At 68.7% G+C, this 57,384-nt stretch carries 49 protein-coding genes and 2 pseudogenes (1 of these 51 cut by a window edge); 41 read left to right on the forward strand and 10 right to left on the reverse strand.

What is annotated here, in order from left to right:
- Positions 1-247 precede the first annotated feature (247 nt).
- Positions 248-1,765 carry a 2-polyprenylphenol 6-hydroxylase gene (gene ubiB, locus ASD21_RS03685; RefSeq protein WP_056436974.1) on the reverse strand — a complete coding sequence of 506 codons (1,518 nt, stop codon included), beginning with the start codon at positions 1,763-1,765 and terminating at the stop codon, positions 248-250.
- A gap of 361 nt (positions 1,766-2,126) precedes the next feature.
- On the opposite strand from ubiB, the gene ASD21_RS03690 reads away from it, so the two are divergent.
- Positions 2,127-2,765, forward strand: coding sequence for a glutathione S-transferase family protein (locus ASD21_RS03690; RefSeq protein WP_056436975.1), 639 nt, complete (start codon positions 2,127-2,129; stop codon positions 2,763-2,765).
- A 102-nt stretch (positions 2,766-2,867) separates the two neighbouring features.
- On the opposite strand, the gene ASD21_RS03695 is transcribed toward ASD21_RS03690, so the two are convergent.
- Complete coding sequence (locus ASD21_RS03695) at positions 2,868-3,626, reverse strand: class I SAM-dependent methyltransferase (RefSeq protein WP_056436977.1); 759 nt, start codon at positions 3,624-3,626, stop codon at positions 2,868-2,870.
- Between the two features lie 165 nt (positions 3,627-3,791).
- Here ASD21_RS03695 and mutM point away from each other — a divergent pair, with 165 nt between their 5' ends.
- The 4 genes from mutM (at position 3,792) to dnaA (ending at position 8,354) form a co-directional block, all read left to right on the forward strand.
- Positions 3,792-4,655: a bifunctional DNA-formamidopyrimidine glycosylase/DNA-(apurinic or apyrimidinic site) lyase gene (gene mutM, locus ASD21_RS03700; RefSeq protein ID WP_056436978.1), complete on the forward strand. Its 864-nt coding sequence runs from the start codon at positions 3,792-3,794 to the stop codon at positions 4,653-4,655.
- Positions 4,656-5,238: 583 nt separating this feature from the next.
- A complete protein-coding gene (locus ASD21_RS03705; protein ID WP_056436983.1) occupies positions 5,239-6,027 on the forward strand; it encodes an enoyl-CoA hydratase in 789 nt (262 codons plus the stop codon).
- Positions 6,028-6,177: 150 nt separating this feature from the next.
- Positions 6,178-6,453 (forward strand): 30S ribosomal protein S20, encoded by a 276-nt coding sequence (rpsT, locus tag ASD21_RS03710; RefSeq protein WP_007664810.1) that lies wholly within the window; start codon positions 6,178-6,180, stop codon positions 6,451-6,453.
- Between the two features lie 416 nt (positions 6,454-6,869).
- Positions 6,870-8,354 (forward strand): chromosomal replication initiator protein DnaA, encoded by a 1,485-nt coding sequence (dnaA, locus tag ASD21_RS03715; protein WP_056436984.1) that lies wholly within the window; start codon positions 6,870-6,872, stop codon positions 8,352-8,354.
- A gap of 193 nt (positions 8,355-8,547) precedes the next feature.
- On the opposite strand, the gene ASD21_RS03720 is transcribed toward dnaA, so the two are convergent.
- Positions 8,548-9,165, reverse strand: a complete 618-nt coding sequence (locus ASD21_RS03720) for an alpha-ketoglutarate-dependent dioxygenase AlkB (protein WP_056436985.1) — start codon at positions 9,163-9,165, stop codon at positions 8,548-8,550.
- A gap of 128 nt (positions 9,166-9,293) precedes the next feature.
- Here ASD21_RS03720 and ASD21_RS03725 point away from each other — a divergent pair, with 128 nt between their 5' ends.
- The 5 genes and pseudogenes from ASD21_RS03725 to ASD21_RS03745 all read left to right on the forward strand — a co-directional run bounded on the left by ASD21_RS03725 (position 9,294) and on the right by ASD21_RS03745 (position 21,406).
- Entirely contained in the window at positions 9,294-11,906 is a 2,613-nt protein-coding gene (locus ASD21_RS03725; RefSeq protein WP_235523734.1) for a M1 family metallopeptidase, read from the forward strand.
- Between the two features lie 397 nt (positions 11,907-12,303).
- Positions 12,304-14,202 (forward strand): annotated as a pseudogene (dnaK, locus tag ASD21_RS03730) (molecular chaperone DnaK); the annotation flags it as partial.
- 139 nt (positions 14,203-14,341) lie between these two features.
- Positions 14,342-15,493, forward strand: coding sequence for a molecular chaperone DnaJ (dnaJ, locus tag ASD21_RS03735; protein ID WP_056436988.1), 1,152 nt, complete (start codon positions 14,342-14,344; stop codon positions 15,491-15,493).
- Positions 15,494-15,789: 296 nt separating this feature from the next.
- A complete protein-coding gene (gene mutS, locus ASD21_RS03740) occupies positions 15,790-18,498 on the forward strand; it encodes a DNA mismatch repair protein MutS (RefSeq protein ID WP_056436991.1) in 2,709 nt (902 codons plus the stop codon).
- A gap of 82 nt (positions 18,499-18,580) precedes the next feature.
- Positions 18,581-21,406, forward strand: a complete 2,826-nt coding sequence (locus tag ASD21_RS03745; RefSeq protein ID WP_056436994.1) for a [protein-PII] uridylyltransferase — start codon at positions 18,581-18,583, stop codon at positions 21,404-21,406.
- Between the two features lie 27 nt (positions 21,407-21,433).
- On the opposite strand, the gene ASD21_RS23790 is transcribed toward ASD21_RS03745, so the two are convergent.
- Together ASD21_RS23790 and ASD21_RS03755 are read right to left on the reverse strand one after the other, a co-directional pair.
- Positions 21,434-21,967 carry a hypothetical protein gene (locus ASD21_RS23790; protein WP_156390513.1) on the reverse strand — a complete coding sequence of 178 codons (534 nt, stop codon included), beginning with the start codon at positions 21,965-21,967 and terminating at the stop codon, positions 21,434-21,436.
- A 914-nt stretch (positions 21,968-22,881) separates the two neighbouring features.
- Positions 22,882-23,337 (reverse strand): hypothetical protein, encoded by a 456-nt coding sequence (locus ASD21_RS03755; protein WP_056437000.1) that lies wholly within the window; start codon positions 23,335-23,337, stop codon positions 22,882-22,884.
- Positions 23,338-23,636: 299 nt separating this feature from the next.
- On the opposite strand from ASD21_RS03755, the gene murJ reads away from it, so the two are divergent.
- Together murJ and trpS are read left to right on the forward strand one after the other, a co-directional pair.
- Positions 23,637-25,274 carry a murein biosynthesis integral membrane protein MurJ gene (gene murJ / locus ASD21_RS03760; protein WP_056437001.1) on the forward strand — a complete coding sequence of 546 codons (1,638 nt, stop codon included), beginning with the start codon at positions 23,637-23,639 and terminating at the stop codon, positions 25,272-25,274.
- Between the two features lie 319 nt (positions 25,275-25,593).
- Positions 25,594-26,628, forward strand: a complete 1,035-nt coding sequence (gene trpS / locus ASD21_RS03765) for a tryptophan--tRNA ligase (protein ID WP_056437004.1) — start codon at positions 25,594-25,596, stop codon at positions 26,626-26,628.
- 4 nt (positions 26,629-26,632) lie between these two features.
- Here the strand turns inward: trpS and ASD21_RS24575 are convergent.
- Together ASD21_RS24575 and ASD21_RS03770 are read right to left on the reverse strand one after the other, a co-directional pair.
- Positions 26,633-26,741, reverse strand: a pseudogene (locus ASD21_RS24575) (hypothetical protein); the annotation flags it as partial.
- A gap of 56 nt (positions 26,742-26,797) precedes the next feature.
- Entirely contained in the window at positions 26,798-28,078 is a 1,281-nt protein-coding gene (locus ASD21_RS03770) for a cytochrome P450 (protein ID WP_056437005.1), read from the reverse strand.
- A 134-nt stretch (positions 28,079-28,212) separates the two neighbouring features.
- On the opposite strand from ASD21_RS03770, the gene ASD21_RS03775 reads away from it, so the two are divergent.
- The 15 genes from ASD21_RS03775 to trmB all read left to right on the forward strand — a co-directional run bounded on the left by ASD21_RS03775 (position 28,213) and on the right by trmB (position 40,692).
- Positions 28,213-28,782, forward strand: a complete 570-nt coding sequence (locus ASD21_RS03775; protein WP_056437008.1) for a NifU family protein — start codon at positions 28,213-28,215, stop codon at positions 28,780-28,782.
- A gap of 118 nt (positions 28,783-28,900) precedes the next feature.
- Entirely contained in the window at positions 28,901-29,488 is a 588-nt protein-coding gene (locus tag ASD21_RS03780) for a malonic semialdehyde reductase (RefSeq protein ID WP_056437010.1), read from the forward strand.
- 122 nt (positions 29,489-29,610) lie between these two features.
- Positions 29,611-30,252: a DUF1131 family protein gene (locus ASD21_RS03785; protein WP_056437014.1), complete on the forward strand. Its 642-nt coding sequence runs from the start codon at positions 29,611-29,613 to the stop codon at positions 30,250-30,252.
- 4 nt (positions 30,253-30,256) lie between these two features.
- Positions 30,257-30,907, forward strand: a complete 651-nt coding sequence (locus ASD21_RS03790) for a hypothetical protein (protein ID WP_056437016.1) — start codon at positions 30,257-30,259, stop codon at positions 30,905-30,907.
- A gap of 11 nt (positions 30,908-30,918) precedes the next feature.
- Positions 30,919-31,560, forward strand: a complete 642-nt coding sequence (gene tsaB, locus ASD21_RS03795) for a tRNA (adenosine(37)-N6)-threonylcarbamoyltransferase complex dimerization subunit type 1 TsaB (protein WP_056437124.1) — start codon at positions 30,919-30,921, stop codon at positions 31,558-31,560.
- Positions 31,557-32,009: a GNAT family N-acetyltransferase gene (locus tag ASD21_RS03800; protein ID WP_056437020.1), complete on the forward strand. Its 453-nt coding sequence runs from the start codon at positions 31,557-31,559 to the stop codon at positions 32,007-32,009. The genes tsaB and ASD21_RS03800 overlap by 4 nt, the downstream gene beginning before the upstream one ends.
- Positions 32,010-32,070: 61 nt before the next feature.
- Positions 32,071-32,478 (forward strand): Fur family transcriptional regulator, encoded by a 408-nt coding sequence (locus tag ASD21_RS03805; RefSeq protein WP_056437023.1) that lies wholly within the window; start codon positions 32,071-32,073, stop codon positions 32,476-32,478.
- Between the two features lie 177 nt (positions 32,479-32,655).
- Entirely contained in the window at positions 32,656-34,008 is a 1,353-nt protein-coding gene (miaB, locus tag ASD21_RS03810; protein ID WP_056437026.1) for a tRNA (N6-isopentenyl adenosine(37)-C2)-methylthiotransferase MiaB, read from the forward strand.
- Positions 34,005-34,949: a PhoH family protein gene (locus tag ASD21_RS03815; protein WP_056437028.1), complete on the forward strand. Its 945-nt coding sequence runs from the start codon at positions 34,005-34,007 to the stop codon at positions 34,947-34,949. Before miaB ends, ASD21_RS03815 begins: the two co-directional genes overlap by 4 nt.
- 32 nt (positions 34,950-34,981) lie before the next feature.
- Positions 34,982-35,440, forward strand: coding sequence for an rRNA maturation RNase YbeY (ybeY, locus tag ASD21_RS03820; RefSeq protein WP_162250204.1), 459 nt, complete (start codon positions 34,982-34,984; stop codon positions 35,438-35,440).
- Positions 35,441-35,452: 12 nt separating this feature from the next.
- Positions 35,453-36,373 (forward strand): hemolysin family protein, encoded by a 921-nt coding sequence (locus tag ASD21_RS03825; protein ID WP_056437032.1) that lies wholly within the window; start codon positions 35,453-35,455, stop codon positions 36,371-36,373.
- Entirely contained in the window at positions 36,370-37,953 is a 1,584-nt protein-coding gene (gene lnt, locus ASD21_RS03830) for an apolipoprotein N-acyltransferase (protein WP_056437036.1), read from the forward strand. The genes ASD21_RS03825 and lnt overlap by 4 nt, the downstream gene beginning before the upstream one ends.
- 51 nt (positions 37,954-38,004) lie before the next feature.
- Complete coding sequence (locus ASD21_RS03835; protein ID WP_056437038.1) at positions 38,005-38,439, forward strand: helix-turn-helix domain-containing protein; 435 nt, start codon at positions 38,005-38,007, stop codon at positions 38,437-38,439.
- 123 nt (positions 38,440-38,562) lie between these two features.
- Positions 38,563-39,786, forward strand: coding sequence for a methionine adenosyltransferase (gene metK / locus ASD21_RS03840; RefSeq protein ID WP_056437040.1), 1,224 nt, complete (start codon positions 38,563-38,565; stop codon positions 39,784-39,786).
- Between the two features lie 225 nt (positions 39,787-40,011).
- Positions 40,012-40,692, forward strand: a complete 681-nt coding sequence (gene trmB / locus ASD21_RS03845) for a tRNA (guanosine(46)-N7)-methyltransferase TrmB (RefSeq protein WP_056437127.1) — start codon at positions 40,012-40,014, stop codon at positions 40,690-40,692.
- Between the two features lie 133 nt (positions 40,693-40,825).
- Here the strand turns inward: trmB and ppa are convergent, their stop codons facing one another.
- Positions 40,826-41,359, reverse strand: a complete 534-nt coding sequence (gene ppa / locus ASD21_RS03850) for an inorganic diphosphatase (RefSeq protein ID WP_056437041.1) — start codon at positions 41,357-41,359, stop codon at positions 40,826-40,828.
- Positions 41,360-41,633: 274 nt separating this feature from the next.
- On the opposite strand from ppa, the gene rimP reads away from it, so the two are divergent.
- The 14 genes from rimP to ASD21_RS03920 all read left to right on the forward strand — a co-directional run bounded on the left by rimP (position 41,634) and on the right by ASD21_RS03920 (position 56,016).
- Positions 41,634-42,233, forward strand: a complete 600-nt coding sequence (rimP, locus tag ASD21_RS03855; RefSeq protein ID WP_056437044.1) for a ribosome maturation factor RimP — start codon at positions 41,634-41,636, stop codon at positions 42,231-42,233.
- A 2-nt stretch (positions 42,234-42,235) separates the two neighbouring features.
- Complete coding sequence (gene nusA, locus ASD21_RS03860) at positions 42,236-43,918, forward strand: transcription termination factor NusA (RefSeq protein ID WP_056437046.1); 1,683 nt, start codon at positions 42,236-42,238, stop codon at positions 43,916-43,918.
- Positions 43,919-43,971: 53 nt separating this feature from the next.
- Positions 43,972-44,637 (forward strand): RNA-binding protein, encoded by a 666-nt coding sequence (locus ASD21_RS03865; RefSeq protein WP_056437047.1) that lies wholly within the window; start codon positions 43,972-43,974, stop codon positions 44,635-44,637.
- 190 nt (positions 44,638-44,827) lie between these two features.
- Complete coding sequence (gene infB, locus ASD21_RS03870; RefSeq protein WP_056437048.1) at positions 44,828-47,938, forward strand: translation initiation factor IF-2; 3,111 nt, start codon at positions 44,828-44,830, stop codon at positions 47,936-47,938.
- A gap of 77 nt (positions 47,939-48,015) precedes the next feature.
- Entirely contained in the window at positions 48,016-48,420 is a 405-nt protein-coding gene (locus tag ASD21_RS03875) for a hypothetical protein (RefSeq protein ID WP_056437051.1), read from the forward strand.
- Positions 48,421-48,472: 52 nt separating this feature from the next.
- On the forward strand, positions 48,473-48,985 hold the full coding sequence (locus tag ASD21_RS03880; RefSeq protein WP_056437053.1) for a DUF2939 domain-containing protein: 513 nt from the start codon (positions 48,473-48,475) through the stop codon (positions 48,983-48,985).
- Between the two features lie 20 nt (positions 48,986-49,005).
- A complete protein-coding gene (locus ASD21_RS03885; protein WP_056437130.1) occupies positions 49,006-49,569 on the forward strand; it encodes a hypothetical protein in 564 nt (187 codons plus the stop codon).
- Positions 49,570-49,886: 317 nt separating this feature from the next.
- Positions 49,887-50,675 (forward strand): dienelactone hydrolase family protein, encoded by a 789-nt coding sequence (locus ASD21_RS03890; protein WP_082554616.1) that lies wholly within the window; start codon positions 49,887-49,889, stop codon positions 50,673-50,675.
- Between the two features lie 110 nt (positions 50,676-50,785).
- Positions 50,786-51,292: a 30S ribosome-binding factor RbfA gene (gene rbfA / locus ASD21_RS03895; protein WP_056437055.1), complete on the forward strand. Its 507-nt coding sequence runs from the start codon at positions 50,786-50,788 to the stop codon at positions 51,290-51,292.
- Positions 51,292-52,224, forward strand: a complete 933-nt coding sequence (gene truB / locus ASD21_RS03900; protein WP_056437056.1) for a tRNA pseudouridine(55) synthase TruB — start codon at positions 51,292-51,294, stop codon at positions 52,222-52,224. The genes rbfA and truB overlap by 1 nt, the downstream gene beginning before the upstream one ends.
- 14 nt (positions 52,225-52,238) lie before the next feature.
- Positions 52,239-52,508 (forward strand): 30S ribosomal protein S15, encoded by a 270-nt coding sequence (gene rpsO / locus ASD21_RS03905; RefSeq protein ID WP_056437057.1) that lies wholly within the window; start codon positions 52,239-52,241, stop codon positions 52,506-52,508.
- A gap of 245 nt (positions 52,509-52,753) precedes the next feature.
- Complete coding sequence (pnp, locus tag ASD21_RS03910) at positions 52,754-54,904, forward strand: polyribonucleotide nucleotidyltransferase (RefSeq protein ID WP_056437060.1); 2,151 nt, start codon at positions 52,754-52,756, stop codon at positions 54,902-54,904.
- Between the two features lie 128 nt (positions 54,905-55,032).
- Positions 55,033-55,362, forward strand: a complete 330-nt coding sequence (locus ASD21_RS03915; protein ID WP_156398284.1) for a hypothetical protein — start codon at positions 55,033-55,035, stop codon at positions 55,360-55,362.
- Positions 55,363-55,692: 330 nt separating this feature from the next.
- Positions 55,693-56,016: a hypothetical protein gene (locus tag ASD21_RS03920; protein WP_156398285.1), complete on the forward strand. Its 324-nt coding sequence runs from the start codon at positions 55,693-55,695 to the stop codon at positions 56,014-56,016.
- 118 nt (positions 56,017-56,134) lie between these two features.
- Here ASD21_RS03920 and ASD21_RS03925 read toward each other — a convergent pair whose 3' ends face one another.
- Positions 56,135-56,869, reverse strand: coding sequence for a ribonuclease T2 (locus ASD21_RS03925; protein ID WP_056437067.1), 735 nt, complete (start codon positions 56,867-56,869; stop codon positions 56,135-56,137).
- Between the two features lie 120 nt (positions 56,870-56,989).
- On the reverse strand, positions 56,990-57,384 hold the 3' portion of the coding sequence (locus ASD21_RS03930) for a LysE family translocator (RefSeq protein WP_056437069.1). Its footprint extends 238 nt past the window's final position; 395 of the gene's 633 nt are visible here — the last part of the coding sequence; its start codon lies off the right edge, out of view; it ends in the stop codon at positions 56,990-56,992.

The raw sequence follows: 57,384 nt of genomic DNA on the forward strand, positions 1-57,384 counted from the left end.
CCCACCGCGTCTTTCCTTCGTTTCCCGGTTGGCCTGGCGGGCGACCGGGACCCTGGGGCGGCGACCACGCCGCCCCAGGGCGAGCTTGGTAAAGGTCTGAGCACCTCACCGAAACCCTCTCCCATGGGGAGAGGGAGGGGCCCGCGCGAAGCGTGGGAGGGTGAGGGGGTAAAATGTCCGACGGCGCGCCGGCAGGGCGCTCGCGAGCGTGCGGCGTAAGCCTAGGGCAAGAGTGTGAACCCCGCCCCTAGACCAGCCACGCCCCCGCGGCGAAGGCCAAGGCCGCCACCGCCGCGCCGGCCAGGAACCACAGCAGCGGCTGGGCGGGCCGCCGCTCGACGACGGCGACCGGGACGGGCGGCGCCTCGGCCAGTCGGGCCAGGGCGCGGATCGCCCGCACGGCCTCGTCGGTGAACTCGCGGACCTTGGCGGCCGGCGACAGTTCGCGGGCGATCCAGCGGCGCACCACCGGATCGGCGGCGGCCCACAGGTCGTGGGTCGGGTCGATGCGGCGGGCCACGCCCTCGACCGTGACCATGGTTTTCTGCAGCAGCACCAGTTCCGGCCGCAGGGCCATGTCGAACAGGGCGGTGATCTCGAACAGCTGGGCCAGCAGCCGGCCCATCGAGACGTCGCTGGCGTCGCGGCCGAACACCGGCTCGCCCACCGCCCGCAGGGCCTGGGCGAAGGCGTCGCGGTCCTGGTGGGCGGGCACGTAGCCGGCGTCGAAATGGACCGCCGCCACGCGCGGATAGTCGCGATTGAGGAAGCCGTACAGGATCTCGGCCAGGTACTTGCGCTCGGCCGGACCCAGGCGGCCCAGGATGCCGTAGTCGACCGCGACGATCGAGGCCCCCCCTCCCTGAATTGGGGCGCCGACGAACAGATTGCCCTCGTGCAGGTCGGCGTGGAACAGGCCGTGGTCCAGGGCCTGGGCCAGGAAGCCGCGAGTCACCGCCTCGGCCAGGGCCTTGCGGTCCAGGCCCGGCTGTTCGAGGGCGGCCGGGTCCGACAGGGCCAGGCCCGACGCCCAAGTCAGGGTCAGGAACCGCTTGCCGACCCCGTCCCACACCACGTCGGGCGCGCGCATATAGGGGTCGAGCTTCATGGCCTCGCCCAGTTCGGCGCAGCCGGCGGCCTCGAACCGCAGGTCCAGCTCCAGGTCCAACGCCCGGATCACCACCTCGACGAACTGGCGCGGCCGCAGGCGGCGGGCGGCGGGAACAAGCCGCTCGGCCAGGTCGGCGGCCAGGCGCAGGGCGGCGCTGTCGCGCGTCACCTGCCGCTCGATTCCCGGCCGCAGGACCTTCACGGCCACGCGGGTCCCGTCCAGCAAGGTGGCCGAATGGGCCTGGGCCAGGGAGGCCGCGGCGATCGAGGCCTCGAAGCTGGCGTAGAGCGTGTCCAGCGGCCGGCCCAGGCCGCGCGCGACCTCGGCCTTGGCGACCTCCAGCGGGAAGGCCGGCAGGCGATCCTTCAGGTGCGACAGGTCCTCGGCGAACTGGGTCCCGAAGATGTCGGCCCGGGTCGACAGGAACTGGCCCATCTTGATGGCCGCCGGACCCTCGCGCTCCAGCACCCGCGCCAGGCGCTCGCCCGGCCGGCCCTGGCGCGCGGCCCCGCCGGCGAACAGCCGCAAGGCGCGCCCCGCCCACAGCGCCGAAGGCGGCAGGACGGGCTCGACCTCGCGTGGGATCAGCGCGTCGGCCCGGACCAGGGCCCAGCCGGCGGCGATCAGGCGCGGGAACGCGGCGATCCGGCTCATGCGGCGAGGATCTCGATCGACGGACGGCGGGCGGCTGGGAAAAAGCTCATGTCCCGGCCTGAAAGCCCGCTCCGCGCGCTCCGGTCAAGGCCGCTTTCACCGGCGACCCGCCGCGAGCCACGAAAAGCGGCGCGGGACACTCCTTCCCAGGGAGAAATCCAGGAGAAGCAAGTCCGCTTTCGACCCATGGGGGACCTTTTGGACGCTGGCGCCTTGAGCGGGCCGCGGACGACGCTCGGAAGCGTCTACGTCAAGGTCGCGCCGGGCCTCACCGCCCGCCTTGTAACCGTCGCCGCAGTCATCACACTCCGAGATGGCGCGACCTTGATCCGCATGGCGCCGGAGCGTCGAGAACCTCGAAATGATCACGATATACGGCCGCGAAAGTTCCTCCAGCGTCCAACTTGTCATGTGGGCGGTGAATGAACTGGGTCTTGCCCACGAACGCCTGGACTATGGACACGGGCACGCCTCGACCAAGACCGGCGAGTACCTCGCCATGAATCCCATGGGACGGGTGCCTGTCCTGGTGGACGGTCCGGTTTGCATGTTCGAGAGCGCTGCAATTTTGCGCTATCTCGGCGCCGCCTATGGCGGTGGAGCGTTCTGGCCGAGCGATCCGGCCGTCAGAGGTCCGCTCGATACGTGGGCGGAATGGGCCAAGAACACGTTTACCGAGGCGGTCCTCGAGATCTTCGTCTACGACGTGCGTCTTCCGCCCGACTCCCGGGATCCAAGCATCCTTGAACGGGCCGCGCGGCGCCTGGAGCCTCTGGCGCGCATGCTCGCCGATCGCATCGGCGGCGGACCGTGGATCGCCGGCGAGGCCTTTACGTTCGCCGACATTGCCTGCGGCCACATCCTGCATCGCTACTTCACGCTCGACTGGGACCGCCCGGACCTACCGGCCCTTTTCGACTACTATCAACGCCTGCAAGGCCGGCCGGCCTACCGCCGTCACGCGATGATTTCGTACGAGTCCCTGAGGGGGTCTTACTGAGCGCGTCGAGGTCGAGATAGCCCGAGCCCAGTCAACCGGCGACGGGGGACGCAAGCGTCCGGCGCCGACCTGGCGTGGACATCGCGAAGGCGCCGTCGCCCCCTACAGCGCCCAGCCCTGGTGCATCGCCGCGACGCCGCCGGTGAAGTTGGTGATCGTCACCCGCTTGAAGCCGGCGTTCTCCATCATCCCCGCGAAGGTCTTCTGGTCGGGGAAGCGGCGGATGCTCTCGACCAGGTACTGATAGGCGTCGCGATCCTTGGCCAGCCACTCGCCGAACTGCGGGATCAGCTTGAAGGAGTAGGCGTCATAGGCCTTGGCCAGGGCCTCGGTCACCGGCTTGGAGAACTCCAGGCAGATGAACCGGCCGCCGGGCTTCAGCACCCGCCGCGCCTCGCGCAGGGCCGCGTCGATGTCGGTGACGTTGCGGATGCCGAACGAGATCACATAGGCGTCGGCATAGGCGTCGGGCAGCGGCAAGCGTTGAGCGTCGCCGACCGTCCAGGTGATCTCGGGCGCGCCGCCCTTCTCGATCCCCGCGCCGATCATCTCGGCGTTGTAGTCGATGATGTTGATCAGGGCGTCGGGACCGCCGCGCCGCTCCTGGGCCGCCCGGGTCATCTTGGCGAAGCGGCGGGCCATGTCGCCGGTGCCGCCGGCGCAGTCGATGATGATCTCGCCCGGCTGCGGGTTCAGGCGCGCGGCGACCGCGTCCTTCCAGAGCCGGTGCACCCCGCCGCTCATCACGTCGTTCATCAGGTCGTAGTTCTTGGCGACCCGGTCGAACACGCCGCGCACCAGGCCGGCCTTGGCCGAGGCGTCGACGTCCTTGAATCCGAAGGTGGCGGAGGCCTTGGTCATGTCATTGCTCGAATTTGGCGCTCGAAATCGTCCGGGGCCAGCCCGCGGTGGTTGGGCTCTTATAACCGCCCGCGCTTGTCCGTCACCGGTTTTGCGCAGGCCGCCCTAGGAACCGCGCGCGCGATGACCGATATCTGGCCCCTCACGCCCTAGTCGAGGTTCCCCTTGCCCGAACTGCCCGAAGTCGAGACCGTGCGCCGCGGCCTGGAGCCGGTGCTGAGCGGCGCGCGCCTGGCCCGCGTGCGCGCCAACCGTCCCGACCTGCGCTTTCCCCTGCCCGACGGCTTCGTCCAGCGGCTGACCGGGGCCAGGATTCTGGCGCTGGACCGCCGGGCCAAATACCTGCTGGCCCCGCTGGATCGTGGCGACACCCTGGTGATGCATCTGGGCATGACCGGGCGTTTCGAGATCGCCGCCCCGGAAGGTTCGATCCGCCCCGGCGACTTCGCCCGCGAGGTCACGCCCGACGACAAGCACGCCCATGTGATCTTCGAGACCGAGGCGGGCGCGGTGGTCACCTATCATGACCCCCGCCGCTTCGGCTTCATGGACCTGATCGCCACCGACCGCGTCGACCGCCACCCCTGGTTCGCGACCATGGGCCCCGAGCCCTTGGGCGAGGGCTTCGACGCCAAGACCCTGGTCGCCGCCTTCAACGGCCGCAAGCAGGGCCCCAAGACCTTGCTGCTGGACCAGAAGACCGTCGCCGGCCTGGGCAATATCTATGTGTGCGAGGCCCTGCACCGGGCCCATATCTCGCCGTTCAAACCGGCGGGGATGATCGCCGGCAAGCGGCTGGGGCCGCTGACCACGGCGATCAAGGACGTGCTGGCCGAGGCCGTCGAGGTGGGCGGCTCGTCCCTGAAGGACTTCGCGGCGGCCGACGGGGCCCTGGGCTATTTCCAGCACCGCTTCCGGGTCTACGACCGCGAGGGCCAGCCCTGCCCCACGCCCGGCTGCAAGGGCGTGATCGCCCGCGAGGTCCAGGCGGGACGGTCGACGTTCTTCTGCCCGGTGTGCCAGGTGTAGGGCGCCGTCGACGCCCCGCGGCCTGTCTCTAACACTGGTCATCCTCGGACTTGTTCCGAGGACCCCGCGTTCGGCCGAGTTGTCGGTTCATTGGCGGGCGGCCCCCCCGGCCTCCGCGGCGGGGGCAGGGGTCCTCGGAACAAGTCCGAGGATGACGGACGGAGAAGCGGTTGAAAGACCGCCCGCGGCGGCGAGGCCGCGCCTTGAAACCTTGGCTGCCAGCGTGCTCTGGGGTCTGACCGAGTCAAGGACCGCCTCTGGCGGCCGCGTCGCGGCGGCGCGACGCGCCGTCCTTGACTCGGTCAGACCCCAGAGCTCCGATCCACCAAGGCTTTAAGGCGTGGCCGCATCCGGGGCGGATGGGGGCTTGCGCCTAGCGGACGTTTCAGATGTCCGAGATGGGTGGATGTCGGACCTTGAGAACCCTCTCTCTAAGAGAGAGGGTTTTGGTGGGCGCGACCCAATGTCCGCTACGGGTCGAAAGCCGACTCCGCCAACCCGACGATCATCCACTGCGAGACCCAGGGACTCCCCAACGCCGCCGCGCCCTCTATAAAGGCGGCGCTCAACAGGAGACCCGTCGATGGCCGCGTACCAGACCCTGATCGTCGAGACCCCGGAGGCCGCGCCCGGCGTGGCTCTGATCCGCCTGAACCGGCCCGAGGCCCTGAACGCGCTGAACACCGCCCTGCTGGCCGAGCTGGCCCAGGCCCTGGCGGCGGCCCAGGCCGACGACGCGGTCGGCTGCATCGTCATCACCGGCTCGGCCAAGGCCTTCGCGGCCGGGGCCGACATCAAGGAGATGTCGGACAAGTCCTACGCCCAGATGTTCAAGGACGACTTCTTCGCCGCCGGGGCCCGGGCCATCGAGGGCACCCGCAAGCCGATCATCGCCGCGGTGGCCGGCTACGCCCTGGGCGGCGGCTGCGAGCTGGCGATGATGTGCGACTTCATCCTGGCCGCCGACACGGCCAAGTTCGGCCAGCCCGAGATCAATCTCGGCGTCGCCCCCGGCATCGGCGGCACCCAGCGCCTGACGCGCTTGGTCGGCAAGTCCAAGGCCATGGACATGATCCTGACCGGCCGGATGATGGACGCCCAGGAGGCCGAGCGGTCCGGGCTGGTGTCGCGGATCTTCCCGGCCGACAGCCTGGTCGACCAGGCCCTGGCCGTGGCCGCCAAGATCGCCGCCCAGTCGCCGCTGGCCACGGCGATGAACAAGGAGCTGGTCAACGCCGCCTATGAGACCACGCTGAGCACGGGCGTGCAGCTGGAACGGCGCCTGTTCCACTCGCTGTTCGCCTTCGACGACCAGAAGGAAGGCATGGCCGCCTTCGTCGAGAAGCGCAAACCGGCGTTCAAGGGGTCGTGAACGTCCGTTTGACAAGGACGTGAGATGGCAGGCGAGATTCTGGCCCGTCTGTGGATTGACCCCGGGCGGCCGTTCCCGTATATCCGCGCGCTCTTGATTTCTCCTGCTTCGCGGCCGCCCGCGCGGCTGTCCGTTTGAAGGTCCGAACTAATGGCCAATAATCCCGGCGCCAAGAAAGCGATCCGCAAGATCGCTCGCCGCACCGAAGTGAACACCGCTCGCCGCTCGCGCGTGCGCACCTTCCTGCGCAAGTTTGAAGACGCCCTGGCCGCCGGCGACGCCGCCGTCGCCAAGGCCGCTTTCATCGAAGCGCAATCGGAACTGATGCGCGCCGTCTCCAAGGGCGTCGTCCACCCCAACACCGGCTCGCGCAAGGTTTCGCGCCTGGCGGCTCGCCTGAAGAAGCTTGATCAGGCCGCTGCCTAATCCAGATTCTCGCCGAACGCTGTTCGGTTAGCGAAATCAAAGACTTAGGAAAGCCGATCGAGGAAACTCGGTCGGCTTTTTCTGTTGCCCTTTTTCAAACTGAAGATTGTCCACGGGACATTCCGCTGGGTGAACGCGGGGCTCCGAAATAGCATTCCCTTGGCGGGCGAGGACGTCTGTCGAGTCAACAGAAATATCCGCCGACGGACGCAAGTTTTCCGTTTGACCGGCGGAGGCCGCTGGCTAGTTTAAGCGTCTCAACGCTCTTCCAGTCCATGGAGATCACTGGCGGCGGCCGAACCCTTGCGTTCGCCGATCAACCCCCTGTGTCTGCTGGGCAACGAGGCTTGAGGCACGGTCGTACGCCATGGGGGGCGGCGATCGGGGACATACGACATATACCGAGGCGGTGACCGATGACGATCAAGGGCGGGGTAGTGAGCCAGGAGTTTTCGGCTGCGTTTTCGACGGTCGCCTGCGAACCCGCGGGCGTCGTCTGGGGCAAGGTGTGTCTGGTTTTGAAACGCGAGTTGGGCGACGCGGCTTTCGGCTCGTGGATCGCGCCCGCCGCGCTGCGTGAAGGCCAGGCTGGTGATGTGGTGGTGGTGACGCCGACCGGGATCGCGCGCGACTGGATTCGCCGCAGCGCCTGGCGCCGGGTCAGCGAGCTGTGGGCCGCCAACGATCCCACCTCGCGCCGGTTGGATCTCAAGTCGCGTCTGGAATTCGAGGCCGCCCACGGCGCTTCGGGCGGCTCCGCCGCGGCCGGCTACGAAGCCAAGGCCGAGCCGATCGAGATCGTGCTGCCGGTGTCCAGCGACAGTCCGGCCCTGGCCCCGACCAACGGCGCCAAGCCTTCTCCCGTCCAAGGTTTGCAGGAACGCTTCACGTTCGACACCTTCGTGCCGGGTCCGGCCAACGAATTCGCCCACGCCGTGGCGCGCCGCGTGGCCAGCTGGGCCGACGGCCACTTCAATCCGGTGCTGTTCCACGGCCCCTACGGCTTCGGCAAGACCCACCTGCTCAACGCCCTGGCCTGGGAGGCCATGCGCCAGGCCCCGACCAAGCGGGTGGTCTATCTGACCGCCGAGCGCTTCCTGTCGACCTTCGTGCGGGCGGTGATGGATCGCCAGACCGCGGCCTTCAAGGAAGAGCTGCGCGGCGCCGACCTGCTGATCATCGACGACGTGCACTTCATCGCCGGCAAGCAGTCGAGCCAGGAAGAGCTGTTCCACACCCTGACCGCCCTGGTCGAGGACGGCCGCCGGGTGGTGTTCTCCTCGGACCGCGCCCCGGCGGCGATGACCGAGATGGACGCCCGCCTGCGGTCGCACCTGTCGGCGGGCCTGGTCTGCGGCCTGGAGCCGGCCGACCGCGCCCTGCGCCTGGGCATCCTGGACCGCAAGCTGCAGGCGCTGTCGCGCCAGCACGGCTTCGAGCCGACGATGCGCCCCGAGGTGCTGAACTTCCTGGCCGACCGCTTCACCGACAGCGTCCGCGAGCTGGAAGGCGCGCTCAACACCCTGTCGGCCCGGGCCGGCGAAGGCGTCTCGCGCCTGACCCTGGACGAGGTCCAGGCGATCCTGCGTCCGCACCTGCGGGCCGGCGAGAAGCGCATCACCATCGACGACATCCAGAAGGCCACGTCCGAGCACTACGGCATGAAGCAGGTCGACCTGCTCAGCGAGCGCCGCAACCGCGCCATCGCCCGTCCGCGTCAGGCGGCCATGTGGCTGGCCAAGCAGCTGACCACCCGTTCGCTGCCCGACATCGGCCGGCGGTTCGGCGGCCGCGACCACACCACGGTCCTGCACGCCGTGCGCCGCATCGAGGCGCTGCGCGCCGAGGACCCGGTGCTGAGCCAGGACCTGGAGACCATCACCCGCAAGCTGCGCGGGTAAGGGTTTCGAGGTTCGAGACGATCAAGGGCCGTCCCGATGGGGCGGCCCTTTTTCGTTAGGCCCTCCCCCTGTGGGGGAGGTGTCGGCGAGGTCGACGGTGGGGGGAGTCGTCGGAAGACGACCGCGCTCAAGATCGAGCGGCCCAATACTCCCCCCACCGGCCTTCGGCCGCCTCCCCCACAGGGGGAGGACCTTAGGCCACGGACGCCCTTCTCAGCGTGATGTTGATCCGCCCTCCTCCCGGCACCAGCCCGGACGAGCCCGGCAGGATCCGGTCCACCCCGTGGAACGCCAGCCGCGCCGGCCCCGACAGGCGGCAGACGTCGCCGGACGACAGCTTCAGCGAGCGGGTCGGGTCCTTGCGGGAGGTCCCGCCGATCCGGAAGACCGCGGTGTCGCCCAGCGAGACCGACAGCACCGGAAAGCGCGGATCGGCCTCGTCGCGGTCCTGGTGCAGGCCCATGCGGGCGTCGCCGCGATAGAGATTGATCAGGGCGGCGTCCGGCGGCGTCTCCGGATCGCCCAGGTCCGCCCAGAGATCGAGCAGGGCCTGGGGCATGTCCGGCCAGGGCGCGCCGGTGCCCGGATGGCGGTCGGCATAGCGATAGCCGGTCTTGTCGCTGGTCCAGCCCAGCGGGCCGAAGCTGGTCATGGCCACGCTCATCGCCTTGCCGTAGGCGGTCTCGTAATTCGCCGGCGGCGCGGTCTCGAACGCGGCCAGGGTCAGGCGCGTCAAATCGTTCTGGGCCTTGAGGTCCAGCAATCCGGGCCATAGGTCGAAACCCGGCAGAACACTGATCGGTTTAATCATTACGGAGATTTAATGCGCCAGATGCGCCAGGACAGTGTTGGTTTGCGCTCGTCGGGCCCGCGGGCCGAATAAATTTTGCAAATCCAGGGCCGTTCATGCGTCGACTCCTCTCTTCCGCGGCTGCCGCCGTGCTCGTTTTCGCCGCCGGATCCGCCCTGGCCGCGCCCGCCGCGCCCAAGCCCGCCGCGATCACCGCCGCCAACGTCACGACCCAGCTGCCGCGCGGCGTGGTTCCGACCCACTATGATCTGGCCTTCACGCCCGACGCCGACAAGCTGACCTTCACCGCCTCGGTGAAGATCGCCGTCGAGGTCGCCGCCCCGACCAACACCATCACCCTGCAGGCCGCCGACCTGACCTTCGCCAAGGCCGAGATGGCCGGCGTGGGGGCGGCCAAGGTCACCGTCGACGCCGAGGCCCAGACCGCCACCTTCACCTTCGACAAGCCGGTCGCCAAGGGCGCCCACGTGCTGTCGATCGACTACAGCGGCAAGATCTACAAGCAGGCCGCCGGTCTGTTCGCGCTGGACTACGACACCGACCAGGGCAAGAAGCGCGCGCTCTACACCCAGTTCGAGAATTCCGACGCCCGCCGCTTCATCCCCTCGTGGGACGAGCCGTTCTTCAAGGCCACCTACGACGTCCAGGTCACCGTTCCGACCGGCCAGATGGCCATCGGCAACATGCCGGTCGCCAAGACCGAGGACCTGGGCGGCGGCAAGTCGAAGGTGACCTTCGCCACCTCGCCGAAGATGTCGACCTATCTGCTGTTCTTCGGCGTCGGCGAGTTCGACCGCGCCACCGCCAAGGTCGGCGGCGTCGAGATGGGCGTGATCACCAAGAAGGGCGACCTGGCCAAGGCCGACTTCGCCCTGAAGTCCTCCGGTCCGATCCTGGAGTGGTACAACGACTACTTCGGCGCCCCCTACCCGCTGCCGAAGCTGGATCACATCGCCGCCCCGGGCCAGAGCCAGTTCTTCAGCGCCATGGAGAACTGGGGCGCGATCTTCTACTTCGAGTACGCCCTGCTGGATGATCCGGCGATCTCGACCCAGGCCGACCGCCAGAACATCTACACCACCGTGGCCCACGAAATGGCCCACCAGTGGTTCGGCGACCTGGTCACCATGTCGTGGTGGGACGATCTGTGGCTCAACGAAGGGTTCGCGTCCTGGATGGAGGGCCGGGCCACCGAGCACTTCCACCCCGAGTGGAACACCCAGCTGAGCGCGATCGGCGGCCGCGAATACGCCATGGGCCTGGACTCGCTGTCGACCACCCATCCGGTCGTCCAGCACGTCGAGACCGTCGACCAGGCCAGCCAGGCCTTCGACGCCATCACCTACCAGAAGGGCGAGGCGGTCATCCGCATGCTCGAGGCCTATGTCGGGCCCGACGCCTGGCGTGACGGGGTGCGCCGCTACATCAAGGCCAACGCCCACGGCAACACCCAGACCGACGACCTGTGGCGGGAAGTCGAGGCCGCCGCCGGCAAGCCGATCACCGCCATCGCCCACGACTTCACCCTGCAGCCGGGCATCCCGCTGATCACGGTCGAGACCGGCGCCTGCGCGGCCGGCAAGACCCCGGTCACCCTGACCCAGGGCGAATACAGCCGCGACAAGCCGACCAAGACCCCCCTGGCCTGGCGCGTGCCGGTCTCGGCCCAGGTCGCCGGCTCCAGCAGCGTCGCCAAGACCTTGGTCGAGGGCGGCAAGGGCGCGCTCAGCGTCGACGGCTGCGGTCCGGTGATCGTCAACGCCGGCCAGGCCGGCTATTTCCGCACCCTCTACACGCCCAAGGCGTTCGCCGGCGTCTCGGCCAGCTTCGCCAAGCTGCCGGCCATCGACCAGCTGGGCGTGATCTCCGACGCCTGGGCCCTGGGCCTGAACGGCCAGCAGGCGGTCACCGACGGCCTGGACCTGGCCATGGCCACCCCCGCCGACGCCGACCCTCAGGTCTGGGGCAAGGTCGCGGGCGTGCTGACCGGCGTCAACAGCATGTACGAAAGCGCGCCGGCCGACCGCGCCGCCTTCCGCAAGCTGGCGATCGCCCGCCTGTCGCCGGCGTTCGCGAAGATCGGCTGGACGGCCAAGCCGGGCGAGGCCGGACCGGTCGCCACCCTGCGCTCGACCCTGATCATCTCGCTGGGCGCCCTGGGCGATCCGGCGGTGGTCGCCGAGGCCAAGCGCCGCTACGCCGCCGACAAGACCGACCCGACCGCCGTGCCCGGCCCGCTGCGCAAGGCCATCCTGGCCACCGTGGCCCGCAACGCCGACGCCGCGACCTGGGACATGCTGCATGAGCAGGCCAAGGCCGAGAAGACCCCGCTGATCCGCGACCAGATCTACACCCAGCTGGCCTCGGCCGAGAACGACGCCCTGGCCGCCAAGGCCCTGGCGCTGGCCCTGACCGACGAGCCGGGCGAGACCCTGTCGGCCAACATGATCTCGCGGGTCGCGATCCTGCATCCCGACATGGCCTTCGACTTCGCCGTCGCCCACAAGGACGCGGTGAACGCCAAGGTCGACGCGGCCTCCGCCACCAAGTTCATTCCCGGGCTGGCGAGGAATTCGGCCGATCCGGCGATGATCGACAAGGTCACCGCCTACGCCGCCGCCAACCTGCCGGCCGGTTCGCGCGGCGAGGCCGAAAAGTCGGTGGCCTCGATCACCGACCGCATCAAGACCCGCAAGACGGCTCTGCCGCCGATCACCGCCTGGGTCGCCAAGCAGGGCTGAGGCCCGGAAAACGCCGGGGCGAAGCCTGCCCCGAATCCGCTCGAAAAGCGGATTCAACGAACGCCAGGTGAGGCTTTCGGGTCGCTTCCGGCGTCTATCTGACGAAGGGGCCGCGCTTTTTCGAGCGCGGTCTATTTCGTCGCACGTGACGATTCCCCTTCATTCCATGCGGGATTGGGCTTGCAGGCTGGCGCCTATCCCCCATATCGGGCATCGAAGCGGGGTTGACGGGCTCGTCAACTTCGATTGAACGAACGCTTTCCGCTTGAACATCGTTTGAGCGGCGAGATTTTGGATAAACCGTTAGAACGCGACCAGACGGGGACGGCTTGAGAAAAACCGGGGCGCTTGCCTTAAGGCCCTTGTCACCGCCGTCCGCCATTCAGGAGCTGCAGGTCAAATGAGCAAGATTATCGGTATCGACCTTGGCACCACGAATTCGTGCGTGGCCATCATGGACGGCAAGACCCCGAAGGTGATCGAGAACGCCGAGGGCGCTCGCACCACCCCGTCGGTGGTCGCCTTTCTCGAGGACGGCGAGCGCCTTGTCGGCCAACCCGCCAAGCGCCAGGCGGTCACCAACCCGACCAACACCCTTTTCGCGATCAAGCGTCTGATCGGCCGTAACTTCGCCGATCCGGTCGTGGCCAAGGACAAGGCCATGGTCCCCTACGAGATCGTCAAGGGTCCGACCGGCGACGCCTGGGTCAAGGCCCACGGCAAGGACTACAGCCCGCAGGAAGTGTCCGCCTTCATCCTGCAGAAGATGAAGGAAGCGGCCGAAACCCACCTGGGCGAGACCGTCACCAAGGCCGTGATCACCGTTCCGGCCTATTTCAACGACGCCCAGCGTCAGGCCACCAAGGACGCCGGCAAGATCGCCGGCCTCGAGGTCCTGCGCATCATCAACGAGCCGACCGCGGCCGCCCTGGCCTACGGCCTGGAAAAGAACGAAGGCAAGAAGATCGCCGTCTACGACCTCGGCGGCGGCACCTTCGACGTCTCGGTCCTGGAGATCGGCGACGGCGTCTTCGAGGTGAAGTCGACCAACGGCGACACCTTCCTGGGCGGCGAGGACTTCGACCTGCGGATCGTCGACTACCTGGCCGACGAGTTCAAGAAGGAGCAGGGCGTCGACCTGCGCAAGGACAAGCTGGCCCTGCAGCGTCTGCGCGAAGAGGCCGAGAAGGCCAAGAAGGAGCTGTCCTCGACGGCTCAGTACGAAGTGAACCTGCCCTTCATCTCGATGAACGCGTCGGGCCCGCTGCACCTGAACATCAAGCTGTCGCGCTCCAAGCTCGAAGCCCTGGTGGAAGACCTGATCGCCCGCACCATCGGTCCGTGCGAACAGGCCCTCAAGGACGCCGGCCTGAAGAAGAGCGACATCGACGAAGTGATCCTGGTCGGCGGCATGAGCCGCATGCCCAAGGTCCAGCAAGCCGTGCAGGACTTCTTCGGCCGCGAACCCCACAAGGGCGTGAACCCCGATGAAGTCGTCGCCCTGGGCGCCGCCGTCCAGGCTGGCGTCCTGCAAGGCGACGTCAAGGACGTGCTGCTGCTGGACGTGACCCCGCTGACCCTAGGGATTGAAACCCTCGGCGGCGTGTTCACCCCGCTTATCGAGCGCAACACCACCATCCCGACCAAGCGCTCGCAGACCTTCTCGACCGCCGACGACAACCAGTCGGCCGTGACGATCCGCGCCTTCCAGGGCGAGCGTCCGATGGCCGTCGACAACAAGTTCCTGGGTCAGTTCGACCTGCAGGGCATTCCGCCGGCGCCGCGCGGCGTGCCGCAGATCGAGGTCACCTTCGACATCGACGCCAACGGCATCGTCAACGTCCACGCCAAGGACAAGGCGACCAACAAGGAGCACTCGATCCGCATCCAGGCCAACGGCGGCCTCTCGGACGCGGACATCGAGCGCATGGTCAAGGAAGCCGAGGCCAACAAGGCTTCGGACGAGAAGAAGAAGGCGCTGGTCGAGGCCAAGAACCAGGGCGAGGCGATCATCCACTCGACCGAGAAAGCCCTGGCCGAGCACGGCGACAAGGTCGGCGCGGCCGAGAAGACCGCGATCGAGACCGGCCTGACCGATCTGAAGTCGGCGCTGGAAGGCGAGGACGTCGAGGCCATCCAGGCCAAGACCCAGGCCCTGATCCAGGCGTCGATGAAGCTCGGCGAAGCGATGTACAGCGCCCAGCAGGGCGCTGAAGGCGGCGACGAAGCCGCCGCCGATGACGGCGTCGTCGACGCCGAATTCGAGGAAGTCGACGACTCCAAGCCGTCGGCGTGACCATGGGTCGCGGGGCGAAGCTCTTAACCGCGGTTTCGCCCGCCCTACCTTTGGGGAACAAGGCTCCCGTCCGCCGCTTGCGGCCGGGCGGGAGCGCTCCCACCTCTCTTTTCATCATGGCTAGTGATCGACCCTGACGATGCGCGACTATTACGAAGTCCTGGGCGTGGCCCGTGGCTGCGATGACGCCGCCCTCAAGGCCGCCTTCCGCAAGATGGCGATGGAGCATCATCCGGACCGCAACGGCGGCTGCGAGAACGCTTCCTCGCGGTTCAAGGAAATCAACGAAGCCTATTCGGTGCTGTCCGACGCCCAGAAGCGCGCGGCCTACGACCGCTTCGGCCATGCCGGGGTGAACGGCGCGCAGGGCGGACCGGGCGGCTTCGGCGGCGCCGACGCCAGCGACATCTTCAACGACGTCTTTGGCGACGTGTTTGGCGAGATGTTCGGCGGCGGCCGTCGCCAGTCGAACGGTCCCCAGCGCGGCCAGGATCTGCGCTACGACTTGGAGATCACCCTGGAGCAGGCCTATGCCGGCGCCGAGGTCGAGATCAAGGTTCCCGCCGCCATCACGTGCGAGGTCTGCGACGGCTCGGGCGCCAAGCCCGGCACCAGCCCGACGGTCTGCGGCACCTGCGGCGGCGCCGGCCGCGTGCGGGCCACCCAAGGCTTCTTCGCGGTCGAGCGCGCCTGCCCCCGCTGCAGCGGCTCGGGCCGCCTGGTGCTGGACCCCTGCACCAGCTGCCACGGCCATGGCCAGGTGCGCCGCGAGCGCGTGCTGTCGGTGCGCGTCCCCGCCGGCGTCGATGACGGCGCCCGCATCCGCCTGGCCGGCGAAGGCGACGCCGGAGCCCGCGGCGGCCCGCGCGGCGACCTCTACCTGTTCCTGTCGGTGATCCCGCACGAGCTGTTCGAGCGCGACGGACTGGACCTGCTGTGCACCGTGCCGGTGCCGATGACCGTGGCCGCCCTGGGCGGCGAGATCGACGCCCCCTGCCTGCTGGGCGGCGAGGCCTGCGATGGCAACTGCAAGATCGCGGTCAAGGTCCCGGAAGGCTCGCAGACCGGCAAGACCGTCCGTCTGAAGGGCCGCGGCATGCCGTCCCTGCGCAGCCGCCAGCGCGGCGACCTGGTGGTCGAGCTGTTCGTCGAAACCCCGACCCACCTCTCGACGCGGCAAAAGGAGCTCCTGACCGAGCTGGCCGGGCTGTGCGGCGAGAAACAGAACCCCAAGTCCGCCAACTTCGTCGGCAAGGCCAAGCGCTTCTGGGAAGAAGTGACCGGCAGCTGAGGGCGTTCCGCATCGCGATACGAGAGGGGCCCGGAGCGCAAGCGCCGGGCCCTTCGTCGTTTTCGGCCAATTTCACTGTCATCCCGGACAAGCGCGCAGCGCGCCGATCCGGGACCGCCGGAAGCGCCTGCGCTCAGGCGTCGGTCCCGGGTCTTCGCTTCGCCGCGCCCGGGATGACAACCCCATTTGAATCCGTCGAGTGGAGTGAATTATTTGCAGATTTTGCAGGTTATTCCCGCTGCGGCGCGGCAGATGCCCCTTAACGCGACGCTCGACGCTCTGTACCTTCCGGCGCGATGAACGCCCCCGCCTCCCCCGCCGTCCAGACCTATGACGCCACCGGCGCGACCCCGGTGATGCAGCAGTTCTTCGAGATGAAGGCGCGGCACCCCGACGCCCTGATCTTTTTCCGGATGGGCGACTTCTACGAGCTGTTCTTCGACGACGCCTACAAGGCCGCCGCCGCCCTGGGCATCAGCCAGACCTTCCGGGGCACGCACAACGGCCAGCCGATCCCGATGGCCGGCGTCCCCCAGCACGCGGCCGAGGCCTATCTGTCCAAGCTGATCCGCATGGGCTTCAAGGTCGCCGTCTGCGAGCAGATGGAAGACCCGGCCGAGGCCAAGAAGCGCGGCTCCAAGTCGGTGGTCCGCCGCGACATCGTCCGGGTGGTCACGCCTGGCACCCTGACCGAGGACGGCTTGCTGGACGCCCGGGGCGCCAACCGCCTGGCCGCCGTGGCCGTGCGGGCGGGCCAGGCGGCCGTGGCGGCCGTGGAGCTGTCGACCGGCGAGGTCGAATGCTTCCTGGTGGCCAAGGACGCCGTGGCGGCGATCCTGGCGGCGCTGGCCCCCTCCGAGACCCTGGTCGCCGACCGCCTGCTGTCGGACGACCAGCTGTCCCAGACCCTGAAGATCTGCGGCGGGCTGATCCAGCCCATGCCCTCGGCCCTGTCCGAGCCCCAGGCCTCGGAGACCCGCGTCAAGCGGCTGTACGGCGTCGACACCCTGGACGGGTTCGGCGGCCTGTCGCCGGCCGAGATCGGGGCCCTGGGCCTGATCGCCGCCCATCTGGAGATGACCCAGGCCGGCAAGCTGCCGGCCCTGCGGGCTCCGCGCCGCGCCGCCGAGGCCGACGTGATGGCCATCGACCCGGCCACGCGCTCCAGCCTGGAGATCGACCGCACCCAAGGCGGTGATCGAAGCGGCTCGCTGCTGGCCTGCATCGACCGCACCGTGACCGCCGGCGGCGCCCGGATGCTGGCCTCGCGCCTGGCCCGCCCGCTGCTGGACCCCCACGCCATCGACGCCCGCCTGGACGCGGTGGAGTGGTTCGTCGACCACCGGAGCTTGCGCGAACGCCTGCGCGAGGTGCTCAAGGGCGCCGGCGACATGGCCCGCGCGCTGTCGCGCCTGGCCCTGGGCCGCGGCGGTCCCCGCGACCTGGGCTGCCTCAAGGACGGCCTGAAGACCGGCGAGAAGCTGGCCGGCATGGTCGGCGGCTCGGGCGATCCGCTGTCGCCGCCCCCCGCCGAGCTGGAAGCGGCGCTGAAGGCCCTGACCCCGTCTCTGCGCGAGGGCCTGTCGCGTCTGCTGGATCGACTGGAGACGGGGCTGGGTCCCGACCTGCCGGCCCTGGCGCGCGACGGCGGCTTCGTGGCCGCCGGCGTCCGCCCCGAGCTGGACCAGGCCCGCGCCCTGCGCGACGACAGCCGCCGGGTGGTGGCCGCCCTCGAGACCCGTCTGTGCCAGGAAAGCGGCGTGCCGCTGAAGATCCGCCACAACGGCGTGCTGGGCTATTTCGTCGAGGCCACGGCCGGCAAGGCCGACCCGCTGTTCCAGCCGCCGCTGAACGCGACCTTCATCCACCGCCAGACCCTGGCCAACCAGGTGCGGTTCACCACCGTCGAGCTGGCCGACCTGGACGCCCGCATCGCCCAGGCGGCCGAGCGGGCCCTGGCCATGGAGGTCGCGGCCTTCGAGGACTGGCGCGCCGAAGCCGTCGCCCTGGCCGAGCCGATCCAGCTGGCCGCCGAGGCCCTGGCCAAGCTGGACGTCGCCGCCGCCCTGGCCGAGTGGGCCGAGGACGCCGGCGCCGTGCGCCCGACCGTCGACAGGTCCCTGGCCTTCGACGCCCGCGCCGCCCGCCACCCGGTGGTCGAGGCCGCCGTCAAGCGGGCCGGCGACCCCTATACCCCCAACGACTGCCGCCTGGACGCGGCCGGCGAGGCCGGGGCGCGGCTGTCGATCGTCACCGGCCCCAACATGGCCGGTAAATCGACCTTCCTGCGCCAGAACGCCCTGCTGGCCATCCTGGCGCAGTCGGGCTGCTACGTGCCGGCCAAGAGCCTGCGTCTGGGCGTCGTCGACCGCCTGTTCAGCCGCGTCGGGGCCGGCGACGACCTGGCCCGGGGCCGCTCGACCTTCATGATGGAGATGGTCGAGACCGCCGCCATCCTGACCCAGGCCAGCCCGCGCAGCCTGGTGATCCTGGACGAGATCGGCCGGGGCACGGCCACCTATGACGGCCTGGCCATCGCCTGGGCCTGCGCCGAGGCTCTGCACGACGTCAACCGCTGCCGGGCCCTGTTCGCCACCCACTATCACGAGCTGGCCACGCTGGAGACGCGGCTGGCCCATGTCTCCAACCTGTCCCTGCGCGCCAAGGAGTGGAACGGCGACCTGGTGTTCCTGCACGAGGCGGCCCCGGGCCCGGCCGACCGCTCCTACGGGGTGCAGGTGGCCAAGCTGGCCGGCGTGCCGCCCCAGGTCGTGGCCCGCGCCAAGGAGGTGCTGGACCGCCTGGAGAGCAAGACCGAATCGCCGGCCAAGCTGGACGAGCTGCCGCTGTTCGCGGCCAGCGCCCCCTTCAACCCGGCCGGGGCGCCCGTTATGGCGGCGCCGAGCCGCACCGACGCGGCGCTGGAGGACCTGGATGTCGACGGCATGAGCCCGCGCGAGGCCCTTGAAGCGCTTTACAGACTTAAGGCTCTGCTCAAGGCCTGAGGTCCTATAGTGGAAGCGTGATGTTTCGCCGCGGCCGGTCGGGCTTCCAGCGAACGCGCCCTGGGAACACCATATAATCGCCATGCCCCGTCGCCTTCGCCCCACGCCCCTGGAACACGTCGTCGACGGCCACGCCCTGCGGGCGCGCCTGTCGGCCGCCGCCCTCGACCTGATCGGCGACGAGGCCGGCCAGCGCGCCCGCGCCATCGAGATCCTGAAGCAGGCGCTGTTTCGCGGCCGGATGATCGCCAAGGAGCGGCTCGAGAACGGGGCCGGCGGCCTGGAGACGGCGCGGCTGCTCAGCGGGGTCACCGACGAGGTGATCACCGCCCTCTACGACTTCACCACCGTCCACGTGTTCCGGGCCCGCAACCCGACCGAGGGCGAGCGCCTGTGCCTGCTGGCCGTCGGCGGCTACGGCCGGCGCACCCTGGCGCCGTTCTCGGACATCGATCTGCTGTTCCTGCGGCCCTACAAGCAGACGCCGCACGCCGAGAGCGTGATCGAGTTCATGCTGTATGCGCTGTGGGACCTGGGCTTCAAGGTCGGCCACGCCTCGCGGACCATCGAGGAGTGCGTGCGGCTCTCCAAGGAAGACTACACGATCCGCACCTCGATCCTGGAGGCCCGCCGCCTGACCGGCGACGAGCGCCTGGGCGAGGAGCTGAAGAAGCGGTTCCGCGACGACGTCATGAAGGGCACCGGCGCGGCCTTCGTCGCCGCCAAGCTCAAGGAGCGCGACGACCGCCAGGCCCGGGCCGGGGCCAGCCGCTACATGGTCGAGCCCAACGTCAAGGAGGGCAAGGGCGGCCTGCGCGACCTGCACACCCTGATGTGGATCGCCGAATATCTGCACCCGGTCGATCGGCCCGAGGACGTCTTCCTGCTGGAAGTGTTCGACCGCCGCGAGGCCAAGGGTTTCATCCGGGCCTTCGATTTCCTGCACGCCGTGCGCGCCCACCTGCACTTCGCCACCGGCCGCCCCGAGGAGCGCCTGACCTTCGACCTGCAGCCCGAGATCGCCCGTCGCATGGGCTATGGCGACCGCGGCGACGCTCCGGCCGTCGAGCGCTTCATGCGCCGCTACTTCCTGGTGGCCAAGGAGGTCGGGGCCCTGACCCGCGCCTTCTCGGCCAAGCTGGAGGCCGAGCACTTCAAGCACGAGCCCAAGGGCATCTCGCGCTTCCTGCCCGGCGGCGGCCGGCCCAAGCGCAAGGCCCTGGACGTGGCCGGGTTCTACGAGGACGGCGGCCGGCTGAACATCGATGGCCCGGACGTGTTCGAGCGCGACCCGGTCAACCTGATCCGCCTGTTCAAGACCGCCGACGAGCGGGATCTCGACCTGCATCCCGACGCCTTCACCACGGTGACCCGCACCCTGAACCTGATCACCTCGAAGGTCCGCCGCGACCCGCGGGCGACCGAGGCGTTTCTGCAGCTGCTGGCCTACGGCAAGCGCAGCTACCGCACCCTGACCCTGATGAACGACGCCGGGGTGCTGGGCCGCTTCATCCCCGAGTTCGGGCGCGTCGTCGCCCAGATGCAGTTCAACATGTACCACTCCTACACGGTGGACGAGCACACCCTGCGGGCCGTGGGCGTCATCGGCGACATGGCCGCCGGCCGGCTGGTCGAGGACCACCCGCTGGCGGTCTCCATCATGCCGCTGATCGAGGACCGCGAGGCCCTGTTCCTGGCCATGCTGCTGCACGACACCGGCAAGGGCGGGGTCGGCGGCCAGGAGAAGGCCGGGGCCCGCAGCGCCCGCAGCGCCTGCGAGCGGCTGGGCGTCGACCGCGTCAAGGTCGAGCTGGTCGCCTGGCTGGTCGAGAACCATCTGGTGATGAGCGACTTCGCCCAGAAGCGCGACGTGGCCGATCCGGGCACGGTGGCCGCCTTCGCCCGCATCGTCGAGAACCCCGAGCGCCTGCGCCTGCTGCTGGTGATCACCGTGGCCGACATCCGGGCCGTCGGCCCCGGCGTCTGGAACGGCTGGAAGGGCCAGCTGCTGCGCGAGCTCTACAACGCCACCGAGGCGGTGTTCCGGGGCGGGCGCGGCAGCGACGCCGCCGCCAGCGTCCAGCGCCACCAGGAAGCCGCCGCCGAGGCCGCGCGCGAAGCCCTGGTCGCGGCCGACCCCGCCGCCAAGGGCTGGGCCCAGGCGATGGAGGCCGCCTATTTCGGGGCCTTCTCGCAGGACGACCTGAAGGCCCACGCCGAGCTGGCCCGCCGCGCGGCGATCCAGGGCGGGGCGGCCGCCGAGGGCCGGGTGCCGGTCGGCGCCAACGCCGCCGAGATCGTCATCGCCGCCAAGGACCGTCGCGGCCTGTTCGCGGATCTGGCCCTGGCCATCTCCTCGCTGGGCGGCAACGTCGTGGGGGCCCGGGTCTTCACCTCGCGCCAGGGCCAGGCCCTGGACGTGTTCCATGTGCAGGACGTGACCGGCGCGGCCCTGGGCTGCGAGAACCCCCGCGCCCTGCGCCGCCTGGCCGACGCCCTGGAGGCGGCCGGCCGCGGCGAGCCCCTGACCCTGGAGCCGCGCCGCGGCGGCGAGCCGTCGCGCACGGCGGCCTTTTCGATCGCCCCGACCGTGGTCATCGACAACGAGGCGTCCAACGAGGCCACCGTGGTCGAGGCCTCGGGCCGCGACCGTCCGGGCCTGCTGCAGGCCCTGGCCCGCACCCTGGCCGACAACGGCCTGTCCATCCAGTCGGCCCACATCGACGGCTACGGCGAGCGGGCGGTCGACGCCTTCTACGTCCAGACGTCCGAGGGCGGGAAGGTGGCCGACGCCAAGAAGGTCACGGCGTTGAAGGCCGACCTGCTGGCGGCGCTGGAGCAGAACGAGGCCGGGGCGCCGAACACGCGGCCGGGGCTCAAGCGGGCGCGGGCGAGCGTGGCGCGGTAGTTGGGGCGGGCCTCCGTCGGCTCTAGGCTAAGTGCTCGGATCCATTTGGTCGCCAAACCCGAGATCGAGGCACAAGGCGCTGACCGCATCGACAAACGCCTGAGCGGATTGAACTAGGCGTTCGCGTTCGGCTGCGAGTTCGGACCGTCGGAAATAGCGCTTTTCGATCTTGTCTGGGGTGGTCTTGGTCCCAGGAACAAAGCGCCGAAATTGAACTGCCATGTCGCCCGCGAGGGTGAAGTGGAACTCGCAAAATCCGTGGACCAACAGATGGCGGGTGGCTGCCAGTGCCGGATCACAAAACTCTTCGATGAGAGGGCCGATCTTGGATGCATAGGGATTGAAGGGGCCATGCTTCAACATATCGCGGACTTCGCTTGCTCGGCGTTCTAAGTTGCGTTGAATTCGCCAACCCTCCTTGCGGTATTCGGGCACCCGCTGTGCGGCGACTGTTAGATGCCCGAGAAGAAATTCGACCTGTGCATAGCTGTTTACAATCCAGCCGCGATGCAGAGCGATTGCTTCAAGCTCGTCCTTCCATTCCTGCTTGACCTCATCCATGTGGTTCTGAGTAGCTCCCCATCCGCCCCGGATGGGGCCACGCCTTAAAGCCTTGGTGGATCGGAGCTCTGGCGTCTGGCCGTGTCAAGGACGGCGCGTCGCGCCGCCGCGACGAGGCCGGCCGGAGGCCGGTCCTTGACACGGCCAGACGCCAGAGCAGGCTCGCCATCAAGGTTTCAAGGCGCGGCCTCGCCGCTGGCGGATGACGTCAGGAGTGTTTCCGGCAAACGCCCAGTCCCTCCCCCTTGCGGGGAGGGTGGCGGCGAAGCCGACGGGTGGGGGATCGGTGCAGGGTGTTGGACGCGGGGCTTGTGCTGCTGACTCAGCAGCCCCCCACCCGACCCTGGCGCTGCCAGGGCCACCCTCCCCGCAGGGGGGAGGGAAGGGTTTGCGCTCAGCGGATAGCGAACGAAGTCCAGTGATTTCAACGCCCTGAACTTTCTCGACCCGATTTGGTCCTCACCCTTCCAAACCACCCCCATACTGATCCCACCTGAAGGCATGGGGAGGGCGCACGTACCGCGACCGATGCGGCTTTCGGGAGTGGTCGAACGGGAAGCGCTTGTCGGTGGTCTTCAGTGACAGCCTTCGCGACGGTCCTGGGCAGGTTCCTTGCAACACAGGACGAAGCCCAGGCGGCGAGGGATCGACGGACGCGGCAGGCCTGGGCTGAAATCGCCCAGGCGGTCCAGGACGCGCCAACGTCCTGCCCGTCGGGGGCCTCCATCCGGGCGGGTTAAGAATCCGCGATCCGAAGGCTTCCGGATAACGGCCGCGCGAAGCGTCTGAACTTCGTCGAAACGGTACACATAATTGCAAATCCTCCGGGCGAGGCCCGGGCGCTTCGCACCCTCCCCATCAGCTCAGCGGGTTTCCGCGTGAGGCGCGAAACCCTGCCGGTGAGCTTCGTCCCCCTACCGCCGATCGCTCATCCGGAACGGCGGGATCAGCACGCAGCGGGCCTTGCCGTCCACCACCCCCACCCGGACGGCGCTCATCAAGGGCGGCGCGAAATAGGCCTGGGTTCCGGGCGTCTTGACGGCCAGCAGGACCGGTCCGGTGAACTGGCAGACCGGATGCTCGCCCCAGCCTTTCGCGTCGGGCCGATGGACGCACATCATGTGGCCGACCCGGTATTCGAAGCTGGCGTCCTCGAAGGTGGTGACCTTGGCCACGCCGGGAGCGGCCACGTAGGTCGCCGCGTCGACGGTCGGGCAGGGCGGTCCGTCGAGACTCCAGGCCGCCGCCTCCGCGTCGTCGCCCTGTCTCTGCGTGACATAGATGTGAGCGAAGGCCGCCAGCCCCAGCAGCACGACGAACGCCGCGCCGAGCATCTGGCCGCGACCGAAGATCCTGTTCGCCATGGGCATGGAAGTCCGGTTCCAGGGTTCGGGAAGGTCAAGCCTAGCGGCGCCGTGGGCGGCGCGCCAGGGCGCCGGCGGGAGGTCCGGCGACGTCGCGTCGGCGAACACTTGCCCCCACCTGACCGCTTCGCGGTCTGTCCGCCCCCACAGGGGGCGGAGGGCGCGCGCACAGTCCCTCTTCCCCCTGTGGGGGAAGACGACCGCGAAGCGGTCCGTAGGGGGCAAGGAGGCGGTGCACTGGAAACCCTCCGGAAATCCCCAAACCCTCGCTTGACGGCCTCTCGCCCAGCCCCCAGAAGCCATGCGTGACCGACATCGCGCCCCCCGAACAAGCTCCGACCGACCCGGCCCCCGCCAAGAAGGCCGGCGGGCTGCTCAAGTCGTCGATGATCTATTCCAGCCTGACCCTGGTCAGCCGGTTCATGGGCTTCGCGCGCGACCTGGCGGTCTCGTACCGGATGGGGGCCAGCGCCACCCCGGCCGCCGACGCCTACAACGCGGCCCTGGCCTTCCCGAACCTGTTTCGCCGGTTCTTCGCCGAGGGCGCCTTCGCCGCGGCCTTCGTGCCGGCCTACGCCAAGTCGCTGCAGACCGACGGCGAGGAGACGGCCGACATCCTGGCCGCCGACGCCATGGCCACCCTGGCGGCCTCGACGATCATCATCACCGTGATCTGCCAGCTGGCCATGCCCTGGCTGATGATGCTGATCAGCCCGGGTTTTGGCTGGGGCACCGAGAAGTACAAGCTGGCGGTGCTGCTGACCCAGATCACCATGCCCTACCTGCCGTGCATGGCCATCGTCGCCCACCTGTCGGGGGTGCTGAACGCCCGCGACCGCTTCGTGCTGTCGGCCGGGGCGCCGATCCTGCTGAACATCGCCACCCTGGTCTTCATCCTGCCCCAGACCACCGCCGTCTCGGCCGCGACCTGGGGTTCGGTGGGGGTGATCGTGGCCGGCGTCGCCCAGGCGGCCCTGCTGACCTGGGGGGTCAACAAGTCCGGGGCCAAGGTCCACTGGCGGCTGCCGCGCCTGACGCCCGAGGTGAAGGCCCTGATCGGCAAGGCCATCCCCGGGGCCCTGGCGGCCAGCGCCACCCAGGTCAACATCTTCATCTCCGGCAACCTGGCCAGCAACGTGCCCGGCGGCCGCACCTGGCTGGCCACGGCCGACCGCCTGTACCAGCTGCCGCTGGGCCTGGTGGGCGTGGCGATCGGGGTGGCCCTGCTGCCGCGCCTGTCGCGGGCGGTCAACACCGGCGACGGCCACGACGCCCAGACCGCCATGGACCAGGCCATCACCCTGGCCATGGCCCTGACCATCCCCGCCGCCGCGGCCCTGGTCTCGATGCCGGGCTTCCTGTCGGACGCCCTCTACACCCGGGGCCAGTTCACCACCTTCGACGCCAGCCAGACGGCCTCGGCCCTGTTCTTCTACGGGCTGGGCACGCCCGCCTTCGTGCTGCAGCAGCTGTATTCGCGGGCCTTCTTCGCGCGGGGCGACACCAGGAGCCCGATGCGCTTCGCCCTGATCTCGGTGGCGATGAACATCGGCCTGGGCATTCTGCTGTTCAACCTGGTCGGGGTGAAGGGCATCGCCGCCGCCACCGCCGTCGCCTCGTGGATCAATGTCGGCCAGATGGCCTTCGGCCTGTCGCGCAAGAACCACTACAGCCCGTCCCTGGCCACCTGGTCGCGGGTGGCGCGGATCCTGGCGGCCAGCGTGGCCATGGGCGGCGCCCTGGCGGCGGCCTCGCACTGGCGGACGCTGATCGAGGCGCCGCTGCGCGAGCTGGGCCTGCGCGGCCACACCCTGGGGGCCAAGGAAGCGGCCCTGCTGCTGACCGTGCTGGTCGGCGGGGCGCTGTATCCGCCGCTGGTCTTCCTGTTCGGCGGGGTGACGCCGGCCGAGCTGAAGGGCGTGCTCAAGCGGGGCAGGGGGTAGGGGGCCTGGCATTTGCCGCCGCAGAGCCGCCCTCGTCCTTCGACAAGCTCAGGATGAGGGCTATTTTCAGCGCCGGCGCAGTAGGAAACCTCATCCTGAGCTTGTCGAAGGACGAGGTTTTCGGACCAAGAACGCGACTATCCACGGAACCTGGCGCCTTGCCCTCTCAGCCCCGGCCCGGTAACGAACAGCCATGGCTTCGATCGGTTCTTCCGCGCCGCGATGGCGCCGCTTCTTCTGATCCGTTCCGCCGCGCTTCCGGCGCGGACCGCGCAGTTGCGCGTTCGCCATACCGCTTTCAAGTACCAAGGCTGAAGCCATGACCGACCACACCCCTGTCGCCTACACGGGCCCGACCCGCGTGCTCTCCGGCGTCCAGCCGTCCGGCGCCCTGCACCTGGGCAACTATCTCGGCGCCCTGGTGAAGTTCGCTAAGCTGCAGCACGAGATGGACACCTTCATCTTCGTGGCCGACCTGCACGCCATCACCGTCTGGCAGGACCCGGCCGCCCTGGCCCAGCAGACCCGCGAGATCGCCGCCGCCTACCTGGCCGCCGGCCTGGATCCGACGAAGGCGACGATCTTCCCGCAGTCGGCGGTGCGCGAGCATTCCGAACTGGCCTGGATCTTCCAGTGCGTGGCCCGCCTGGGCTGGCTGGACCGCATGACCCAGTTCAAGGAGAAGAGCGGCAAGCACAAGGAGCGCTCCAGCGTCGGCCTCTACACCTATCCGGTGCTGCAGGCCGCCGACATCCTGGTCTACAAGGCCACCCACGTGCCGGTCGGCGAGGACCAGAAGCAGCACTTGGAACTGACCCGCGACATCGCCGGCAAGTTCAACCACGACTTCGGGGTTCCCGCCTTCTTCCCGCAGCCCGAGCCGCTGATCCAGGGTCCTGGGGCGCGGATCATGTCCCTGCGCGACGGCTCGGCCAAGATGAGCAAGTCCGATCCGTCGGACTACAGCCGCATCAACCTGACCGACACGGCCGACGACATCGCCGCCAAGGTCCGCAAGGCCCGCACCGACCCGGAGCCTCTGCCCGAGACCCTGGAGGAACTGACCGCCCGCCCCGAAGCCGACAACCTGGTCGGCATCTTCGCGGCGCTGTCGGGCCGGACCAAGGCCGAGGTGCTGGCCGAGTACGCCGGCAAGGGCTTTGGGACCTTCAAGCCGGCCCTGGCCGACCTGGCGGTCGAAAAGCTGGCCCCGGTCGGCGAGACGATGCGCCGGTTCTTGGCCGACCCGACCGAGATCGACCGCATCCTGAAGGCCGGCGCGGAACGGGCGTCCGACGTCGCCGCCCCGACGGTGGCCGAGGTGAAGAAGCTGGTCGGGTTCTGGGGGGCTTAGCCTTGAACCCTCTCCCAAAGGGAGAGGGAGGGGCCCGCCGCGTAGCGGTGGGAGGGTGAGGGGTTAGGGACGTTCGACGGCGTGCCGGCACGCCGGCTGGCGGCGTCACCCCTCATCCTCCCACGCCGGACGGCGCGGGCCCCTCCTTCTCCCCTCCGGGAGAAGGTGTTTAGAGCCGCGACGGAATCCGCACCGGCAGGCTCTCATAGCCCTTCACGAAGCTGGAATAGACGCGCTTGGGCTCGCCCATCACCTCGATCTTCGGGAAGCGCTTGAGGATCTCCTCCCAGATGATCTTCAGCTGCAGCTCGGCCAGGCGGTTGCCGACGCAGCGGTGGATGCCGAAGCCGAACGACAGGTGGCGGCGGGCGTTGGGACGGTCGATCAGGAAGGCGTTGGGGTTGTCGATGACCGTGTCGTCGCGGTTGCCCGAGACGTACCACATCACCACCTTGTCGCCCTTCCGGATGGTCTTGCCCGACAGCTCGAAGTCCTCGATGGCCGTGCGGCGCATATAGGCCAGCGGGGTCTGCCAGCGGATGATCTCCGAGACCATGTTGGGGATCAGCGACGGGTCGGCCCGCAGCTTGGCTTCCTGGTCGGGGTTCTGGGAGAGGGCCAGCAGGCCGCCGGTGATCGAGTTGCGGGTCGTGTCATTGCCCCCGACGATCAGCAGGATGATGTTCCCCAGATACTCCATCGGCGGCATGTTCCGCGTCGCCTCGCCGTGGGCCAGCATCGAGATCAGGTCGTTGCCGGGCTCGGTCGAGTTGACGCGCTGGTTCCACAGCTCGGTGAAATAGGCCAGGCACTCCATCAGCTCGGCCCGGCGCTGCTCCTCGGTGTCGACGACGCCGGCGCCCGGCACGGCGGTCGAGACGTCGGACCAGCGGGTCAGCTTGCGGCGCTCCTCCCAGGGGAAGTCGAACAGGGTGGCCAGCATCTGGGTGGTCAGCTCGATCGACACCTTGTCCACCCAGTCGAAGGTCTCGCCGATCGGCAGGCCGTCGAGGATGCCCCCGACCCGTTCGCGGATCGTGCCCTCCAGCATCGCCAGGTTCACCGGCGAGACGATCGGGCTGACGGTCTTGCGCTGGATGTCGTGCTTGGGCGGATCCATGGCGATGAACATCGGCAGGACGAAGTCCTCGTCGAAGTTGCGGATCGTGATGCCGCCGAAGCTCGAGTCCGACGAGAACACCTGGTGGGTGGTGTCGACGGTCATGATGTCGTTGTAGCGGGTGACCGACCAATAGGGCCCGTGCTCGCTGTCGGCGCAGTAGTGCACCGGGTCCTCGGCCCGCAGCCGCTCGAAATAGGGCCAGTGGGCGTCGGCCTGGAACAGGGCGGGATCGGCGACGTCGATCTGCTCCAGCGGCATGGCGTAGGCCTTGGCCCGCGCGGCCTCCTTCTGGGCGTCGCCGGAAAGATCGATGGCTCCGTCGCTCATGGCGACCTCCCCTGAAAACTTGGGTGTGAAACGTTTGTTTTGATCATGGAGACATAACGCGGTTCGTTTGTCACGATGACGCAAGCGGCAGCCTGGCACTTGTCCTGGCGGCTTCCCGGGTCCATTTCTCCGGCATGTTCATCCAGACCGAAACCACGCCCAATCCCGAGGTCCTGAAGTTCCTGCCCGGCCGCGAAGTGCTGGGGGAAGGCGCGCGGGAGTTCAAGACGGCCGAGGAGGGCGACGCCTCGCCGCTGGCCGAGGCCCTGTTCCGCCTGGGCGACGTCAACCGCGTGTTCTTCGGCCCGGACTTCTTGACGGTGACCAAGGCCGAGGGCGCCGAATGGCCGCACCTGAAGGCGCCGATCCTGGCCGCCATCATGGACCACTTCACCAGCGGCCGCCCCTTGCTGCTGGACCAGATCGAGAGCGGCCACGACGAGGACGGCGTCTACGACGAGGAAACCTCGCAGATCGTCGCCGAGATCAAGGACCTGCTCGACACCCGCATCCGCCCGGCCGTGGCCCAGGACGGCGGCGACATCGTGTTCTCCAAGTTCGAGCCGGCCACCGGCGTGGTCTGGCTGCACATGCGCGGCGCCTGCTCGGGCTGCCCCTCCTCGTCGGCCACGCTGAAGGCGGGCGTCGAGAACATGCTCAAGCACTATGTGCCGGAAGTGACCCGGGTCGAGCAGACGCTCTAGGGCGCCTTCATCGTGCGCGCGAGCGCGAGGGAATGCGCCTCAGGCGCCTTGCCAGCGCCGCTGAGCGTCCTTATCGTAACTGTATAAGTTGCAATTATATCGCTTACAAGGATCGCTGATGGCCAAGCTCGCCGACACGACTCTCGACCAACTGTTCACGAAGGCCCGCACCCGCAACGGCTGGAGCGACCAGCCCATCCCGGAAGCGGTTCTGCGCGAGCTCTACGACCTGGTGAAGTTCGGCCCGACCGCGGCCAACACCACGCCGGCCCGGTTCGTGTTCGTGCAAAGCCCCGAGGCCAAGGCCCGGCTGGCGGCCCTGTCGTCGGGCTCGAACGGCCCGAAGATCCTGCAGGCCCCGGTGACGGTGATCGTCGGCTACGACCTGGACTTCCCCGAGACCCTGGACCGCCTGTTCCCCAACGCCCCGGGCGCCAAGCACTGGTTCGGCGACGCCGTGGCCAAGGAGTGGGGCGCGCTGCGCAACAGCTCGCTGCAGGGCGGCTATTTCATCATGGCCGTGCGGGCCCTGGGCCTGGACGCCGGTCCGATGTCGGGCTTCGACAACGCCGCCGTCGACAAGGAATTCTTCGCCGGCACCAACATCAAGTCCAACTTCATCGTCTCGATCGGCTACGGCACCGAGGAGAACCTGTTCCCGCGCAATCCGCGCCTGGACTTCGAGGAAGCCGCGCGGATCGTCTGATCGACCGCGACGCCCCCTCCGTCGGGCTTCGCCCGCCACCTCCCCCGTTGCACGGGGGAGGAGAGGCTGATCCGTTTCCTCCTCACCCGCGAAGCGGGGGAGGTGGCGCTAAAAGGCGCCCCATGACCCCGCGCCTCGTCCTGATCGCCGCCCCGCTGCTGCTGCTCGCCGCCTGCGGCCCCGCCAAGCAAGCCGACACCGCCGCGCCGCCGGCCGTCGAAACGCCGAAATCCGGACCGGTCACGATCGCGGTCACGCCCTATGTCGGCGGGCCGCTGCGGGTGCGCGCCGACGGGGTGGGCCCGATCACCGGCGAGACGGCCTTCGACGCGGCGACGATCAAGGCCCTGTTCCCCAAGGCGGTGGTCAAGAGCGCCTTCATCCACACCGGCGAGGGCCCGCCCGGCCCGATCCTCACCGTCGACCAGGACAACGTCCCGCTGCTGGAGATCGGCAAGGGCGCCGAGGGCGGCATCGGCGAGATCCGCCTGGCCGGCGGGCCGGCCCAGGGCCCCAAGGGCGAAGCCCTGCTCGGAAAGTGGGCCGACCTCGGCTTCGACATCGCCCAGTGCCGGGCCGGCGAGGGCCGCACGGTCAACCAGACCGTCTGCGTGCGTCCCGAGGCCCCGACCGTGTCCTATGTGTTCGGCGTGCCGGGCTGGACGAGGGGCGGCCTGCCGCCGGTCGAGGTGCTGAAGGCCAAGGGCCAGCTGAACGAATTCGTCTGGCGGCCGGCCGAGAAAGCCGCCGTCGGCGCGGCCTGATCCGATGGTCCGACGCCTCCTCCTCGCCGCGCCGCTGCTGGCCCTGGCCGCCTGCGGTCCGGCCGACAAGCCCGCGGCTTCCAAAAACGCCGCGCCCGCCGCGCCGGCCCCCGCCGTGGTGACCCGCCAGGACGCGTCGGGCGCCGTCGACCGCTTCACGCCCTATGAAGGCGGTCCGTTGGCCCTGGACGAGTTCTCGGTCGGTCCGGTCATGGCCCAGACCGGGTTTTCGCTCGAGGCGATCCAGCCCCGGTTCCCCAAAGCGGTGGTGAAGACCGCTTTCCTGCACCAGGGCGCGGGCGAGCCGACGCCGATCATCACCGTCGAACAGGGCGGCGGCGTGATCGAGATCCAGGGCAATCCCGGCGCGCGTACCGTCGGCGACATCCGGATCAGCGGCGGAACGCCGGAGGGCCCGCGCGGCGAGGCCTTGGGCATGAAATGGGCCGACGCCGACATGGACTATCCGCGCTGCTGGATGGGCAAGGACCGCGACGCTCACGCAGTGATCTGCACCCAGCCCGGCGAGCCGGTGCTGCGCTACGTGTTCGCCGTCCCCGGCTGGACCCAGGACGCGATGCCGCCCGAGGCGGTGCTGCGCGACAAGGCGGTCCTGCGCGAGTTCCTGTGGCGCGGCGGGGCGCCGGTCCAATGATCCCCTCTTCCTTGATTTTGGCGATAGACACCTGCCTGGCCGCCAGCTCGGTCGCGGTGCTGGACGGCGACGTCGTCCGCGCCGCCCGCAGCGAGCCGATGACCCGCGGCCACCAGGAGCGCATCGCCGTCCTGGCCCGCGAGGTCATGGCCGAGGCCGGGGTAAAGTTCACCGACCTGACCCGCATCGCCGTCACCGTCGGTCCGGGCTCATTCACCGGCCTGCGCGTGGGGCTTTCGTTCGCCAAGGGCCTGGCCACGGCCCTGTCGATCCCCTGCGTCGGGGTCAACACGCTGGAGGCCCTGGCCGCTTCGACCGACGCGGCCGGCCTGGTCGCCGGGGTGCTCGACGCCAAGATGGGCCAGGTCTATCTGCAGGTCTTCGACGGCGGAAAGGCGCTGATGGCTCCGGACGCCCTGGAGGTCGGGGTCGCCGCCGCGCGCCTGGCCGAGCTCTATTCGGGCGGCTCGGCCACGCTGGTCGGCTCGGGGGCGCCCTTGATCGCCGACGTCCTGCCCCATGCGGCCGTGCTGACCCCGGCCTACGCCGATCCGGTCGCCGTCGCCCGCCTGGCCGCCGCCAAACCGGCCCCCACCCATTCGCCCCGGCCGCTCTATCTGCGCGCCCCCTACGCCGTGGCGCCCGCCGCATGATCCTGCGTCCCGTCGGGCTGGAAGCCTGCTTCACCCTGGCCGACCTGCACGACCGGGCCTTCGACCGGCCCTGGTCGGCGGAAGAGCTCGAGACCCTGCTCAAGGGCCCCGGCGCCTTCGCGGTGCTGGGCGAGGCGGGGGATCCGGAAGACGCCAAGGGCTTCATCCTGTGCCGCGCCGTCGCCGGCGAGGCCGAGATCCTGACCGTGGCCGTCGATCCGGCCGCCCGTCGCCGTGGCTGGGGCGCGGCCCTGGTCGAGATGGCGGCCGGGATCGCCCGGGAGGCCGGCGCCTTGGAGATGTTCCTGGAGGTCGCGGCCGACAATGTCGCGGCGATCAAGCTCTACGAGGCCGCCGGTTTCGGACGCGTCGGCCTGAGAAAGGGCTATTATCCCCATCCCGATGGGGCCAAGGACGCGGTGGTGATGCGTCGGACGCTTAACAGCTAGCGCCCAAGCCCCTATCTTGCCCGCGAATCTCGCTTGGATTCATCTTTCCGGAGACGCCGCCGTGGACCGCCTCGAAAAGCTCTGCATCGAAAAGGGCATGCGCATGACCGACCAGCGTCGGGTCATCGCCCGCGTGCTGTCGGCGGCCACCGACCACCCGGACGTCGAGGAGCTGCACCGCCGCGCCCACGCCGTGGACCCGCACATCTCGATCGCCACGGTCTATCGGACGGTTCGCCTGTTCGAGGAGAGCGGCATCATCGAGCGGCACGACTTCCGCGACGGTCGCTCGCGCTACGAAGAGACCCCCGACCATCACCACGACCACCTGATCGACATGAAGACCGGCAAGGTCGTCGAGTTCGTGGACGAGGAGATCGAGGCCCTGCAGAACGCCATCGCCCGCAAGCTGGGCTACAAGCTGGTGGATCACCGGCTGGAGCTCTACGGCGTTCCGATCGAGGAGTGATCCTCCACTTGCCCCCACCTGGCGGCTTCGCCGCCTGTCCGCCCCCATAGGGGGCGGAGGACCGCCACGCGACTCCTCTTCCCCCCATGGGGGAGGAGGGCCGAAGGCCCGGAGGGGGCAAGGGTGTGGCGCCCGCGTCCTTGCAAGGTCGCCCCCTCGCGCCCATAACCTCGCCGCATGAGCGAGACCCCGCAAAAGCGCCTCTATATCAAGACCTACGGCTGTCAGATGAACGTCTATGACAGCGAGCGCATGGCCGATGTCCTGCGTCCGCTGGGCTATGGCGTGGTCGACGATCCCGAAGGGGCCGATCTGGTGGTGCTCAACACCTGCCACATCCGCGAGAAGGCCACCGAGAAGGTCTATTCCGAGCTCGGCTACATCAAGCAGATGAAGAACCGCAAGGCCGAGGCCGGCGGCAAGATGACCATCGCCGTGGCCGGCTGCGTGGCCCAGGCCGAGGGCAAGGAGATCATGCATCGCCAGCCGGCGGTCGACCTGGTGGTCGGGCCCCAGGCCTATCACCAGCTGCCCGAGCTGATCGCCCGCGCCCATCGGGCGACCGGCGAGCGCCTCTCCGCCGACTTCGCCGCCGACGAGAAGTTCGACGCCCTGCCGGCCGAGCGCCAGGTCAACGGCGTCACCGCGTTCCTGACCGTGCAGGAGGGCTGCGACAAGTTCTGCACCTTCTGCGTGGTGCCCTACACCCGGGGCGGGGAGTGGTCGCGGCCGCCCGAGGCCATCGAGGACGAGGCCAAGCGCCTGGCCGACCAGGGCGTGCGCGAGGTCACCCTGCTGGGCCAGAACGTCAACGCCTATGACGGCGGCGGCTACACCCTGGCCAGGCTGGTCCGTCGTCTGGCCAAGATCCCGGGCCTCGATCGCATCCGCTACACCACCAGCCACCCGCGCGACATGGGCGACGACCTGATCGCGGCCCACGGCGAGCTGCCCGAACTGATGCCCTATCTGCACCTGCCGGTGCAGGCCGGGTCGGACAAGATCCTCAAGGCCATGAACCGCGACCACACGGCCGAAAGCTATGTGCGGCTGATCGAGAAGATCCGCGCCGCCCGGCCCGACATCGCCATGAGCGGCGATTTCATCGTCGGCTTCCCCGGCGAGCGCGACGGCGATTTCGAGAAGACGCTGGAGCTGGTCCGCGAGGTCGGCTTCGCCTCGGCCTTCTCGTTCAAATACTCGCGCCGCCCCGGCACGCCGGCCTCGGCCATGCCCGGCCAGGTGGACGAAACGGTCAAGGCCGAGCGTCTGGATCGCCTGAACGCCCTGCTCGACGAACAGCAGAAGGCCTTCAACGCGCTGCAGGTCGGCAAGGTCATGCCGGTGCTGTTCGAGAAAAAAGGTCGCAACCCCGGTCAAATCGTCGGCCGCAGTCCCTATCTGCAAGCGGTGCACGCGGTGGGCCCCGACAGCCTGCTGGGCCAGATCGTTCCCGTCCGCATCGAGTCGTCGGCCAAGATGAGCCTGGGCGGCGTGCTCGAAAGCCAAGTCATCCTGGAGTCCGTTTGAGCCGTACGCCCGAGTTCCTGCCCCTGTCCGACACCGCCGTCCGCGCCGTTTCCGGCCCGAACGGCCGTCACGCCGCCCTGATCGAGGACGCCTTCAAGGTGCTGATCGAGACCCCGGGCGGCGGGGTGACGATCACCGGCGACGTCAAGGCGCGCTCCAGCGCCAAGCGGGCGATCCAGGCCCTGGCCCACCGGGCCGACGCCGACGACGAGGTGGTCGAGGCCGACGTCCGGGTGGCCGTGGGCGAGGCTCACAGCGCGTCGGGCCAGGCCTCGCCGCGCGCCGTGCGCAAGGGTTCGGTCTCGCCCAAGACCAAGGGCCAGGCCAAGTACATGGAGGCCATGACCAGCCATCCGCTGTGCTTTGGCCTGGGTCCCGCGGGCACCGGCAAGACCTTCCTGGCCGTGGCCCACGGCGCGGGCATGCTGCTGCGCGGCGAGGTCGATCGGCTGATCGTCACCCGTCCCGCCGTCGAGGCCGGCGAGAAGCTGGGTTTCCTGCCGGGCGACCTGAACGAGAAGGTCGACCCCTACATGGCCCCCGTCTGGGAGGCCCTGACCGACATCATGGGCGCCGACCAGCTGCGCCGCCGTCGCGAGAAGCTGGAGATCGAGGTCGCCCCGATCGCCTTCATGCGCGGCCGCACCCTGGCTCATGCGTTCGTCATCGTCGACGAGGCCCAGAACTGCTCGCGCCTGCAGATGAAGATGGTCCTGACCCGCCTGGGCGAGGGCGCGCGGATGGTGGTGACCGGCGATCCGACCCAGGTCGACCTGCTCAATCCCCGCGATTCCGGCCTGGCCCACGCTGTGTCGATCCTGGAGGGCGTCGAGGGCGTGGCGGTGTCGCGCTTCACCTCGGCCGACGTGGTGCGCCACCCGCTGGTCGAGCGCATCGTCAAGGCCTACGACGCCGACGCCCTGCAGACGACGACGCGCTAGATGGCCATCGCTTCCCAATGATCACGGTCGACATCGAGATCGAGGACGAGGCCTGGATCCAGGCCGAGCCAGACGTCGAGGCCCTGGTCTGGCGCGCCGCCCAGGCGGTGCTGGACGCCCACGAGGCCATCGAGGGCCACGGCATCGTCATCCTGCTGGCCGACGACGACAGCGTCCAGGCGCTGAACCGCGACTTCCGCCAGAAGGACTACGCGACCAACGTCCTGTCCTTCCCCTCGCCGCCAAATCCGGAGGGCCAGATCGGCGACATCGCCCTGGCTTTCGGCGTCTGTCGGCGCGAAGCGGCCGAGCAGGGCAAGCCGCTTGCGCATCATTTGCAACATCTGGTGGCGCACGGGGTGCTTCATCTCTTAGGATACGACCATCAGGACGACGCCGAGGCCGAGGCCATGGAAGCGTTCGAGCGCGAGATCCTCGCGGGCTTGGACATTCCGGACCCCTACGCCGACCCGCCGTCCCCAAAGGGATAACCAAGCCAGGGCATGCCCAGCGACGACCAGAGTTCCTCGCCCGCCGGTTCGGCTCGCCTGAGCCGGGGCGTGCGGGCGTTCTTTCGCAAGATGCGCAAGGACCTGGCCGGCCGGGGGGCGCCGCGCCTGTCCGAGGCCACGCGCTCGGCTGACTCCGCCCTGGTCCACGAGGTCGACATGGTCGACCAGGCCGAGGCCTTCCAGAGCCTGCGGGTGGCCGACGTGATGACCCCGCGCGCCGACATCGTCGCCGTCGAGGTGGGCGCGCCGTTCGAGGCGGTGGTGGCCCAGTTCACCGAGGCCGAGCATTCGCGGATGCCGATCTATCGCGAGACGCTGGACGACCCGGTGGGCGTGGTCCACGTCAAGGACGTGTTCCGCCTGCTGGCCAGCGACCAGAAGCGTCCGGCCTCCGGCGACCAGATCCTGCACCGGCTGCGGCGCGAGGCCCTGTACGTGCCGGCCTCGATGCGGGCCGCCGACCTGCTGCTGCGCATGCGCACCAGCCGCATCCACATGGCCCTGGTCATCGACGAGTTCGGCGGCACCGACGGCCTGGTGACCATGGAGGACCTGATCGAGGCGGTGGTCGGCGAGATCGACGACGAGCACGACGACGCCCAGGTCTCCAGCATCGTCGCCCGCCCGGGCGGGCTGTTCGAGGTCGACGCCCGCGCGCCGCTGGAGGATCTGGAAGCCGCCCTCGACCGCGACCTGGCCCCGCCGGACATGGAAGAGGACATCGACACCGTCGCCGGCCTGGTCGTGGCCCTGGCGGGCCGCGTGCCGCAGCGGGGCGAGGTGATCGCCCACCCCGCCGGCTTCGACCTGGAGGTCGTCGAGGCCGATCCGCGCCGCGTGCGCCGGGTGCGGGTGCGGCCGGCGGCCGTCGTGGAGGCGGCTGAACCGCCCGGGCGGATGGCCGCTTCGTGAACCTGCCGGCCCTGCCGAAGCTGACGCCGTGGCGGGCGCGGGGACTGGCCCTGGCCGCCGGCCTCGCCGCGGCCCTAGCCCATCCGCCGTTCGGGATCCTGCCCGGCCTGCTGGGCTACGCGGCGCTGCTGTGGCTGCTGGACGCCGTCGACGGACCGCGCCCCCTGCGCTCGGCCTTCCTGCGCGGCTGGCTGATGGGCTTGAGCTACTTCGCCCTGGGCACATGGTGGATCGCCGAGGCCTTCATGGTCGACGCCGCCAACCAGGGCTGGATGGCCCCGTTCGCGGTGGCCGCCATGGCCGCGGGCATGGCGCTGTTCTGGGGCCTGGCGGCGGTGCTCTATCGCCTGATCCGCCCCGCCGGCGTGCGGCGGCTGCTGGTGTTCGCCGGGGCCTTCGCGGTGCTGGAATGGACGCGCGGCCACATCCTGACCGGCTTTCCCTGGAACCTGCCGGGCGAGACCTGGCGGGCCGGCTCGGCGCCCTCCCAGGCCGCCGCTCTGGTCGGCGCCTACGGCCTGACCTGGATCACCCTGGCCATCGCGGCGGCGCCGGCCGTGTGGCGCGACGGCAGGCGGGGACGGATCGCGGTCGGCGCGGCCGTCGGCGGCCTGGCCCTCCTTTACGCCGGCGGCGCCGCCCATCTCGCGCGGCCGCGCGACACCGAGGTCCACGCGCCGACGAGGGTCCGCATCGTCCAGGCCGACATTCCCCAGGAGTCCAAGTGGGACGCCGAGCGCTTCGGCCAGATCGTCCAGGCCTATGTCTCGCTGACCGCCAAGCCCTACGCGGGCAAGCCCGCCGACATCGTGGTCTGGCCCGAGGGCGCCCTGCCGCTGGCCATCAACGACTACATGGTCCCCGGCAGCTGGGTGCGGCAGGCGATCGTCGACGCCCTCCAGCCCGGCCAGCTGATGCTGATCGGCGGCTACCGCTACGAGGGAACGCCCGACAAGCCGGTCTATTACAACAGTCTGGTCGCCCTGCGCCGCACGGCCGACGACGTCGTGGTGGTCGGGATCTACGACAAGCACCGCCTGGTGCCGTTCGGGGAATATCTGCCCGCCGACGCCCTGATGACCAAGCTGGGCGTCAAGAGCATGGCCCATCTGGGCGAAGGCTTCGCCACCGGTCCCGAACCCGCGCCGCTGCGTGTGGCTCCGGACCTGCTGATCCAGCCGCTGATCTGCTACGAAAGCCTGTTCCCGCGCCTGGCCAAGCCGGTTCCCGGCGTGCGCGCCATCGTCAATGTCTCGAACGACGCCTGGTTCGGAGTCACCTCCGGCCCGTTGCAGCACCTGAACCTGGCCAGCTATCGCGCCATCGAAACCGGAACGCCGATCATCCGGGCGACCCCGACCGGCGTTTCCGCCCTGATCGACGCTCAGGGAAGAATTTTGCACGGCGAGCGCTTGAAACTTGGCGAATCAGGGGTGATCGACGGTAATGTACCGTATATCGGATCGCCGACCTTGTTCTCCAAGCTTGGGCACTGGCCGTTCGGGGTGCTGCTTTTGGTTTCATTTGCCGCCGCGATTCGCGTTTCAGGAAGTCGACGCTTGGAAAAGGTCGTAAATTGAAACAGACAAGCTTCCAGATACCCGTGGCTTCCTCCCAGTGATTGAAACGGCATGAACACGATTCCTGACCAAGAACGCTCTCCCAATCCGGTCGACCTGCACGTCGGCGCCCGGATCCGCATGCGGCGTAAGATCCTCGGCGTCAGCCAAGAGCGTTTGGCGGATGATCTCGGCCTGACCTTCCAGCAGGTGCAGAAGTACGAGCGGGGCGCCAACCGCGTCAGCGCGTCCAAGCTCTACGAGATCGCCAAGAGCCTGCAGTCTTCGGTGTCCTACTTCTTCGAAGGCCTGGCCGATCCCACGGACCTCGAGGGTTTCGAGGAAAACGGTTCGGAACAGTTCGTGCACGACTTCCTGATGACCCCGGAAGGTCTGGAGCTGGCCGCGCTGTTCCCGCGCATCGGCAAGTCCCGCGTGCGCCGGCGCATCCTGGACCTCGTCCGCTCGATGGCCGAGGACATGATCGAGGAAGAACCGGAAGCCTGATCCTGGCCCTGATCCGGCGAAAGCCGGACAGGGCGGCTTGCGGACATAAACATATCTTTATATGTTCACGTGGTCCCTCGGGCAGATCGTCCGTGCGGGCGATGTCATGTCCGGAGCTGACCCTTGAGCCGTTCTTCTTACATCTTCACCAGTGAAAGCGTTTCCGAAGGTCATCCGGACAAGGTCGCCGACCGGATCAGCGACACCGTCGTCGACGCCTTCCTGAGCGCCGATCCCGAAGCGCGCGTCGCCTGCGAGACCCTGGTCACCACCAACCGCATCGTCCTGGCGGGCGAGGTCCGGGCCGGCAAGCCCGGCGGTGACAAGGCCGCCAACAAGCAGCTGACCAAGGACATCATCAAGTCGCTGGAGCCCAAGGTCCGGGCCGCGATCAAGGACATCGGCTACGAGCAGAAGGGCTTCCACTGGGAGAAGGCCAAGTACGCCAACTACCTGCACGGCCAGTCGGCTCATATCGCCCAGGGCGTGGACGCCTCGGACAAGAAGGACGAAGGCGCCGGCGACCAGGGCATCATGTTCGGCTACGCCAGCACCGAGACCCCGGAGCTGATGCCGGCCACCCTGCAATACAGCCACAACATCCTCAGCCGCCTGGCTCAGCTGCGCCACAGCGGCGAGCTGCACGAGCTGGAGCCCGACGCCAAGAGCCAGGTGACCCTGGAATACGACGCCGCCGGCAAGCCGGTCCGCGTCGTTTCGATCGTCGTGTCGCACCAGCACAAGAAGAAGATCGACGGCAAGGCCGCGACCTCCAAGCGCGTGCTGGACCTGATCAAGCCGCACATCCTGCCGATCTTCCCGGAAGGCCTGATCACCAAGAAGACCCAGTGGCTGATCAATCCGACCGGCCGCTTCGAGATCGGCGGTCCGGACGGCGACGCCGGCGTCACTGGCCGCAAGATCATCGTCGACACCTACGGCGGCGCGGCTCCGCACGGCGGCGGCGCGTTCTCGGGCAAGGATCCGACCAAGGTCGACCGCTCGGCCGCCTATGCCTGTCGCTACCTGGCCAAGAACGTCGTGGCCGCGGGTCTGGCCGACCGCTGCACCATCCAGATCGCCTACGCCATCGGCGTGGCCCAGCCCGTGTCGTTCCATGTCGACCTGCACGGCACCGGCAAGGTCGATCCGGAAGCGCTGGAAAAGCTGCTGCCGCAACTGATCGGCGGCGCCACCCCGCGCTCGATCCGCGAGCACCTGCAGCTGAACAAGCCGATCTACGCCCGCACCGCCGCCTACGGCCACTTCGGCCGCACGCCGGACAACGAAGGCGGCTTCTCCTGGGAGAAGACCGACCTGGTGTCGGAGCTGAAGGGCCTGGCGTAGGCCTCACCCCTTCCAGATCTACCGGAGCGGGCCTCGATCATCCGATCGGGGCCCGTTCTCGTTGAGGCCGTGCGTCCTTCGAGGCTCCGCTTCGCCTCGCACCTCAGGATGAGGATGTTTGTGCGTTTCTGAATTCCTCATCCCGAGGCGCCCGCGCGGCGGGCCTCGAAGGACGCCAGGCGGCGCCGCTGGCCTCTTATGAGGATCACCGCTAAGACCCCGCCCATGACCAATCCCCAACAGCCCCACGGGCCGCTGCGCTCGTTCGGCCGCCTGAAGTCTCGGCCGGTGAAGCCGCGTCAGCAGGCCTTGCTCGACAGCCTGTTGCCGACGATCGCCGTGCCGGCCGCGCCGTTCCAGCCTCGCGACCTGATGCCCGAGGCCAGGGAAGTCTGGCTGGAGATCGGTTTCGGCGGCGGCGAGCACATGGCCGCCCAGGCCGGCAAGCGCCCCGACGTGCTGGTGATCGGGGCCGAGCCCTTCGTCAACGGCGTGGCCAGCGCCGTGCGTCACGTCGAGGAGCAGGCGCTCAAGAACGTCCGCATCCACGAGGGCGACGCCCGCGACGTGGTCGGCTGGTTGCCGGACGCCTCGGTGGACCGCCTTTTCATCATGTTCCCCGACCCCTGGCACAAGGCTCGGCACAACAAGCGCCGCCTGATCCAGCCGGCCTTCGTGGCCGAGCTGGCGCGGGTGTTGAAGCCCGGCGCGGCCTTCCGCTTCGCCACCGACTGGGCCGACTACGCCGAGTGGACGGTCGAGCGGGTGCTGGCCGACCCGGCCTTCCGCTTCGCCGAGCCCGACGCCGACCGCAACGCCGCGCCGGCCGACCACGTGACCACCCGCTACGAGGAAAAGAAGCTGGGCGACTGTGCGCCGGTGTTCCTGGATTTTGTTCGAACTTGAGTTCGTCCCTCCCCCTTGCGGGGAGGGTGGCCCTGGCGGAGCCAGGGTCGGGTGGGGGCTTGCCGAGTCAGCGGATCCCACCCACCAGCTTCGCTGGTCCCCCTCCCCATAAAGGGGAGGGAAGAAATCCAAATCAGTAGCTTTCGTCGTGCCGCTTGATCGCCGCGCGGATGATCTCGGCGGTTTCCTCCGGATCGGCCCAGCCGGTGATCTTGGTCGACTTGCCCTTTTCCAGATCCTTGTAGTGCTGGAAGAAGTGGGCGATCTGCTCGGTCAGGATCACCGGCAGGTCGCGCCAGCTGGACACGCCCGTATAGAACGGGTGCAGCTTGTCGACCGGCACGGCCAGGATCTTTTCGTCGCAACCGGCCTCGTCGACCATCATCAGGGCGCCGATCGGGCGGCAGCGGATGATCGCGCCGGGCACCACCGGGGTCGGGCCCACGACCATGATGTCGGCCGGGTCGCCGTCGTCGGCCAGGGTGTGGGGGATGAAGCCGTAATTGGCCGGGTAGAACATCGCCGTGTGCAGGAAGCGGTCGACCATCAGCGCGCCGCTGGCCTTGTCGATCTCGTACTTCACCGGCTCGCCGCCTTGCGGGATCTCGATGACGGCGTTCAGGTCGTACGGCGGGTTCACGCCGACGGCGATCTTGGAGAGGTCCATTGTGACTCTTCGTGTGGGAGAGGTCCCGCGGGGAGGCGGGCCTGCGCGGGGGCGCTTATAGGCCACAAGTGCTGCAATGCGGAAGGGGCGACGACGCCTCGCGACGGCGGGGGCTTCCAACGGCCCAAACATCGCGCTATATAGCTCCTACATCGTCCGTCAGCGCTGATAGCGCTTTCGAGCGGCGGCCCGAAAGGCTGCCGCTTTTTCTTTGGCCGTTCGCCAGCTTGGCTTTTGTCGAGCGTCGGGCGGCCGCCAACGAGTTGAGAGAACCGTGCGCGGCAAGACGCAGGAAGATATCGGTCTGGTCGAACTGCTGGATCCCGTCGCCGAGTCCGTCGGCTACGAGATCGTCCGCCTGCGCCTGATGGGCGGGGCCGAGCAGCGTCGCCTGCAGATCATGGCTGAGCGTCCCGACGGCGACATGAACGTCGAGGACTGCGCCAGGCTGTCGCGCGCCATTTCCGAGATCATGGACGCCGCCGACCCGATCACCGGCGAATACACCCTGGAAGTCTCCAGCCCGGGCGTCGACCGCCCGCTGACCCGGCTGAAGGACTTCGACACCTATGCCGGCCTCGAGATCCGCATCGAGCTGGACCGCGTCGCCGAGGGCCGCAAGCGCTTCAAGGGCGAGCTGGCCGGCGTCGAGGACGGCCAGGTGGGGCTGAACCTCGAGGGCGAGGACGACACCACCGTCTATTTCCCGTTCGAATGGATTGTCGACGCCAAGCTGGTGTTGAACGACGAACTGATGAAGCGGGGCGCCCAACAGCGCGCCGCCCGCGTTGGGGCCGATGGCGCCGACGCGGACGAAAACCTCGGCGAAGACCACGCCGACGACATTGACCTGTCCGAAAGTGAAGAGGACTGACCATGGCTATCGGCATCTCCGCCAACCGCCTCGAGCTGCTGCAGATCGCCGACGCGGTCGCGCGTGAAAAAGGCATCGAGAAGGAAGTCGTCATCGAGGCGATCGAGGACGCGCTGCAGAAGGCCGCCCGCGCCCGCTACGGCGCCGAGCACGACATCCGCGTCAAGATCGACCCGCGCACCGGCGAGACCACCCAGAAGCGGGTGATCGAGGTCGTGTCGGACGACTTCGAGCTGGAAGGCGAGATCGGCAAGGTCCAGCTGTCGTCGGCCAAGCGCACCTGGCGCGACGCCGAGGTCGGCAAGATCTACGAGGAAAGCCTGCCGCCGTTCGAGATCGGCCGCGTCCAGACCCAGATGGCCCGCCAGGTCGTCATGCATAAGGTCCGCGAAGCCGAGCGCGAGCGCCAGTACGACGAGTACAAGGATCGCGCCGGCGAGATCGTCAACGGCAGCGTCAAGCGCGTCGAATACGGCAACGTCATCGTCGACCTGGGCCGCGGCGAAGGCATCATGCGCCGCGACCAGTCGATCCCGCGCGAGAACTTCAACGTCGGCGACCGCATCCGCGCCTACATCTACGACGTCCGTCGCGAGACCAAGGGTCCGCAGATCATGCTGTCGCGCGCCCACGGCGGCTTCATGGCCAAGCTGTTCGCGCAGGAAGTGCCGGAAGTCTATGACGGCGTCATCGAGATTCGCGCCGTGGCCCGCGACCCGGGCTCGCGCGCCAAGATGGCCGTGATCTCCAACGACTCCAGCATCGACCCGGTCGGCGCCTGCGTCGGCATGCGCGGCTCGCGCGTGCAGGCCGTGGTGGCCGAGCTGCAGGGCGAGAAGATCGACATCATCCAGTGGTCCGAGGACGAGGCGACCTTCATCGTCAACGCCCTGGCCCCGGCCGAAGTCTCCAAGGTCGTCATGGACGAGGAAGACGAGCGCGTCGAAGTCGTGGTGCCGGACGAGCAGCTGTCGCTGGCCATCGGCCGCCGCGGCCAGAACGTGCGCCTCGCCTCGCAGCTGACCGGCTGGCAGATCGACATCATGACCGAAAGCCAGGAAAGCGAGCGCCGCCAGCGCGAGTTCTCCGAGCGCACGGCCCTGTTCCAGGAAGCCCTGGACGTCGACGAGGTCATCGCCCAGCTGCTGGTCACCGAAGGCTTCGCGGCCGTCGAGGACGTCGCCTATGTCGAGCCGCATGAGATCGCGGCCATCGAGGGCTTCGACGACGAGACCGCCGACGAGCTGCAGACCCGCGCGCGCGAATTCCTGGAAAAGGAAGCCGCCGCCCTGGACGCCAAGCGTCTGGAGCTGGGCGTCGAGGACAGCCTGCTCGAGATCGAAGGCGTCACCCTGCCCGTGGCCGTGGCCCTGGGCGAGGGCGACGTCAAGTCGGTCGAGGACCTGGCCGGCCTGATCCCCGACGACCTGCGCGGCTGGTTCGAGACCAAGGACGGCGAGCGCGTGCGCGAAGCCGGCATCCTGGACAGCTTCAACCTGTCGCCGGAGGACGCCGAGGCGCTGATCATGCGCGCCCGCGTCGTCATGGGCTGGGTCGAGGCTCCGCCTGAACCGGAATATGTCGAGGAAGAAGCCGAGTTCGAGGAAGCGGCGGGCGAGGAGCCGGCCGAGGTCTCGGAAGAGGTCGTCGCCGACGAACCGGCCGAAGAAACCAAGGAAGACTGATCTGAGATCCGGGCCTCCGACGAAAGTCGGAGGCCCGGCGCCTTTCGAGACCCATGACCGACGCAGACGCGCCCCATACCCCCGTGGCGAAGACCCACGCCGAAGCCAATCGCCTGCGCAAGGACATCGTCCTGGGCGAGGCGACGGATGAGGCGCGCCTGGTGCGGTTCGTGGTCGGGCCCGACGGCGCGGTGGTTCCGGACGTGGCGCGCAAGCTGCCTGGCCGCGGCATGTGGGTCGACGCCACCCGCGAGGCGGTGACGACCGCCGCCAAGAAAGGGCTGTTCTCGCGCTCGGCCAAGACCAAGCTGACCGCCCCGGCCGATCTGGCCGACCAGGTGGAACGGCTGCTGACCAAGCGGGTTCTGGACGGTCTGGGGCTTGCAAGGCGCGGCGGAACGATTATCTCAGGCTTCGAAAAGGTCTCCGCGGCCCTGGCCTCGGGAAAGACCGCCTGGTTGATCGAGGCGTCCGACGGCGCTGGGGACGGTCGCCGAAAGATTCTCACCGCGGTCCACAAGGCCCCGAACAGTCCCAAAATCTGCGGGATGTTCAGCTCGGACGAATTGGGTTTGGCCTTGGGTGGGGAGAATGTGATACACACGGCGCTCCTTGCCGGGCGCGGCACTGATCGCTGGACTTTGGACGTCGAGCGGTTATCAGGCTTCCGCCCACTCCTTCCCTCGAGTTGGTCGGCGAGTTGGCGCGAGGAGCCCTAGGCCCCTGGCTTCGACGAATGGCTTTCATTCGTCGGCGACAGAGGTCTGGAACTTGAAATGAGGAGCGTGATCCGCTCCTGAGCGAAGGGTCGGGAAACGCGCTTCCTTTGGGAAGTACGTCCAGGCCCCTTTCTCGCATGGATCAAACGGTTTTTGGCCGGCCCACGCCGGCGGAAGTACAAGCGAGCGCATGAGCGACGAGAACGATAACGGTCGGCCTGGTTCCAACCCCGGCGGGCGAGCGCCCATCACGCTGAAGCCCCGTCAAGGGTCTGTCAGCGCCGGCGTCGTGAAGCAGAGCTTCAGCCACGGCCGCACCAAGACGGTGGTGGTTGAAACCAAGCGCGTGCGTCCGCACGTGCAGCCGGCCGGCAACCTCGCCGCGCCGTCCTCGGCCGAGCGCCGCCAAGGCGACGCCCCGCGTCCGCAGTCGTCCCAAGGGGGCGGCCAAGGGGGCGGTTCGGCCGGTGGTCTGTCGCAGAGCGAGATGGTGGCCCGCCAGCGCGCCATCGAAGCCGCTCGTGAGCAGCAGGAACGCCAGGCGGCCGACCGCAACGCCGCCGCGGCCCGCGCCGCGGCCGCCGAAGCCGCGGCTCGCGAAGCCGCCGCCAAGGCCGCCGCGACCGCCAAGGCCGCCTCGGCGCCGACCCCGGCACCCGAAGCGCCCGCCGCTCCGGCGGCTCCGGTCGCTCAAGCGCCCGCGGCCCCGACGGCTCAGGCCCCGGCTCCGGCCGCTCCCGCGCCCCAGGCTCCGACGCCGGCTCCGGCCGCGCCGCCGGTTCGGGCCGAGGCTCCGCGCCCCGCCGCCCCGCCGGCCGCCGGTCAGACCCGCACCTACGAGCCCAGCCGCGAACGTCGCGACGACCGCTCGTCGACCACCACCTATCGTCCGGGTCCGGGCGCGCACCAGGGCGACCGTCCGCAAGGCGATCGGCCCCAGGGCGACCGCCCGCAGGCGTTCAACCAACGCGCCCCGCGCCAGGACGGCCCGTACAACCAGCGCACCCCGCGTCCCGACGCCGGTGGTCCGCCGCGCGGTCCCCGTCCCGAGGGCGCCGGCGGCTATCGCAACGACCGCCCGCAAGGCGATCGTCCGCAAGGCGATCGTCCCCAGGGCGACCGTCCGCAAGGTGACCGTCCGACCCAGACCGTCCGCTACTCGGCCCTGGCCCCGCGCCCGGCGCCCGGCGCCCGTCCGGGTCCCGGCGGTCCGCGCGGCGCCCGTCCGGGCGTCCCGGCCTCGGCTCCGGCCACCCCCGAAATCCAGCGCGCCACGCGTTCGGCTCCCCGCCCCGGCAGCGACATCGGTCGCAAGCCCGAGGAGGACGATGACCGCCGCAAGGCCGCGGCCCCCGGCAAGGCCGTCAGCCGCGCCAAGGGCGCGCCGGTTCGCCGCGAAGGCCGCCTGACCATCCAGACCGTGGCCGGCGACGGAGATTCCGCCGACCGCATGCGCTCGCTGGCCTCGGTTCGCCGGGCCCGCGAACGTGAGAAGGAAAAGCGCCGCGGCGGTCCCGCCGACGTCGTCAAGGTCAGCCGCGAAGTGGTCATTCCCGACGTCATCACCGTGCAGGAGCTGTCCAACCGGATGGCCGTGCGCGGTGTCGAGATCATCAAGTTCCTGATGCGTCAGGGCGTGATGCTGAAGATCAACGACGTCATCGACAACGACACCGCCGAGCTGGTGGCCACCGAATTCGGCCACACCGTCCGCCGCGTGTCGGAAGCCGACGTCGAAGAAGGCTTCATCGGCGCCGAGGACATCGACGATCACCTGGAGCCCCGGCCCCCGGTCGTCACCGTCATGGGTCACGTCGACCACGGCAAGACCAGCCTGCTGGACGCGCTGCGCAAGGCCGACGTGGCCGGCGGCGAGCACGGCGGCATCACCCAGCACATCGGCGCCTACCAGGTGCGTCTGGAAAACGGCCAGAAGGTCACCTTCCTCGACACCCCGGGCCACGCGGCCTTCTCGCAAATGCGGGCTCGCGGCGCCAACATCACCGACCTGGTGATCCTGGTGGTGGCCGGCGACGACGGCGTCATGCCGCAGACGATCGAGGCGATCAAACACGCCAAGGCCGCCGAAGTGCCGATCATCGTGGCCGTCAACAAGATGGACAAGCCCGGCGCCGACTCCACGCGAGTCGTCAACGAGCTGCTGCAACACGAGATCGTCGTGGAAAGCCTGGGCGGCGACACCCAGATCGTCGAAGTCTCGGCCAAGACCGGCCAGGGCCTGGACGAACTGATCGAGCGCATCCTGCTGCAGGCCGAAGTGCTGGACCTGAAGGCCAACCCCGACCGCATCGCCGACGGCGTCGTGATCGAGGCCAAGCTGGACAAGGGTCGCGGCGCGGTTTCGACCGTGCTGGTCAAGCGCGGCACGCTGAAGCGCGGCGACATCGTCGTGGCCGGCAGCCAGTTCGGCCGGGTTCGCGCCCTGCTGAACGAGCGCAACGAGCAACTGACCGAAGCCGGTCCCGCCACCCCGGTCGAGATCCTCGGCCTGGACGGCGTGCCCTCGCCCGGCGACCCCTTCGCGGTCGTCGAGAACGAGGCCCGGGCGCGCGAACTGACCGAGTACCGCATCCGTCTCAAGCGCGAGAAGTCGATGCACCCGGTCGGCGCGGGCGCCACCAGCATGGCCGACATGATGGCCAAGCTGCAGGACAAGAAGTACCGCGAGCTGCCGCTGGTCATCAAAGCCGACGTGCAGGGTTCGGCCGAGGCGATCATCGGTTCGCTGGACGCCATGTCGACCGACGAGGTCCGCGCGCGGATCATCCTGTCGGGCGCCGGGGCGATCAGCGAAAGCGACGTGATGCTGGCCAAGGGCGCCGGCGCGCCGCTGATCGGCTTCAACGTCCGGGCTTCCGCCCAGGCGCGGGCGCTGGCCGAACGCGAAGGCGTCGAGATCCGCTACTACGCGATCATCTACGACCTGCTGGACGACATCAAAGGCGTGCTCTCGGGCATGCTGGCCCCGATCCAGCGCGAAACCTTCCTCGGCAACGCCGAAGTCCTGCAGGCCTTCGACATCTCCAAGGTCGGCAAGATCGCCGGCTGTAAGGTCACCGAGGGCGTGGTCCGCAAGGGCGCCAAGGTCCGGATCATCCGCAACGACATCGTCGTTCTGGAGCTGGGCACCCTGGCGACGCTCAAGCGCTTCAAGGACGAGGTCAACGAGGTCCCGTCCGGCCAGGAGTGCGGCATGATGTTCGCCGGCTTCCAGGACATCAAGGTCGGCGACACCATCGAGTGCTTCACCGTCGAGGAGATCAAGCGCCAACTCGACTAGGCGTTCGATCAAACTTCAGCTTAAGATTGAAGGCGCGGGCTCCGGCTCGCGTCTTTTTTCTTGACCCTGGGGCGGCCATGAACGGCATGCGGTCTGCGCGAAGAGGTGTTCTGGGCGCCCTGGCGGTCTTCAGTCTTGCCGGCTGCGCGCACCCGATTCCTCCCGGCACATGCTTCGGCGGCGCGTTGCGGATCACGCTTACCCTGCCGGACGGCGGCGAGGCGCCCTTGCCCGCGGAGAGCCGGCTGCAGGTCATCTCGATGGAATTCCATCCAGACTTTCCGGCGGAAGATCACGGCGTCTATCGTTGCGCGCCGACGGGTGAGTGCCGTTCGATCACGGTCGACCCGAAACTGAAGTACATGGCGCTTCCGCAGAACCTGCTGTTCTTCGTCAAGGGGGAGGCCGTGCCGCCCGAAGGGTTGGTGGTGCGGGCGGATTTCAAGGTTCTCGAGCGGCCCGCCTGTACGCCGGAGTTCTGACCTCGGCCGCCCGGACTGGAATTCGCCCGATTTCGGGCCTAACCCTAACGCCATGCGCATCCGAGCCCTCCTCGCCGTCAGCCTCGCCGCCGTCTCGCTGTCGGCCTGCGCCACGGCCACCCGCTACGACGCGGCCGGCGACGTCCACGCCCTGCTGGTGGCGATCCGCAACAACGACCACGCCGCGTTCGACGCCCGCGTCGACCGTCCGGCCCTGAAGGCCGAGATCGAAAGCCAGCTGGTGCGCAAGGCGCGGGGCTCGAACCTGGGCGGCTGGCAGGCGGCGCTCGTCGCCCTGGCCGGCCCGGCCGCCGACATCGCCGGCGAGGCGTTGATCCGGCCCGAGACCTTCCGCTACGCGGCCGACTATTACGGCTACACCCCCGACAAGCCGATCCCCGACCGGATCAGCATCGCCGCCGGCCTGCGCTACATCGGCTCCGACCAGGTCTGCGCGGCCAAGACCAAGACCGGCCCCTGCCTGCTGACCTTCACCCTGGAGGGCGGGACCTGGCGGCTGTCGGGCTTCGATCCCGAAACGGCCAAGCGGCATCTGAAGCTGTGAGGTCGGCGGGGGGCAAGGCCGTGCGCAAGACAGGCCTGAAGGTCGCTCTGGGCCTTGTGTTGACGTGCTTGGCGGCCGGGACGGCGGGCGCGGCCCACGCCGAGCGCAGGATGTACTCCTACGATCCGATCTCGGCGGACGCCAAGCGGCTGACCGGGGCGGGCCTGACGGTGCTGTTCGACAAGAAGCTGACCGGGACGCGGATCGAGAAGGTCCTGGCCACAGGGGTGCCCGTCCAGGGGCGGCTGATCGACGGCCGCGAAAAGGACCTGGGTCCCGGCGGACTGAAGGCGATCAGCGGTGGCGACGCCGACGCGGCGCTGTACGAGATCGATCCCAAGTTCGAACAGGGCAGGATCTACATCCGCGCCTTCTGCCCGGGTTCCAAGCGGCTGTGGCTGAGCTTCAGCAAGCTGGCCATCCACCGGGATCTGCGCGTCCAGGCGTTCGGCGACGACCCCAAGGGCGGCCAGGCCAGGCTGTGCGGCACGCTGGACTTCTCGTACCGGGGCGAATGGAAGCTGCCGAACGGCAGCCTGCCCGACCCGATGGAGGACTGGAGCGGCGGCAGCGGACCGGGCTAGGGCCTGTCGATATTCATCGCGTCTGGCGGCTTGGTTCGGTTCTGGACCGTTCCCCTTTTCATCCCGTCATTCCCGCCCTTGTGGCGGGAACCTCTCTCACGGTCGCAGGTGCAGTGGTGTGGCGCGCCAGCGCGCCAAGGCGCTGTCCCGCCAACTGAACCAGGGGTTCCCGCCACAAGGGCGGGAATGACGGATAATTGGGGGGCGGGTTTGAATGTTGATACGCCCCAGGCGGCGCGGCTGGCGTCCTCCACGGTTTCCTTTGAGAACGGCGTTCGCCCTGTGCCATGCTCGCGCAAACAAGGCAGGGGGCGGACATGGGCGAGGCGCTGGCGGGGTTCACGAAGTTCGAGTTCGACGACGGGCGCTGGACCCGTCCCGTCTACCGCATCGGCTCCGGCCCGGCGGTGATCGTCATCCACGAGATCCCCGGCCTGCATCCGCTGGTCCTGGACTTCGCCCGCGACGTGGCGGCCGAGGGCATGACGGTGTTCTGCCCCAGCCTGTTCGGCGAGCCCGGGCGACCGGTCTCGACCGGCTACGCGATCGGCGTGATCGCCAAGACCCTGTGCGTGCGCCGTGAGTTCACCGCCTGGGCCGGCGGGCGCTCCAGCCCGATCGTCGACTGGCTGCGGGCCCTGGCGCGCAAGGCCCACGCCGAATGCGGCGGCAAGGGCGTGGGGGCGGTGGGCATGTGCTTCACCGGCGGCTTCGCCCTGGCGATGATGACCGAGCCGTCGGTGGTGGCGCCGGTGCTGTCCCAGCCCTCGCTGCCGCTGGGCAAGAAGGGCGCGGCGGCGCTGGACTGTTCGCCGGCCGAGCTGGCGACCGCCAAGGCGCGGATGGAGGCCGAGGACCTGTCGCTGCTGGCCCTGCGGTTCGAAGGCGACACCATCGTGCCCTGCGCTCGCTTCCAGACCCTGGCGCGGGAGCTGGGGCCCCGGGCCGAGCTGCACACCCTGTCCGACGCCTCGGCCCGCAAGGGCACGGGCCGCGCCCCGCACTCGGTGCTGACCCTGCACCTGAACCGCGACGACCCGGACGGCGAAACCATGAAGGTCCACCGCCGGGTGCTGGACTTCTTCCGGGAGCGGACGGGAGCCTGAGGCAGCGGGCCCACTGGACTTTTGCCCCCCACGCGCCTAGACACCCGCCTCCTATTTCTCCCCGCGACCCGGCGTTCGATCCGCCGGCCGGGCATCGAGGCGACCGCGCCATGAAGCGCCATTCCGAAAACAAGAAGAGCGGACCCGTGGGTCCGTCGCAGCGTCAGCTGCGGGCCGGCGAGCTGATCCGCCACGCCCTGGTCGAGATCCTGCGCGAGGAAGACCTGGTCGATCCGGCCCTGCAGGGCATTTCGGTGACCATCTCCGAAGTGCGAATGAGCGCCGACCTCAAGCACGCCATCTGCTTCGTCGAGCCCCTGGGGGCCAGCATCGCGCCGCAGATCGAGCGCGAGCCGTCCTCGCCCTCGCGCACAGTGGTCGTGCCGGGCAGTCCCGCCGAGGTGGTGGCCGGCCTCAACCGCCTGACCAAGTTCCTGCGGGGGCGCCTGGCCAAGGTCATCGACATGAAATTCACGCCCGACCTGAAGTTCCTGCACGACGAGACCTTCAACTCGGCCACCTACATGGATCGCCTGTTCGCGGACCCGCGCGTGGTTCAGGACGTGCGCCGCCTGAGCGACGTGGCCCCCAACGAGCTTGGTGACGAGGAAGCCTGATGGCGCGCCGCAAGAAGGGCGACGCCATTTCCGGCTGGGTTTGCCTGGACAAGCCCTACGACCTGACCTCGACCAGCGCCGTCAGTCGCGTGCGCCGGGCGTTCAACGCCCAGAAGGCCGGCCACGCCGGCACGCTGGACCCGCTGGCCACCGGCATCCTGCCCCTGGCCCTGGGCGAGGCGACCAAGACCGTCCCGTTCCTGATGGACGCCGACAAGGCCTATCGCTTCATGATCCAGTGGGGGCGTTCGACCACCACGCTGGATCGCGAGGGCGAGACCACCGACAGCAGCGACGTGCGCCCGACCCGCGAGCAGGTCGAGGACGCTCTGCCCGTCTTCGTCGGCGAGATCGATCAGGTGCCGCCCAACTATTCAGCCATCAAGGTCGACGGCGAACGCGCCTACGACCTGGCCCGCGAGGGCGTCGAGTTCGAGCTGAAGACCCGCAAGGTGCATGTTCATGCGCTGCGCGTTACGGGGGCTCCAGACGCCGATCACATCGAGCTGGAGATGGAATGCGGCAAGGGCACCTATGTCCGCGCCGTGGTCCGCGACCTGGCCGCGGCGCTCGGCGCCTGCGGTCACGTCGACCAGCTTCGCCGGACGCGAGTCGGCCGGTTCAGCGAGGATTCGGCGATAGGCCTGGAAACCCTGGAGAATTTGAGCTATGAGGCGCGCCTGTCGGAGGCATTGCTTCCGGTCGAGACCGCGCTGGACGACATCCCGGCGCTGGCCGTGACCGATGAAGACGCCTTCCGGCTTGCGCAAGGACGCGCCATCGTTCTGCTCCCAAGGCAGGTTGAAACGCTGAAAACCGAGCTCACGCCCGGTGATCGCACCGTTTCCGCCATGTCCGGAGGGAGGCTGGTGGCCTTGTGCGAGATGCGCGCCGGAAAGCTCAATCCGGTGCGGGTCTTCCAACTCACCTGAGCGGAGACAACCCGATGTCGATCACTGCCGAGCGCAAGACCGCTCTTATCGCCGAACACGCCCGCACCGAGGGTGACACCGGCAGCGCCGAAGTCCAGGTCGCGATCCTCTCCGAGCGCATCGCCAACCTGACCGAGCACTTCAAGACCCACAAGAAGGACAACCACAGCCGTCGTGGTCTGTTGATGATGGTTTCCCAGCGTCGCAGCCTCCTCGACCACCTGAAGAAGTCCGATCTGGGCCGTTACACGGTCCTCATCGAAAAGCTGGGTCTGCGCCGCTAGTCTAGGCGCGATTTCGCCGCCCTACGCGAGTGGGGCGGCGAAATGCATTTCTAGTCGCCGTTTCAAGACAGGCTGAAACGGATGACCGCTGCGGGACCGCACATCGCGGGACCGAATGTACGTCCGAGGATCACGATCGTCGGGAGCCTGTCGAACTGGATGAGGAAACCTCGGGACCGCCATTCGGCCGCCCGCCCCTGTCCGTCCTGAAGGAAATGGGTCCTTCGGAACCGAAAGAAGCAAAAATGTTCGATATCAAGCGCAAGACGATCGAGTGGGGCGGCAAGACGCTGGTCCTCGAAACCGGTCGCATCGCCCGTCAGGCCGACGGCGCCGTTCTGGCCACCATGGGCGAAACCGTCGTCCTGGCCACCGCCGTGTTCGCCAAGAAGGCCAAGCCGGGGCAAGACTTCTTCCCCCTGACCGTCAACTATCAGGAAAAGACCTTCGCGGCCGGCAAGATCCCCGGCGGCTTCTTCAAGCGCGAAGGCCGTCCGTCGGAAAAGGAAACCCTGGTTTCCCGCCTGATCGACCGCCCGATCCGCCCGCTGTTCGTCAAGGGCTTCAAGAACGAAGTCCAGGTCGTCGTCACCGTGCTGCAGCACGACCTCGAGAACGATCCCGACATCCTGGGCATGGTGGCCGCCTCGGCCGCCCTGGTCCTGTCGGGCGCCCCGTTCATGGGCCCGATCGGCGCCGCGCGCGTCGGCTATATTGACGGCGGCTACGTGCTGAACCCGACGCTCGACGAGCTGAAGGAAAGCAAGATGGACCTGGTCGTGGCCGGGACCTCCGAAGCCGTGATGATGGTCGAATCCGAAATCCAGGAGCTCTCGGAAGAGATCGTCCTGGGCGGCGTCAACTTCGCCCACAAGGAAATGCAGACGGTGATCGACGGGATCATCGAGCTGGCCGAGCACGCCGCCAAGGAGCCCTTCGACTTCCAACCGGAAGACACCGACGCCCTGAAGGCCGAAGTGAAGAAGGCCGTCGGCAAGGACCTGGCCGCCGCCTACACGATCCGCGCCAAGGGCGACCGCGTCGCCGCCCTGTCGGCCGCCAAGAACAAGGCCGTCGAGACCTTCGCCAAGAGCGACACCAACCCGGCCGGCATCGATCCGCTGAAGCTGATCTCGGTGTTCAAGGAACTGGAAGCCGACATCGTCCGCCGCTCGATCCTGGACACCGGCATCCGCATCGACGGCCGCACCGTCGACACGGTCCGTCCGATCCTGGGCGAAGTCGGCATCCTGCCGCGCACCCACGGCTCGGCCCTGTTCACCCGCGGCGAGACCCAGGCGATCGTGGTCGCCACCCTGGGCACCGGCGACGACGAGCAGTTCATCGACGCGCTGGAAGGCACCTACAAGGAATCCTTCCTGCTGCACTACAACTTCCCTCCCTACAGCGTCGGTGAGACCGGCCGCATGGGCAGCCCGGGCCGCCGCGAAATCGGCCACGGCAAGCTGGCTTGGCGGGCTCTGCGTCCGATGCTGCCGGCCAAGGAAGACTTCCCCTACACCATCCGCCTGGTCTCCGAGATCACCGAGTCGAACGGCTCGTCCTCGATGGCCACGGTCTGCGGCAGCTCGCTGGCCATGATGGACGCGGGCGTTCCGCTGATCCGTCCGGTCTCGGGCATCGCCATGGGCCTGATACTCGAAAAGGACGGCTTCGCCGTTCTGTCCGACATCCTGGGCGACGAAGATCACCTGGGCGACATGGACTTCAAGGTGGCCGGCACCAGCCAGGGCCTGACGTCTCTGCAGATGGACATCAAGATCGCCGGCATCACGCCCGCGATCATGGAGCAAGCGCTGGCCCAGGCTAAGGGCGGCCGCGAGCACATCCTGGGCGAGATGAACAAGGCCATGGACGCGCCGCGTGAAGACGTCGGCGACTACGCGCCCAAGATCGAGACCATCACCATCCCGACCGACAAGATCCGGGAAGTGATCGGCACCGGCGGCAAGGTGATCCGCGAGATCGTCGCCACCACCGGCGCCAAGGTCGACATCAACGACGAAGGCACCGTGAAGGTCTCGGCCTCGGACGCCGCCAAGATCAAGGCGGCGATCGACTGGATCAAGTCGATCACCCAGGAAGCGGAAGTCGGCGCGATCTACGACGGCAAGGTCGTCAAGGTCGTCGACTTCGGCGCCTTCGTGAACTTCTTCGGCGCCAAGGACGGCCTGGTCCACGTCAGCCAGATCAGCAACGAACGGGTGGCCAAGCCCTCGGACGTGCTGAAGGAAGGCCAGATCGTGAAGGTCAAGCTCCTGGGCTTCGACGATCGCGGCAAGACCAAGCTGTCGATGAAGGTCGTTGACCAGGAAACCGGCGAAGACCTGTCCAAGAAGGAAGCCGTGAGCCCGGAGGAAGCCGTCAACACCTGAGGGTGAGGGCGTCTTTCACGGCGTGAGCCAAGCGAGCGGGCGGTTCCGAAAGGGGCCGCCCGTTTGCGTTTGGGGGGTGCGCCGCAGGGGCCTGGCAGAGGCGCCGTTCTTCGGGATAGCCTCGCCGAATGGATTTCACACACTATCGCTGTGACTGGGAGCATCCCGCGTCGGAAAATCCGATCACTCTCTTCTACGAAGTGAGTGCTTCTGGAGATGTGCCGCGCGCCATCGACGTTTTCGCCAATGGCCAAACGGTGTGCCGCGCCGTCACGGATTTCGCAGGCCGGATGAACGAACTGCCTGGCTTTAATAGTCTCGTAGAAGGCTCATTCTTCGACACCCTCGTCGGACACGAGTTGGGCGTTCCGAGCAAATCCGATGGCGACAGGCTCACCATCTTCCAGATCCCCTATTCGGAATTCAGAAAAGTGTGGTGCGACCAACGCGGGTATTGATGGCCGCATCCGCCCGTGGATGCGGCCCCGCCTTAAATCCTTGGTGGATCGGAGCTCTGGGGTCAGGCCGTGTCAAGGACCGGCCTCCGGCCGGCCGCGCCGCGGCGACGCGGAGCGTCGTCCTTGACACGGCCTGACCCCAGAGCAAGCTCGCCTCCATGGATCTAAGGCGGGGCCTGTCCGCCGAGGGCGGCCGGTCGCCGCAAACCGCCTGTCCGGTTCGCCGGCTCCCGGCCGCGCCCCTTCCAGCCAAGCGTCCCGCCCCCAACCCGTTTTGCGTTTCCGTTCAAAGGGGTTAGCTTAACCATAAGCGTTTGGGGGGCGCTTGGGATGAACGACGATCCGAGACGAATTCACTGCGACCGCCACGGCGCGCAAAGACCCGCCTTCGTGTGCGGGCACCTGGTCTCGGGCGTCGGGCTCGGCTTCGTTGAACCGGAGGGGCCGCAGGACGAGGACGCGTCGGACGAACAGGCGGCCTGGTGCGACCGCTGCGAGACGGCCCGCCTGGCCGGCGGCGGCTGGACCGCCCAGTCCGAGGCCGCCGCGGGGATCACCCTGGTCTGCGCCGTCTGCTTCGAAGCCTCGCGGGCCCGCAACACCCATTGGATGGAAGGCGTGGCGCGCGGCTGGCGACATCCCGACGCGCGCTAGGGTCGGTCGTCCTTCGACAAGCTCGGGATGAGGTTTTCCACCGCCACCTGCACTCGGTCCTCATCCTGAGCCTGTCGAAGGACGAGGACCACGCACCCTGCCTGAAGGTTGGTCGGCCCTAGCCCCTCGGCGTCACCTGCACGATCACGTCGTCCGGCGTCCCGTTCCCGCCCCGGCACGCCGCCGGCTTGAACTTCAGGTCCATGCAGATCCAGACCTCGGTCAGGCGGCCCTCCTTGTTGACCCGCACGTTCAGGCCGTCGGCGGTCATGCCGCGATTGCGCTTGAGGAAGGCGGCGCGCACCTCGCCGGCGGTCAGGGTCCCGCTCGGGCCCGGCTTGAGGTCCGGAACCTTGAAGCCGTCGCGCACGGCGCGGGCCTTCTTGAAATAGGCCTCGGGCGTGTCCCACTGGCAGGTGCCGTGCGCCTGCCACTCGTGCTGCTGCAGCCAGGGCGAGGGGGTCATGCACAGATTGGCCATCACCGTGGCGGCGCTGATCGGCGGGCTGGGCTTGCAGTAACGGGGATGGACCTTGTCCGGTCCGTTGGGCCACAAGCCGTGCACCGTGAAGCCGAAGCTGTTGGTCTGGCACTGGATGACCTTGTCCGACTCCGGGATGCCCGCGCGGCACGCCTCGGGCGACCAGAACAACGCCAGCAGATAGGCGGCCGTCGGGACGTCGGTGTGGATCTCGCGGGCGGGCGGAACCTCGGCCGCGGCCGGGATCACGCTGGGCGGGATCGCGCAGGACTTCAGGCTGGAGGCCTGGGCGGCGCCGGCCAATCCCACGCTGGAAAGGGCAAGGGCGGCGAGGGCGGTCATGGCGGACCGGACGAATTTCGACGACGTCATACGTGAACCCTCAATTCCGCTCGTCCCGGCGAAGGCCGGGACCCAGGCCGAGTCCGTCATTACGCGCTGAGCCCGGAGGGGCCAATCCCGCTTGGGTCCCGGTTCTCGCCGGGAAAAACCCTACCGCCGCGCCTCGGTGGCCATCCGCACCGCCAGCCCGCCCAGCACCGAGGCCATCAGCCAGCGCTGGATCAGGGCGAAGCTGGGCCGGGTGGCCAGGAAGCCGGCGATGGTCCCGGCGGCCAGGCAGATGCAGCCGTTGACCGTCAGGCTGATCACGATCTGGCTGCCGCCCAGGACCAGGGACTGGCCGAAGATCGCGCCGCGGTGCGGGTCGATGAACTGTGGCAGCAGCGACAGATAGAGCATCGCCGCCTTGGGGTTCAGCAGGTTGGTCAGGAAGCCCATGCTGATCAGCCGGGCGGGGCTGTCCTTGGGCAGCTGGCGCACCTGGAACGGCGAAGCGCCGCCCGGCTTGATCGCCTGCCAGGCCAGCCACGCCAGATAGAGCGCGC

The sequence above is a fragment of the Caulobacter sp. Root1455 genome (genome assembly GCF_001426905.1).
Classification (GTDB): Bacteria; Pseudomonadota; Alphaproteobacteria; order Caulobacterales; family Caulobacteraceae; genus Caulobacter.

Excerpts from the sequence above, each read along its gene's own strand:
- ubiB (WP_056436974.1), bottom strand. The coding sequence starts at position 1,765 with ATGAGCCGGATCGCCGCGTTCCCGCGCCTGATCGCCGCCGGCTGGGCC.
- ASD21_RS03690 (WP_056436975.1), top strand. The coding sequence starts at position 2,127 with ATGATCACGATATACGGCCGCGAAAGTTCCTCCAGCGTCCAACTTGTC.
- ASD21_RS03695 (WP_056436977.1), bottom strand. The coding sequence starts at position 3,626 with ATGACCAAGGCCTCCGCCACCTTCGGATTCAAGGACGTCGACGCCTCG.
- ASD21_RS03705 (WP_056436983.1), top strand. The coding sequence starts at position 5,239 with ATGGCCGCGTACCAGACCCTGATCGTCGAGACCCCGGAGGCCGCGCCC.
- rpsT (WP_007664810.1), top strand. The coding sequence starts at position 6,178 with ATGGCCAATAATCCCGGCGCCAAGAAAGCGATCCGCAAGATCGCTCGC.
- dnaA (WP_056436984.1), top strand. The coding sequence starts at position 6,870 with ATGACGATCAAGGGCGGGGTAGTGAGCCAGGAGTTTTCGGCTGCGTTT.
- ASD21_RS03720 (WP_056436985.1), bottom strand. The coding sequence starts at position 9,165 with ATGATTAAACCGATCAGTGTTCTGCCGGGTTTCGACCTATGGCCCGGA.
- dnaJ (WP_056436988.1), top strand. The coding sequence starts at position 14,342 with ATGCGCGACTATTACGAAGTCCTGGGCGTGGCCCGTGGCTGCGATGAC.
- mutS (WP_056436991.1), top strand. The coding sequence starts at position 15,790 with ATGAACGCCCCCGCCTCCCCCGCCGTCCAGACCTATGACGCCACCGGC.
- ASD21_RS03745 (WP_056436994.1), top strand. The coding sequence starts at position 18,581 with ATGCCCCGTCGCCTTCGCCCCACGCCCCTGGAACACGTCGTCGACGGC.
- ASD21_RS23790 (WP_156390513.1), bottom strand. The coding sequence starts at position 21,967 with ATGGATGAGGTCAAGCAGGAATGGAAGGACGAGCTTGAAGCAATCGCT.
- ASD21_RS03755 (WP_056437000.1), bottom strand. The coding sequence starts at position 23,337 with ATGCCCATGGCGAACAGGATCTTCGGTCGCGGCCAGATGCTCGGCGCG.
- trpS (WP_056437004.1), top strand. The coding sequence starts at position 25,594 with ATGACCGACCACACCCCTGTCGCCTACACGGGCCCGACCCGCGTGCTC.
- ASD21_RS03770 (WP_056437005.1), bottom strand. The coding sequence starts at position 28,078 with ATGAGCGACGGAGCCATCGATCTTTCCGGCGACGCCCAGAAGGAGGCC.
- ASD21_RS03775 (WP_056437008.1), top strand. The coding sequence starts at position 28,213 with ATGTTCATCCAGACCGAAACCACGCCCAATCCCGAGGTCCTGAAGTTC.
- ASD21_RS03780 (WP_056437010.1), top strand. The coding sequence starts at position 28,901 with ATGGCCAAGCTCGCCGACACGACTCTCGACCAACTGTTCACGAAGGCC.
- ASD21_RS03785 (WP_056437014.1), top strand. The coding sequence starts at position 29,611 with ATGACCCCGCGCCTCGTCCTGATCGCCGCCCCGCTGCTGCTGCTCGCC.
- ASD21_RS03790 (WP_056437016.1), top strand. The coding sequence starts at position 30,257 with ATGGTCCGACGCCTCCTCCTCGCCGCGCCGCTGCTGGCCCTGGCCGCC.
- ASD21_RS03800 (WP_056437020.1), top strand. The coding sequence starts at position 31,557 with ATGATCCTGCGTCCCGTCGGGCTGGAAGCCTGCTTCACCCTGGCCGAC.
- miaB (WP_056437026.1), top strand. The coding sequence starts at position 32,656 with ATGAGCGAGACCCCGCAAAAGCGCCTCTATATCAAGACCTACGGCTGT.
- ASD21_RS03825 (WP_056437032.1), top strand. The coding sequence starts at position 35,453 with ATGCCCAGCGACGACCAGAGTTCCTCGCCCGCCGGTTCGGCTCGCCTG.
- ASD21_RS03835 (WP_056437038.1), top strand. The coding sequence starts at position 38,005 with ATGAACACGATTCCTGACCAAGAACGCTCTCCCAATCCGGTCGACCTG.
- trmB (WP_056437127.1), top strand. The coding sequence starts at position 40,012 with ATGACCAATCCCCAACAGCCCCACGGGCCGCTGCGCTCGTTCGGCCGC.
- ppa (WP_056437041.1), bottom strand. The coding sequence starts at position 41,359 with ATGGACCTCTCCAAGATCGCCGTCGGCGTGAACCCGCCGTACGACCTG.
- nusA (WP_056437046.1), top strand. The coding sequence starts at position 42,236 with ATGGCTATCGGCATCTCCGCCAACCGCCTCGAGCTGCTGCAGATCGCC.
- ASD21_RS03865 (WP_056437047.1), top strand. The coding sequence starts at position 43,972 with ATGACCGACGCAGACGCGCCCCATACCCCCGTGGCGAAGACCCACGCC.
- infB (WP_056437048.1), top strand. The coding sequence starts at position 44,828 with ATGAGCGACGAGAACGATAACGGTCGGCCTGGTTCCAACCCCGGCGGG.
- ASD21_RS03875 (WP_056437051.1), top strand. The coding sequence starts at position 48,016 with ATGAACGGCATGCGGTCTGCGCGAAGAGGTGTTCTGGGCGCCCTGGCG.
- ASD21_RS03880 (WP_056437053.1), top strand. The coding sequence starts at position 48,473 with ATGCGCATCCGAGCCCTCCTCGCCGTCAGCCTCGCCGCCGTCTCGCTG.
- ASD21_RS03890 (WP_082554616.1), top strand. The coding sequence starts at position 49,887 with ATGGGCGAGGCGCTGGCGGGGTTCACGAAGTTCGAGTTCGACGACGGG.
- rbfA (WP_056437055.1), top strand. The coding sequence starts at position 50,786 with ATGAAGCGCCATTCCGAAAACAAGAAGAGCGGACCCGTGGGTCCGTCG.
- truB (WP_056437056.1), top strand. The coding sequence starts at position 51,292 with ATGGCGCGCCGCAAGAAGGGCGACGCCATTTCCGGCTGGGTTTGCCTG.
- rpsO (WP_056437057.1), top strand. The coding sequence starts at position 52,239 with ATGTCGATCACTGCCGAGCGCAAGACCGCTCTTATCGCCGAACACGCC.
- pnp (WP_056437060.1), top strand. The coding sequence starts at position 52,754 with ATGTTCGATATCAAGCGCAAGACGATCGAGTGGGGCGGCAAGACGCTG.
- ASD21_RS03915 (WP_156398284.1), top strand. The coding sequence starts at position 55,033 with ATGGATTTCACACACTATCGCTGTGACTGGGAGCATCCCGCGTCGGAA.
- ASD21_RS03920 (WP_156398285.1), top strand. The coding sequence starts at position 55,693 with ATGAACGACGATCCGAGACGAATTCACTGCGACCGCCACGGCGCGCAA.
- ASD21_RS03925 (WP_056437067.1), bottom strand. The coding sequence starts at position 56,869 with ATGACGTCGTCGAAATTCGTCCGGTCCGCCATGACCGCCCTCGCCGCC.